The organism is Microbacterium sp. H83, assembly GCF_001650405.1.
Classification (GTDB): domain Bacteria; phylum Actinomycetota; class Actinomycetes; order Actinomycetales; family Microbacteriaceae; genus Microbacterium.
Genome location: NZ_LWCU01000005.1, coordinates 1 through 55,571, shown reverse-complemented (window position 1 = coordinate 55,571; position 55,571 = coordinate 1). Strand labels below are relative to the sequence as shown.

The window sequence follows — 55,571 nt, the reverse complement described above, 5'->3', positions numbered from 1 at the left end:
CTCCTCCCCGAACAGGAGTCGGCCGAGCATCATGCGGCGGTCCGCGACGAGCAGCGGCGCCTGTGGTCGGCCGTGACGCTTCTTCCCGAACGCTGCCAGCGACTGCTGCGCGTGATCGCGTTCGAGGAGCGACCGGACTACGCCCGTCTCGCCGCGGATCTCGCCATGCCCGTGGGGAGCATCGGACCCACCAGACAGCGCTGCCTCGCGAAGCTCCGTGCGCTCCTCGACGCGCCGACATCCCGGACGGAGGGAACATCATGAGCGCGCACGACCGCGAGGATGCCGCCCTGTTCGCACAGCTTCGATCGCTGTGGCGCGACGTCGACCCGGTGCCGGCCACGCTGATCGACCGCATGATCGCGGCCGTCGCGACCGAAGGGCTCTCCCAGGAATACGCCCTGCTGACGCTCGTCGAGCAGCCGCTCGGCCTGGTGCGCGGCGAAGCGGACGCGTTGACCCTCCAGTTCAGCGACGGCACGACCAGCATCCTGCTGCACGTCACGCAGACGGCCGGAGGTCGCCATCGCGTCGACGGCTGGGTCGACACGAGCGCCGCCGTGATCGACCTCGTGCAGGGGGAGCGCACGCGATCGACGACGTCGAGCGAGACGGGTCGGTTCGTGTTCGACGACGTTCCTCACGGGCTCACGCTCGTGCGCCTCGCCACCACCGTGGGCGATGAGGACCGCATCCTGACGACGCCGCAGTTCGAGTTGTGATCCACCGCGGGTCCGCCCGCACACACCGCGGGACGCCCCGCACAGGACGCGGGTCCGCCCGCACAGGACGCGGGTCCGCCCGCGAGGAGAGGACCGACGATGGAGCAGCCCAGGGGATGGAGCTGGCAGGATCGCGCAGAGGGGTCGATCCGGCGAGGAACCGCACTCGATCCGACGGTCGAGCCGGTCGACGGCATCCGTGCGTTCCCGACCGCGTATCTGCCGCAGCGACTCCTGATCACCGACGACCGCGACAGCGACGACGAGGGCTATGACCGGGAGATCCTCGCGCTCCGCGAGGCCGCCGCGTCCTTCGGCTGGAGCCTCGACATCGAGTCGCCGGAATCCCGCCTCGCGGCCGGCCCGCTGCTTCCGGGCGTCCCCGGGTTCCTGCGCGCGCACCTCACCACCCCCGACGCCCCTGAACGCGGCGAATCTCCGGTGCCGCCCGACGCCTGGCGCGTGCTGCAGCGCGCGCGTCGCAGCACCCGCAGCACGATGCCGCGGACGAGCCTCGAGCACGTGCTGTCGATCGACCCGGTGGGTCTCAATCCGTTCAGCCGTACGAACCCCTTCAGCCGCACCAACCCGTTCAGCCGCACCAACCCGGTGCGCGGCGCCGGGGCCGGAGGCAGCGACGACTACCTCGAGCCGGGACGCGGAGCCCGGCAGCCCGTGACCTGGGTGGGACCCGCTCCGCTGCGGGGTGCGGCTCCGAAGCGCGGCCGGCGGCCGGTCGTGGCGGTGCTCGACACCGGATGCGGGGTGCACGAGTGGCTCCCCGACGACGTCGTCACGCGCCACGCCGAGATCGACGGCATGCCGATCGGGCTCACCGACGATGCCGACCCCGAGAAGTACCCCGATCTGTACGGGCAGCTCGACGGGGAGATCGACGCGGTCGCCGGGCACGGGACGTTCATCGCGGGCATCATCCGACAGACGGCCCCGGATGCCGACATCCTGTCGATCCGGATGGCGGGGGCGCTGGGCGTGATCGACGAGAGCACGTTCCTGCTCACGGTCGCGCAGGTGGTCGAGCTCCTGCGTCGCCATCGGGAGGACCCGAAGACCGGCCACCCGATCGACGTGCTCAACCTCTCGCTCGGGTACTACCACGAGACCCCCGAGGACGGATTCTTCAGTCGCACGCTCGAGGCGATCCTCACGAAGGCGCGGGAGCTGGGCTGCGTCGTGGTCTGCTCGGCGGGCAACGACGCGATCGACCGGCCCTCGTTCCCCGCCTCGCTCTGGCCCTGGCCCGGGGCGGACAACGGCATCCCCGCCGACCGCCACGCCCCGCTCGTCTCGGTCGGCGCCCTGAACCCCTCGGGGCACTCCGTCGCCCTGTTCTCGAACGTCGGTCCCTGGGTGCGGGTCTTCGCGCCGGGCGCCGCCGTGCTCAGCACCTCGCCGGCATTCGTCGGCGGCGAACAGGCCGCGACGCGGGCCGACGTCGACGGGCTGCATCGGGAGACGATCGACCCCGACGACTACCGGGGCGGATTCGCGACGTGGAGCGGCACCTCGTTCTCGGCGCCCTTCGTCGCCGGGCGCATCGCCGCTCAGCTGGGCGCGGTTCCGACGAGCGGCCTGGCACCGGGGGGCGTCGCCAAGGCGGTCGCCGCCGTGCTGGCGACGCTGCCCACCCCGCGGGTCGGCTAGCGGCGGGAGACGGCCGATCGGATGCCGGGCTTCCCTCCCGCGCCGCATCCCGGCATTCTGGGTGGATGCCCCTGTCTGCGCGCGAGCTGCATCGGCGCGGTGTCGAAGCGGCCAACTCGCGGCGGTTCGCGCAGGCGCGGCGCGCCCTCGCGTCGGCGGCCGCCCGCACGGACGACGACGACCTCCGCGCACGCATCGACGGCACCCTCTCGTACGTGCTGGCCCAGACGGGTGAGCCCGCCGAGGCCGAACGACTGTCCCGCAGCGCCCTCGCGCGCCCCGGCCTGAGCGGCGAGACCCTCGCGATCCTCCACGGACAGCTGGGAACGCTGCTCATGCACGGCGGCCGTCTCCACGAGGCCGACGAGCACCTCTCGTCGGCCATCGACGCCCTCGAGGAGGGCTCGGTCGAACAGGCCAACCTCCTGATGAGCCGGTCGATCGTGAGCATGCAGCGGCACCTCCTCGACGACTGCCGCACCGACCTCGAGCGTGCCATCGCCGCGTTCGAGGCGCACGGCCAGCAGGAGCCCCTCGCCGAGGCGCGCCACAACCTCGGGTACGCCGCGCTGCTCGCCGGCGACCTCGTCACGGCCCTGGCCCTCATGACCGGGTCCCGACCGATCCTCGCGGCCTCGAGCGACCTCGCCGCCGCGATCAGCGACCTCGATCGGGCCGAGGTGCTGCGCGACGCCGGGCTCTCGACCGAGGCGGAGGAGCTCCTCGGCGCCGTCGCCGTGCAGTTCGGCGCACAGCGCATGCGCCAGGCGCGCGGCGAGGCCGAGTTCCACCTCGCCCGCTCTCTGCTGCGCCATGATCCTCGGGCGGCCGAACGGGCGGCGGCGACCGCGTCCCGCCGGTTCGCGGACCTCGGCAGCGACGGCTGGGCCGCACGCTCCGAGGCCGTCCGCCTCGAGGCCAGGGCGCTCGCCCGACCGCAGGCGCCGCAGGACGCCGAGGCGCTCCGCCGCACCGCGCGTGCGCTCACCGCCGGCGGCTTCCGCACCGAGGCCGCGGCGCTCACGCTGACCGCCCGGCTCGCCGACGGCGGACGGATGCCGCGGCTCACCGCCGACGCCCCGACGCCGCTGCGCCTGCGCGCCCACGAGGTGCGCGCGCTCCGGGCGGCCGCGGCCGGCAGGGATGGCGAGGCCCGCCGCGCCGCCGCCGAGGGGCTGGACCTGCTCACCTCCTGGCAGCAGTCGTTCGGCGCGCTCGACCTGCAGGCGTCCGTCGCGATGCACGGCACGGAGCTGATGTTCGCCGGTCTGCGCGCGGCGGCACGGTCGCGCGACCCCGAGGTGATGTTCGAGTGGTCGGAACGCGCCCGCCACCTGAGTCAGCAGGTCGCGCCGGTGCGCCCTCCGCCCGACGACGACCTCGCCGCCGACCTCGCCGAGCTGCGGATGCTGCGCGCCGACCTCGCGGGCTCGGACTGGACGACCGATCCACGGGTGCGCGAGCTGCGCGACCGGGTGCGCGAGCGGCAGTGGTCGTCGACCGGTGCCGGCGGCAATCGCGGACGCGTGGATCTGCGGGACGCCGCCTCGCGCCTCGATGCGGACACCGCGGTGCTCGCCTACGTCTACACGCGCGCCGAGCTGCTGTGCGTCGTCGTCACGGCATCCGGCTCGTCGATCGTGACGCTGTCGTGGCCGCGGGTCGAGGCCGCCCTCGACGGCCTCCGCGCCGACCTCGACGTCGCCGCGCTCACACACGGCGGTCCCATGGCCCGGGTCGTCGCCCGCTCGCTCGACGACCGGCTGACCTCGATCGACGACGCCCTGCTCGCCCCCGTCCGCGCCGCGGCAGGCGACGCGAGCCGCCTCGTGCTCACCATCCCCGGCATCCTCGCCGGGATCCCGTGGGCCATGCTCCCCGGCATGGCCCGCACGCCGTTCACACTCGCGACCTCCGTCTCCCGGTGGCTCGCCGATCGCGATGCGCGTGCGGGCCGGTCGCCGCGCACCGCCGGGTTCGCCGCGGGGCCACGCGTGGCCAGGGCCGAGGAGGAGGTGCGCACCGCGGCCGCCGCGTGGAGCGACGCCGAGGTCCTCGTCGGCGGATCCGCCCGTGTGTCCGCCGTCACGGAGCTCGCCGAACGGGTCGACGTGCTGCACATCGCCGCCCACGGACGGCACGCCGTCGACAACCCGCTGTTCTCCGGATTCGAGCTCGTCGACGGAACGCTCTTCGGCTACGACGTCGACCTGATCCCGCACGCCCCCGAGACCGTCGTGCTCTCGGCCTGCGAGCTCGGCCGGTCGTCGGTGCGCTGGGGCGAGGAGGCTCTCGGCATGACCAGGGTCTGGCTGCACGCCGGCACGCGGTGCGTCATCGCCGCTCCCGTCGTGGTGCCCGACGACGTCGCGTGCGAGCTGCTCGGCGCGGTGCACGACGAGCTCGCGAAGGGGGCCGCTCCCGCGCTCGCCCTCGCCGCGGCATCCGACTCGACCGGTCTTCGCGCGCCGTTCCACTGCCACGGCAGCGGATTCTGACACTTTTCTCCAGTCGGTGTATCAGACCATCGGCACCGTGCTCCTTATCTGCAGAAGGTGCCATGCGGAGGGCTTCGGTGACGAAGCGCGAGGGAGGCGCAGTCGGATTCTGGGGAAAGCCTCGTGCACTGGGGAGTGTGAGGCACGACGGACACCATCTGCTCCGGGGATGTCGCGAGAGGGGTCGCGGCATCCCCATAAGGAGTTCGCCCGGCGCGTTTCGAAGCGCTCAGTCCTCAGGCGACGACGACCTCGAAGCCGGCCGCGCGCAGGTCGGCGAGGGCCGCGGCATCCGCCCCGTCGTCGGTGAGGAGCACGGGGAACAGCTCCGCGCCGCCGACGGCCGCGAAGGCGACGACCCCGATCTTGCTGCTGTCGGTGACGACGATCGCGCGGCGTGCGCGCTCGGCCATCATCCGGTTCACCGCGGCCTCCCGCTCGTCCTGCGTGCTCGCGCCGGCGGCGGCATCGATGCCGTTGACGCCGATGAACGCCACGTCGAGGCGCACGCCTCTCAGCAGCTGCTCGACGAAGGGGCCGACCAGCTCGTAGCTGCGCGAGTGGATCACGCCGCCCGTCACGACCACCTTGATGTCGGGGCGGGTCGCGAGCTGCGCGGCGATGTTGACCGCGTTCGTCACGACCGTGATGCCCGGTCCCGCCGCGAGATCGTCACGGGCGGCGAGCGCGGCCGCGATGGCCGTCGTCGTCGTGCCGCCCGACAGCCCCACCACCATGCCGGGAGTGACCAGCGCGGCGGCGGCCTGGGCGATGCTCTCCTTCTGCTGCGAGCGGAGATGGCTCTTGTACCGGATCGGCAGCTCGTACGCGACCGAGTGCGCCACGGCGCCGCCGTGCGTGCGGGTGAGCAGCCGCTGCTCGGCGAGGGAGTCGAGGTCGCGCCTCGTCGTCGCCGCCGACGCCCCGAACCGCTCGACCAGGTCGTCGACGGTCACCTCGCCGTCCGCGGCCAGCAGGTCGAGGATCGCGTGGAGTCGGGCGGCGCGCTTCATGTGCTCATCCTGCCAGCGCGAACAGGCGCAGCATCCGCGCGGCCTCGTCGGCGAGCGCCTCGCGTGCAGGGGCCAGGTACTTCCGCGAGTCGACCAGCCGATGGTCGGCGTCGAGGGCCGACCGGATCGCGCGCGTGAAGAAGCCGTTGAGGTGCGTCGAGACGTTGATCTTCGTCATCCCGGCGCGCACGGCGTCGGCGAGCACGTCGTCGGCGACGCCGGACGACCCGTGGAGGACGAGGGGCACCGCCAGCGCGTCGCGCAGCCGAGCGATCAGGGACAGGTCGAGGGAGGCGGTGCGGTCGGTCATCGCGTGCGACGATCCCACCGCGACGGCGAGGGCGTCGACGCCGGTCGCCTCGACGAAGGCGCGCGCCTCGGCGGGGTCGGTGCGGACGCCGGGAGCGTGCGCCCCGTCCTTGCCGCCGACCTCGCCGAGCTCACCCTCGACGTACACGCCCGCGGCATGTGCGCGCTCGGTCACGGCGGCGGTGAGAGCGACGTTCTCGTCGTACGGCAGCGCTCCGCCATCGAACATCACCGAGCCGAACCCGAGCCCGATCGCCTCGTCGACGAGGTCGGGACGCTCGGCATGGTCGAGGTGCACGGCGACGGGGGTCTCCGCCCGACGGGCCACCGCCAGAGTCGCGAGCGCGATCGGCTCGAGGCCCCCGTGGTAGTCGGCGCAGTTCTGCGAGATCTGCAGGATCACCGGCAGCTGCGCCTGCGCGGAGGCGCGGACGAGCGCCTCCGCGGTCTCGAGGTGGATCACGTTGAAGGCGCCGATGCCGGTGCCGCGGCGCGCGGCGTCGGTCACCAGCTCACGAGCGGGGACGAGTGTCACGGGTGTCCTCTCAGACGTCGGTGGTGCGGGGGCCGACGACGAGACGCCGCTCGAGCGTCGTCCACTCGTCGGAGATCTCGCCGGCGAGCGGCATCAGCACGGCGGCCGCCGACCATGCGGTGGCGCGGCGCAGGAGCGCCTCGGGAGACCGGATGCCGTCGGCGAGCAGGGCGGCACATGCGGCCACCGCGGCGTCTCCGGCGCCGGTCGGATTGCCCGAGAGCGCGGAGTCGAGTCGCGCGTGGACGACCTCGGACGCGGTGACGGCGAGCATCCCGTCAGCGCCGAGCGACACCAGCACGAGCTCCGCGCCGCGGTCGATCAGCGAGCGGGCGCCGTCGACGGGATCGGGTATCCCGGTGGCGTCGAGGAGTTCGGCCGCATTGGGCTTGAGGACGGATGCTCCGGCGTCCGCCGCGCGCAGAAGCGCGTCACCCGAGGTGTCGACGATCGCCGGCACACCGGCATCCCGCGCGGTGCCGATCAGCAGCGGCACGAGAGTGTCGGGGGCGCCCGGCGGCAGACTGCCCGACACCACGAGCACGCGGGCGCCGGGCAGCGCGTCGACGACCTCGCCGAACAGCGCCGCCCACTCGGCATCCGTCGGATTGATCCCGCGCTCGTTGACGACGGTCGTGTCGCCGAGGTGCTCGTCCACGATGGCGACGCTCCGGCGCGTGGCGCCCCCGACCTGGACGAGACGATGCGGAACGCCGCTCGCGGCGAGCTCGGCCGCGAGTTCGATCCCGGTGCGCCCTCCCGCGGTGGAGATCGCGAGCACCGAGGCGCCCTCGGCATGCAGGACCCTGGCGACGTTGAGGCCCTTCCCGCCGGCCCGCACCGCGCCGGCATCCGCTCGGTGCGTCTCGCCGACGGTCAGCCGGTCGACGCGCCAGGTCAGGTCGAGCGCGGGATTCGGGGTGACGGTGACGATCATGCGACCTCCCTCGCGCGGAGCGCGGCGCCGAGGATGCCGGCGTTGCCGGACAGCTCGGCCGGCACGAGGTCGGGGATGCGGTGGAAGCTCAGCCGTGCCGCCAGACGGGTCCGCAGCTCGTCGAACAGCGCTCCCCCGGCGCGGGAGAGACCGCCGCCGATGACCACGGCCTCGGGGGCGACCACCGCGGTGAGCTGTGCCAGCGACAGGGTGAGCGCGTCGAGGGCCGAGTCCCAGATGTCGGCGGCGATCGGATCGCCGGCGGCCGCGCGGGCGATCACGTCCTTCGCGCCGTCGGGCGTCACGCCGGTCGCATCGCGGTAGCGGCGGGCGATGGCTCCTGCGGAGGCTACGGCCTCGAGGCATCCGCGGGCTCCGCACGCGCAGACGGGCCCGTCGGCGATGGGCGAGTGGCCGATCTCGCCCGCGTAGCCGCCCGCCGTGTACGGCCGGCCGCCGACCAGCAGCGCCCCCGCGATGCCGGTGCCGATCACCAGCACGACCGAATTCTCATACGCGCGCGCTCCGCCGAGCACGTGTTCGGCCCAGCTCGCGGCCCGCACGTCGTGGTCGAAGGCGACGGGGAGTCCGAGCTCCGCAGCGGCCAGCTCGCGCAGCGGGGCGTTCGTCCACCCGAGGTTGCTCGCGAAGACGCCGAGTCCCGCCTCCGCGTCGACGATGCCCGGCACGACGAGGCCCGCCGCTCGCGGGGTCACGTCGGGATGAGCCGCGCGCAGCTCGCCGGCGAGCACGCCGAGACGCGCGATCAGCGCCTCGGTGCGGTCGCCGTCGGCGGTCGGCGTCGGCGTACGGCGCAGGCCGAGCGCCCTGCCGTCGGCGTCGAAGAGCGCGGACTTGATGTCGGTGCCGCCCACGTCGAAGGCCAGGACGGGCGCCCCCGGGCCGATCGCGCGCGCGGCGGCCAGCCGCTCTCCCGAGGCGTCGCGGACGACGTCGGGGATGCGCGTCGTCTCGTCGGGACTCGTCATCGGGTGCTCCGTGCGGGTCGTGTCATGCGTCCAGGATGACGGACCGGGTGAGGTTGCGGGGCTGGTCGGGGTCGAGACCGCGAGCGACGGCTCGATCGAGGGCGACGCGATGCAGCCGCACGAGGTCGGCCATCGGGTCGACCGGATGCTGCACGAAACGGGCCCCGGTCGCCTCGACCTGCTCCCTCAGCCCCTCCGGCGCCTCGCCGAACTGCCAGGTCACGCGCCCGGGCGCGGCGATCGCGATCGGACCGTGGCGGTAATCCATCGACGGATACGACTCCGTCCACGACTGCGAGGACTCGCGCAGCTTCAGAGCCGCCTCGTGCGCGAGCCCGATGGTCCAGCCGCGTCCGAGGAACGAGTACTGCTCGGCGTCGCGGAGCCCGGCGTCGTCGTCCTCCTCGCGGAGCACGGCGGCCGCATCGTCGATCGCGGTCGTGAGGTCTTCGCCCAGAGAGGCACGGAAGAGCGCGAGAGCGGTGGTGGCGAACCGCGTCTGCACGACGGACTGCTCGTCGGCGAACGGCAGCAGCGCGGCGTCATCGACGAGCGACACGAGCGGAGAGCTCGGGTCGCCGATCACGCCGACGGTGGGGATGCGCCCCTTGACGCGGTCGACGAGCTCGAGCACCTCCGTCGTGGTGCCCGACCGCGTCAGCGCGACGACGGCGTCGTAGCCGCGGTCGACGAACGCCTCCGACGCCGCGAAGGCGTCGGTCTCGCCGTGGCCGGAGGACTCGCGCAGCGCGGCATACGACTGGGCGATGAACCAGGAGGTGCCGCAGCCCACGACCGCGATGCGAGCGCCGGATGCCGGCAGAAGGGCCTGCGCGTCACGGAGGTCCGCCGCCCTCGCCCAGGTCTCGGGCTGCGAGTGCAGTTCTTCGCGCATGTGCGCGCCGGGCAGAAGTTCAGTCATGACGAGGGCCCTCCGGACCAGAAGTTGCAAGTTTGTGATTGTTTAGACACTGATTCGATCATAGTATTTCGGCATCGAGAATCTCCGCAAGGTTCTCCTTGATTTGTTTATTCTCCTGACAAATAATCGAACAAGTTTCACCCCGATCCGCCGCCCTCGGGCGCGGACTGCACCTCCGGGCCCGAACAGGCTCACCCGGTCACCGCCCGCGGAAGGCGAGGACCGCACGCACCGTCGCGTGAAGTGTTCGCGACTGTGCACGACCGCCGATCCGCTGGACGGCACCCCCGCTGCTCTGCGGAGCAGCTCCCGACACAGTGAGGAATGCACCACCTATGAAGAAGTCACTGCGATTCGGCGCGGTCGCTCTCGCGGCCACCGCCACGCTCACGCTCGCTTCGTGCGGGTTCGGAGGCTCGACCGGCGGCGACAGCGGCGACGCTGACGGCGGCACGACGCTCGACCTCCTCGTCCCGAGCTACTCCGACGCGACCAAGGGTCTGTGGGAGGACGTGATCGAGGGATTCGAGAAGGAGAACCCGGACATCACCGTCGAGCTCGAGGTGCAGTCGTGGGACAACCTCGAGAAGGTCGTCTCCACCAAGATCCAGGCGGGCGAGGCTCCCGACATCTACAACGGAGGTCCGTTCGCGGGCTTCGTCGGCGATGAGCTGCTCTACCCGGTCGAGGACGTCGTCTCGGAGGAGACGTACTCCGACTTCCAGGACGCCTTCCTCGCGAACGCCGAGGTCGACGGCACCGCCTACGCGCTGCCCCTGATCGCGTCGGCTCGCGCGCTGTTCGTCAACAACGCGCTGCTGCAGCAGGCGGGCGTCGAGGCCCCGAAGACCTGGGACGAGCTTCTGGATGCCGCGACCAAGGTGTCCGCCCTCGGCGGCGGCGTCTCCGGATACGGGATGCCGCTCGGCTCCGAGGAGGCTCAGGCCGAGGCGGCCGTGTGGCTCTGGGGCGGCGGCGGATCGTTCGGCGATGCGTCGGAGATCACGATCGACACCCCGGAGAACCTCGCCGGCGCCGAGCAGATCAAGAAGATGATCGACGCGGGCGCCACCCAGGCCGACCCGGGCTCGACGCAGCGCTCGCCCCTGATGGACATCTTCATCCAGGGCAAGATCGGCATGCAGGTGGGCCTCCCGCCGACGGTGGGCCAGATCGCCGACGGCAACCCGGAGCTCGACTACTCCATCGTCCCGATCCCCACGAAGGACGGCTCGCCCTTCACCCTGGGCGTCATGGACCAGCTGATGGCGTTCCAGAACGACGGGGACAAGCAGGAGGCGATCACGGCCTTCTTCGACTACTACTACTCCGCCGACGTGTACGTGCCGTGGGTGCAGGCCGAGGGCTTCCTGCCCGTCACCAAGTCCGGTGCCGAGCAGCTCTCGGGCGAGGAGGCGCTCGCGCCGTTCCTCGAGGTCCTGCCCGACGCGCAGTTCTACCCGTCGACGAACCCGAAGTGGTCGGCCACCGACGGCGCGTTCAAGTCGCTCTTCGGCCAGCTGCAGACGAAGCCGGCCCAGGACGTGCTCACCGAGATCCAGGCGCAGGTCGACGCGGGCTGACCCGTCGACCCTGCTGACACCACGCGACGGAAAGGTTCGGGAGTTCCCATGAGCCAGACCAGAGAATCCTCGAACCTCGCGGGGGCGGCCACCGGCCGCCCCCGCACCCCGGGCACCGCGCGCAGCGCACGGGCCTCGAGGGGTCGGCCCGGCGGGAAGGACCTGCTCCAGGCCCTCCCCTGGATCGCCCCCGCACTCCTCCTCATCATCGGCGTCGTGCTGTTCCCCGCCGGAGTCATGTTCTTCAACTCCACGCGCGACATCTCGCTGTCCGGGCTCGACAAGGGGTCGGTCGGCTTCGACAACTTCGTGACGGTCTTCACGTTCGCGGAGTTCTGGCCGATCCTGTTCCGCACGATCGTCTGGGTCGTCGTGGTCGTCGGGTTCACCGTGATCATCTCGCTGGGACTCGCTCAGATCCTCAACAAGGCGTTCCCCGGGCGTCAGATCGTGCGCATGGCGGTGATCGTGCCCTGGGCGGCATCCGTCGTGATGACGACGATGGTCTTCTACTACAGCCTCGAGCCGTACTTCGGGGTGTTCAACAAGTTCCTCTACGACATCGGACTCTCCGACGACGCCGTGGGGTACGGCTGGACGAAGAATCCGGCCACCGCGTTCGCCTGGTCGATCGTGATCGCGATCTTCGTCTCACTCCCCTTCACGACCTACACGATCCTCGCCGGACTCCAGACGGTGCCCTCCGACACCCTCGAGGCCGCGAAGATGGACGGCGCCGGCGCGATGCGCACGTACTGGACGATCATCCTGCCCCAGCTGCGCAGCGCCCTCGCGGTCGCCGTGCTCATCAACATCATCAACGTCTTCAACTCGCTGCCGATCCTCAAGGTCATGACCGGCTCGATCCCCGGCTACGGGGCCGACACGATCATGACGATGATCTTCAAGTACATCGAGCTGCAGAAGAAGGTCGACGTCGCGAGCGCGCTGTCCGTCGTCGCCTTCCTCATCGTGATCGTGATCGTCGCGATCTACGTCAAGGCCGTCAAGCCCATGAAGGAGGTCTGATCGTGACCATGACCGAGACCGCCCTCGTCACCACCGCGGGGGACGACGCCGCCCCCCGCATCCCGGGACGCACGCGCCGCTACACGGAGGACCAGGTCACGCTGCCGCGGGTGATCCTGCGCACCGCCGCCGGCATCCTGGTGCTCGCGATCTTCGTGCTGCCGTACGTGATCATGTTCTTCGGCTCCGTGAAGACGAAGCCGCAGATCCGATCCGTCGACCCGACCTACCTGCCGATCGAATGGCACTGGGAGAACTACATCTCGATGTGGTCGACCCCCGAGACGCCTCTGCCCTACAACCTCGTCTCGACCATCGTCATCGCGGTCTTCGCGACGCTCCTCGTGCTGCTGGTCTCCCTGCCCGCGGCGTACTACACGGCGCGGTTCAAGTTCCCCGGGCGCATGGTGTTCCTGTTCCTCGTGATCGTCACGCAGATGCTGCAGCCCGCCGTACTGACGTCGGGCCTTTTCCGCCAGTTCACGGTGCTGGGACTCGGCGACACCTGGGCGGCGATGATTTTCATCAACGCGGCGTTCAACCTGTCGTTCGCGGTGTGGATCATGCACTCCTTCTTCGCCGGCATCCCGAAGGAGGTCGACGAGGCCGCCCAGATCGACGGCGCCGGGCGCTTCACCGTGCTCTTCAAGATCAACCTGCCGCTCGTGTGGCCCGGCATCGTGACCGCGATCGTCTTCACGTTCGTCGCGTGCTGGAACGAGTTCGCGGCCTCGCTCGTGATCCTGTCGACCGACAAGAACCAGCCCCTCTCCGTCGCCCTGACGAAGTTCGTCGGGCAGTACGAGACCAGCTGGCAGTATGTGTTCGGCGTCTCGATCGTCGCGATCCTGCCCGTCGTCATCCTGTTCATGCTCATCGAGAAGCGTCTCGTCGGAGGTCTCACGGCCGGCAGCGTGAAGTAGGTCGTCGGCTCGGCGCCGGAGACGTCCGCACGAGTGGTAGACAGGTCGCAGACGACCGAGGGGGATCGATGCGTGCTGGACGCGGAATCATGCTGGCCGGGGGGATCGCGGCGCTCGCGATCGCACTGAGCGGATGCGGGGCTGCGAGCGACGGGCCGACGGCCGACGCCACTCCCACGCCGACCGTGACGGCCGAGGCGGTCGCCGTGGATCTCTCTGCGGAGCCGATCTCGGGCGTGGGACCCACGTGGCCGCATCCGGGAGTCCCCTTCCCCGTCCCCGAGGGCGCGCGCTCCGTGACCCTCGACGTCGAGTGCACCGGCGGCGAGCGTTTCGAGATCGGTGTGTTGACCGCGATGTCGCTCGACAACGTGCAGCTCGCGCGCACCTGCACCGGCCTCCAGTCCCTGGACTGGCCGGTGGCGAAGAGCGCGTCGCCCACTCTGTACATCTGGGTGCCCGATGGCGTCGCCTGGACCGTGACCCCGCACTTCTCCGCCGACGAGTTCGAGACCGACGAGACGATCGCCGCCGAATGCGCGGCCTTCGGCGAGATCTACAGCGCCCTGATGAACGCCGATCAGGGCTATGGGACCTATCAGGCGTTCGGCCTCGACGAATGGACCGCGCGCGTCGATGCCGCGGCCGCCGACCTCGACGAGCTCGCCGCGTCGTCCGAGACGAGCATGGCGCCGGGGTTCACCCAGCTGCTGGAGATGATGCGCAGCCCGGAGCGGATCCCCGGTGAGATCTCGACCGGCGTGATCCTGAACGACCTCATCGGCGACGCCTGCGGCGTCAATCACACCCCGATGGTGGTCAACGCCGAGTTCGGCGGCTGACCCGGGATGCAACGCGTGATCAGGCGCGGGGAACGGATGCGGCGCGCAGCTGCGCCGGACTCCACCTGACCCCGAGCGCACTGGACAGCGCCACCTGGGCGACACCCGTCGCGATCGAGGCATCGGCGTCCGCGAAGCGGACCGGCACGTTCGCCGTGCCCGTGGCGGTGTAGTCCATCTCGTCCTGCACGAGGCGGAGGAAGCGGTCCCCGAGAACGCGCGCAGGGCCGCCGATCACGACCTCGGCCGCATCGAGCACCGCCGCGATGAGCTTGATCGTGCGCGCCAGGGCTCGCGCTCCCTCGGCCAGCCGGTCTACGTCGGCCGCAGCGGCGAGCGCCGCGATCGCCTCGTCGTCGAGGGAGTCGTCGAACCCGTCCCCGAGCATGGCGGTCATGGACGACGCCGACTCGAGGCATCCCCGTCGACCGCAGCGGCACACCCGCGCATGCTCCCCGAACTGCACCTGCACATGCCCGATCTCCCCCGCCCGGTCGCGAGGCCCCGGTGCGAGCTCGCCGTCGAGCGTGACGGCGGCGCCGATCCCGGTCCCGATGTGGATGAACAGCCGGTAGCCCGACGGCTCGTCCTCGGTCGCGGACTCGGCGATCGCCTCGGCATCCACGTCGTTGACGAGCAGCACCGGCGCCTTCACCAGCGCCTCGAGTCGATCGGCGAGGGCGACGTCCGTCCACCCCAGCTGCACGCTCTCGAACACACGGCGCCCGTCGGTGGTACCGGGGATCTGGATGCCGGCGATCAGCAGGCGGTCGACGTATGCCGCGGCGATGTCGGCGACGGCCTCCTCGAGCGTCCGATCCCTGGTGCCCTCGCTGTAGGCGATACGGCGCGAGGCGACCTCCGTGCCGTCGAGCGCGACCAGGGCGATCCGCGCATCCGTGGGTCGGAGGACCATCACGAGGATGAGGTGGTGCTCGGCGTCGATGGTCAGCGTCGTCGCCCTCTTGCCTCCGGTGCTCCGAGCCTGGGCTCCGTCGACGATGAGCCGGCTGTCGATCAGCTCTGCGACCAGCGACGATGCCGTGGCGGCGGTGAGTCCCGTCGCGCGGGAGATGCCCGCGCGCGTCTCGACTCCCGGGCTGCGGAACACCAGCTGCAGCGCTCGACGGAGGTTGGCCCGCCGGACGGAGGACTGGGTGTCATGGGCGTCGTCGCCGTTCAGCATGCGGTTCCCGAGGTCGGATTCCATTGACAGACCGGTACGTCGTGCGTACTCTCGGTCATAGTTTATTCAATAAACTTAGTTCGGCCCCCGGGCGAGCGAGTGCTGCACACACCGTCGCTCGCCCGGAAGGCCGGCTCATCGGCCCTCTGCGGCTTCCGTGTGGTGACGGATCACCTCGGCGACCACGAAGTTGAACCACTTCTCCGCGAACTCGGGGTCGAGATGCGCGACCTCCGCGAGGGCGCGCAGCCGCGCGACCTGCTGCTCCTCGCGGCCCGGGTCGGACGCCGGCATCTCGTGCGCGGCCTTGAGGTGACCCACCTGCTGCGTGGCGCGGAATCGCTCGGCGAGCATGAAGATGAGGGCGGCGTCGATGTTGTCGATGCTGGCGCGCAGTCGGAGGAGTTCAGCCCGGGGATCTTCGGCGGCGGTCATGCCCCCTACTCTACGGAAACGCGGGTCGCCGTCGTCCGATGCGTCGACGATCGCCCCGGTGCCGCAGACGGCGCGGACGCTATCGTGAGCACATGAGCGAAGAAGAGCAGTCCGAGGACTCCTCACTGCCGGATGCCGCTGCCACGCCGCCGTTCGCGGGGCAGACGGCTGCGGTCGAGACCGAGCATGCGGCCGCGCCGCGCCCGGTGATCATCGAGCCGATGACGCCCAGCCGCTCGTTCTGGACGCGGATCGATCGTCCCTTCGTGTTCGGCTTCCTGCTCACGCTCGGCGGGCTGGCGGCCGTGGTGCTGGGCCTGGCCTTCACGAGCCTGTCGACCGTGCTGATCTACATCGCGCTCGCCCTGTTCGCCGCACTGGGCCTCGACCCGTCCGTGCGCTTCCTGGAGCGCCGCGGCCTCTCCCGGGCCCTGTCGGTCGTCGTCGTCATCCTCGGACTCATCGTCGTCGTCGGTCTGATCCTCTGGATGGTGCTGCCGATCGTCATCGACCAGATCGCGAGCTTCGTCCGATCCGTGCCCGGCATGATCCAGGAGTTCACGCGCTCCGACATCTACGCGACCCTCGACGACCAGTTCGGCGACCAGTTCCAGGACCTCGTCGCCGACGTCCAGAAGTTCCTCGTCGACCCGGGCAACATCGCGGCGATCGGGGGCGGTGCCCTGCAGATCGGCGCCTCGATCGCAAACGCCATCTCCGGCGTGATCGTCGTGCTCGTGCTCACGCTGTACTTCCTCGCGACGCTGCCGGCGATGAAGACGGGCCTGCTGCGTCTCGCCCCGGCTCGCGATCGAGCCCGCGCCGCCGACATCACCGACCAGATCACGGACTCGGTCGGCGGCTACGTGATGGGCATGGTTGTGCTCGCCTTCTGCAACGCCGTGCTCGCGTTCCTCCTCTACCTGTTCCTCGATCTGCCGTTCCCGCCGCTGATGGCCACGGTGGCGTTCTGCATCACGCTCATCCCGCTGGTCGGATCCGTGATCTTCTGGATCATCGGCACGAGCCTCGCGCTGTTCACGAACCCGATCGCCGCGCTGATCTTCGCGATCGTGTACCTCGTGTACATGCAGATCGAGGCCTACGTCATCACTCCGCGCGTGATGAACAAGGCGGTGGCGGTGCCGGGATCGCTCGTCGTGATCGGCGCCCTCGCCGGCGGCACGCTGCTCGGCCTCCTCGGCGCGCTCGTCGCGGTGCCGGTCGCGGCCTCCATCCTGATCATCGTCAAGCAGGTCTGGATCCCCAGGCAGGACGCGCGGGTCTAGCGCGCGCGGCCTCGCCGACGACCGGAACGCACGCCCGCGGGGCGGCCGGAACGCACGGCCTGAGGCGGCCGAAACGCAGAGATGCCCGGGTCCGCAGACCCGGGCATCTCCCTGTTCTCGCGACTCAGACGAGGTCGTTGTCCTCGAGCCACTTCTTCGCGATGTCCTCCGACGACTGCTGGTCGACGGTGCTCAGCACGTTGAGCGAGACGAGCTCCTCCGCCGTGAGCTTGGCGCTGATCGCGTTGAGCACGTCGGCGACGTCGTCGGCGATCTCGCTCGAGACGATCGGCACCACGTTCGACGAGATGATCAGGTTCTCCGGGTCCTCGAGAGCGACGATGTCCTCGGTCTCGAAGGCCGGGTCGGCGGTGTAGATGTCCGCGACCTGGATCTCGCCGGCGAGCAGCGACTCGAGCGTCGTCGGGCCGGTGGCAGAGAACGCGAGGTCGACGCCGTAGACCTCCTTGGCGGCGGCCGGGCTGTACGGACGCTGCTCGAACTCGGGGGCCGCGCCGATCGTGACCGGCGACGTGACCTTCGAGAGGTCGCCGATGGTGGTCAGGTCGTTCTCCTCGGCGAAGCTCTTCAGTACCGTGTAGGAGTCCTGGTCGGACGCCTCGGCGAAGTCGAGCGCCGTGAGGCTCTCGGGCAGTGCCTCCTGCAGGGCCGCGAAGACGTCCTCCGGGCTCGTGACGTCGACCTCGTCCTCCGAGATGTACTCGAGCAGGCTGCCCGTGTACTCGGGGAAGACGTCGATGTCGCCGGACTCGACGTCCGGCATGTACGCGTCGCGCTGGCCGATGCTGAACTGACGGTCGACCGTGTGCCCGTCGGCCTCGAGCGCCTGGGCGTAGATCTCGGCAATGATCTCGTTGGAGTAGTACGCCTGCGAGCCGACGACGATCGTGTCGCCGCCGCCCGAGCTCTCACCCGAGTCGGCCGGCTCGCCGAGCGACTCGCTCGATCCGCAGGCCGTCAGGGCGAGTGCCGCCGCGGCGACGAGACCGACGGCGAAGACGGAGCGCTTGCCTCGTGCTGTGAACATGGGACTTCCTCTTCTCTGGGGGGACTTCTGGGACTGCGTGTGCTGTGGACTCAGGCTGTGGCGGGCTCGGGCGTCGAGCCGTGCTCCGAGGCGTGCTCGGACGTGGAGGGTTCGGCCGCGGGTGCGAGGGCGCGTGCGCGACGGCCGGAGGAACGGCCGCCCGTGCGCAGGCCTCTCGGCACGGCCAGGTGCTGGGCGACGCCGAGCAGCAGGTCGACCAGCAGCGCGAGCACGGCGACGAGGATCGCGCCCGCGACCACCTGGTCGAAGCGCTGGAGCGGGATGCCCTGGATGATCGGGTAGCCGAGTCCGCCGAGTCCGACGTAGGCGGCGATCGTGACGGTCGCGATGACCTGCAGCAGAGCCGCACGGAGGCCGCCGACGAGCAGCGGGAGGCCGAGCGGCACCTCGACCTTCCAGAAGACCTGCCAGCCCGTCATCCCCATGGCCTTCGCGGCATCGATCACCCGACGGTCGATCGCCTCGAGGCCCGTGTACGCCCCGGCGAGGAGCGACGGGATCGCCAGCAGCACGAACGTCGTGATGGCGGCCTCGGGGATGCGCAGCACGCCGAGCAGCAGCACGAGCAGGATCATCAGGCCGAAGGCCGGGACCGCGCGCGCCGCACCCGACACCGCCACCGCGATCTCGCGTCCCTTGCCGGTGTGGCCGATGAGCCAGCCGAGCGGGACCGCGATGACCGCCGCGATCACGACCGAGATCGCCGTGAGGGTCAGGTGCTCGCCCAGCAGCTTCGGCAGCGCGTAGTTGCCGGTCCACTGGGCCGGGGCGATCATCCAGGCGAAGGCCTCGAGGAAGAGGTTCATGCGGGAGCCCCCACGGCGACCGGCTGGGCTGCGGTCGTCTTCGTCGCGGCACGGGTCCAGGGCATGAGCGCCCGGCCGGCGAGCAGGAGCAGCAGGTCGATCACGAGCGCGATCACGACGACGGCGATGATGCCGGCGAACACCTCGGCGATGATCCGGCGGTCGAGGCCGTTCGTGAAGAGGTATCCCAGGTTCCTGATGCCGATGAGGATGCCGACGGTCGCCAGCGAGATGGTGCTCACCGCGGTGACCCGGAGACTGGCCAGGATCACGGGACCGGCGAGCGGGAACTCGACCGCCCAGAAGCGTCGGAAGGACCCGAAGCCGGTGGCCGTCGCCGCCTGGCGGATGTCGTCGTCGACGGAGTCGAGACCGTCGGACACCCCGCGCACGAGGATCGCGATCGCGTAGATCGTCAGCGCGACGATGAGGTTGGCCTCGCTGCGCGGGGAGTACCCGACGACCGACGGCAGCAGGATCAGGAGCGCCAGCGAGGGGATCGTGTAGAGGAGGCCGGTGAGCACGATGATCGGCCCGCGCACGAGGCGGAATCGCCACGCCACCCACCCGAGCGGCAGCGACAGCACGAAGCCGAGCACGATCGGGATGATGCTCTGGCGCAGGTGCACGGGCGTCAGCTCGAGGATGAGGTCGAGGTTGTCCGTGACCCAGTTCACGTGAGTCCGCCCTGGACGGCGCCCAGCGCCGCCGCATCCGGACCCGCCAGCGGCCCGTCGGACCTCTCCGCGCCCGCCACGATCGCGCCCTGCGTGCGCCCCTCGGAATCGACGACGACGGTGCCGTTCGGCGTCTCCTTCAGGTGCAGCGCGCGACGACCGCGGTCGGCGCCGATGAACGACGCCACGAAGTCGTCCGCCGGGTTCTCGATGATCTCGCTCGGGCTGCCGACCTGCACGACCCGGGCGCCCTTGTCGAGGATCACGACCTGGTCGCCGAGCAGGAACGCCTCGTCGATGTCGTGCGTGACGAAGACGACGGTCTTGTCGAGCTCGCGCTGCAGGCGCAGGGTCTCCTGCTGCAGGTCGGCGCGGACGATCGGGTCCACCGCGCCGAACGGCTCGTCCATCAGGAGGATGTTGGGGTCGGCGGCGAGTCCGCGCGCCACGCCCACGCGCTGCTGCTGACCACCGGACAGCTGGCTGGGATACCGCTCGGCGAGCGACTGGTCGAGGCCGACCGTGCCGAGCAGCTCACGCGCGCGCTCGTGCGCCGCGGCCTTCTTGACCCCGGTCAGACGCAGCACCGTGGCGACGTTGTCGATGACGGTGAAGTGCGGCATCAGCCCGGAGTTCTGCATCACGTACCCGATGCGGCGGCGCAGCTGCACCGGGTCGCCGCCGAGCACGTCCTCGCCGTCGATCTCGACCTCGCCGGAGGTCGGCTCGACCATGCGGTTGATCATGCGCAGCAGCGTGGTCTTGCCGCAGCCGGACGACCCGACGAACACGGTGGTCTTGCGCGACGGCAGCACGAGGCTGAAGTCGTTCACGGCGAGGGTGCCGTCGGGGAACCGCTTCGTGACGTTGCGGAACTCGATCATGGGCGCGTCTCCAGACGGTGGGGCGGCTCGAAGCGGGGCTGAGGCGGCCGACGGCTACGGTGTGACGTCGACGCCGGGCGCGAAGGCCACGTAGCCGGAGAAGTCCTTGCCGACGCGGTCGAAGGCGCTCGGGTAGGGGTTCGGGTAGGACCAGGCGAGATCCTTGTGCACGCCCTGGCCGTCGTCGATGGAGTAGTACTGGCACACGCCCTTCCAGGGACACGTGTACGGGGTGGGGCTCTCGACGAGCGCACCGGGCGCGACGGATGCCGGAGGGAAGTACCAGTTCCCCTCGATCTCGATGAGATCCTTCTCATCGGCCTCGGCGATGACGGTTCCTGCGAGTACAGCCTTCATGGTCCTGCCTCCTCGGTGGGTTCGAGCGTATAAGAGGTGTCCGACATCGGCCGAACACTTGCGCTCGAGGGTGTCAATGTGGGAAACAATCCGTCCCCGAGCGCGCCGGACGCGTCCGAGTCGGTGATGGGTGTTCGGAGCGGATGCGGGATCGGATGGCGCCGCGCGCCCTCCCTCCCGGCATCCCGCCCCGAATGGTCATGCGGACTGCCGCCCGTAGCCCTCGAGCAGTCGCAGCCAGACCTCGCTGACGGTCGGGTAGGCCGGGACCGCGTGCCACAGCCGCGACAGGGGGACCTCGCCGACGATCGCGACGGTGGCGGTCTGCACGAGCTCGGCGACCTCGGGTCCGACGAACGTCGCTCCCAGGATCACGTCCCGATCCGCGTCGATCACGAGTCGCGCCTGACCGTCGAAGCCGTCCTCGTACAGACTCGCCCCCGCGACCCCGCCGAGGTCGTAGTCCACGACCGCGACCTCGTGACCGGCCTCGCGCGCGGCGGCCTCGGTCAGGCCGACGGAGGCGACCTCGGGAATCGAGAACGTCACCTGCGGCGCGCCGGCGTGGTCGGCGGTCGCGACATGGCGACCCCACGGAGCATCGTCGACGTCGTCGCCCTTCGCGCGGGCGGCGATCACGTCGCCGGCGGCGCGCCCCTGGTACTTGCCCTGGTGCGTCAGCAGCACCCGGCCGTTGACGTCGCCGACCGCGTACAGCCAGTCCGACCCCGGGACGCGCATCGTGTCGTCGACCTCGATCCACCGTCCGGGCTCGAGCCCGACCGCGTCGAGACCGATGTCGCCGCTGCGGGGCGACCGGCCGGTCGCGGCGAGCACCTCGGCGGCCGTGATCGTCGAGCCGTCGTCGAGGACGATCTCGACCCCGCCGTCCGTGCGCGTCACGCTCGTCGTGCCGGTGTCGGTGCGCACGTCGACGCCGAGCTCCTTCAGCCCGGCGGCCACCCGCTCTCCGGCGAACGGCTCCATCGACCCGAGCAGGCCGCTGCGGGCGATCAGCGTCACCGTCGAGCCGAGCGCCGCGTAGGCGGTGGCCATCTCGACCGCGACGACGCCGCCGCCGATCACGGCGAGCGACTCGGGCAGCTCCTCGGCGCTCGTGGCCTCGCGACTGGTCCAGGGCGACGCCTCGCGCAGACCGTCGATCGGCGGGATGACGGCATCCGATCCCGTGCTCACGGCGACGGCGTGCCGGGCGCGGAGCACACGCGTGCCGCCGTCGGCATCCGTCACCGTCACCTCGCGCTCGCCGGAGAGCCGCCCGTGGCCGCGAGCCAGGTCGATGCCCGCCGAGTCGAGCCACTTCACCTGGCCGTCGTCCGACCAGTTGCTCGTGAAGCCGTCGCGGCGATCGAAGACGGCGCGCACGTCGAGCGTCCCGGTCACCGCCTCCTTGGCGCCGGCCACGTGCTGCGCGGCACGCAGCGCCTGGGCCGAGCGGAGCAGCGCCTTCGACGGCATGCAGGCCCAGTACGAGCACTCGCCGCCGACGAGCTCGCTCTCCACGATGATCGCGGTCAGCCCGCCCTGCACGGCGCGGTCCGCGACGTTCTCGCCGACCGGACCTCCGCCCAGCACGATCAGGTCGTATTCGTCGGTCTTCTCAGCAGTCATCGCGTCGCACCTCTCCGTCGTCCAGTCTTGCCTATCAGCAACGTCGAGTCACGGGTGTGTTGTTCCGCGGGGATGCGGCCGGGCGGGTCGGCTCTCCGGCGGTGCCGGTTCATGACTCCGGAGATCCTGCGGCGAAACGGTGCCGACGAGGGGCGGGCGGCCGTTTCGGGGCCGGATCTCCGGAGTTGTGAACGCAGCGCGGTTCACAACTCAGCACGGAGGGCGTTGGACGAGCCCGGAAAGCGGTTGTCCGCGCCGCGGCCGGGCATCCATGCTGAATCGTGAACCGCGGGCATCCGATCCCGGTCGCGCCGACGCGTCAGCGGACGAGCAGGAAGTGCGTCGGCGTCGGCGCGGGAGCCTGATGGCGGATGCCGAGCGGCGCGCCCGTCCGCTCGTCGAGGTCGAGCAGCGCGATCGTCTCGGACCGCTGCCCGGCGACCAGCAGCTTGCCCTCGTGCACCAGATGGTGCCGGGGCCAGTCGACTCCCGAGTCGGCGAGCGCGAACGGCTCGAGGCCCTCGCCCGCACCCCGCACCCGCAGCGCGGCGATCGTGTTGCTCCCGCGCAGCGCGGTGTACAGGAACTGCCCGTCACGGCTCCGCGCGAGCTCGGCGGGGGAGTCGGTCCCGATCTCGGCGATCGGGCTCGACAGCACCGAGGAGACGACGGCCCAGGTCCCGTCGCGGCCCGCGGCGAGCGTGAACACCTCGCACGAGTACTCCGTCACGACGTGGAGGTGGCCGCTCGGGTGCACCACCATGTGGCGCGGTCCGGTGCCCTGCGGCAGGACGACCTCGTGGTCGAGCGCGAGGCCTGCGGGGCCGGGCCGCCAGATCCGCACGAGGTCGAACCCCAGGTCGGTGGTCGCGATGCGTCCGTCGCGGAGGAATGCGGCGGCATGGGCGTGCGAGGTCCGCTCGTCGCCGGATGCGGTCCGCGATCCGGTGTACGGGTCGGATGCCGCGGCGGCGACACCCGCGGGCGCCGACGTCTCGAGGGGTTCGCCGAGGAGCGCCGCACGAAGCTCGGCGGCCTTGTTGGCGGCATCCGGGATCAGTCGCCCGTCGGCGTCGACGCCGATGCGCACGACGCGCCCGTCGCCGTAGCAGCTCGCGACGACGAAGTCGCCGCGCGGCGAGACCGCCACGTGGCAGACGGAGTCCCCCGCCTCGACCGGCTCGCCCAGAGGACGCAGCGTCGATTCGCCGGTGCGCACGAAGGCCTGCACTACGGCATCCCCCTCGAGCGCCGCGTAGACGACGTCGAGAGCGGGGTGCTGCGCGAGCCACGACGGGGACGGCGTCCGGGTGACGGCGCCGCGGTACGAGAGCGCCGTCGGCGCGCCCTCGTCGCCGGCGAGCAGGCCGATGCCCTCAGCGGTCCCGTCCATCGGGGCGCCGTAGCCGCCGAGCCAGAATCGGGTCACGGCTCAGTCGAGGAGGTCGTGGCGCACGACGACCTGGTCGCGCTCCGGTCCGACGCCGATCACCGAGATGCGCGTGTTGCTCATCGACTCGAGCGCGAGCACGTAGTGCTGCGCGTTCTTCGGCAGATCGTCGAACGTCCGCGCCGTCGAGATGTCCTCCGACCAGCCGGGGAAGTACTCGAGGACGGGCGTCGCGTGATGGAAGTCGGTCTGGTTGACGGGCACCTCGTCGAAGCGCTCGCCGTCGACGTCGTAGGCGACGCACACCGGGATCTGCTCGAGCCCGGTGAGGATGTCGAGCTTCGTCAGCACGAGATCGGTGATGCCGTTGACCCTGGTGGCGTAGCGCGTGATGGGGGCGTCGTACCAGCCGACCCGGCGAGGGCGTCCGGTGGTGGTGCCGAACTCGAAGCCGCGGGAGCGCAGCCATTCGCCGCTCTCGTCGAACAGCTCCGTGGGGAACGGACCGGATCCGACGCGGGTCGTGTAGGCCTTGACGATGCCGACGATGCGGTCGAGAGCGCCGGGACCGACGCCGGAGCCGGATGCCGCCCCCGCCGCCGTCGCGGTCGACGACGTGACGAAGGGGTAGGTGCCGTGGTCGATGTCGAGCATGGTCGCCTGACCGCCCTCGAACACGACGACCTCGCCGCGGTCGAGCGCCTCGGCGATGAGGTAGCCGGTGTCGGCGACCATCGGCCGCAGGCGCTCGGCGTAGGAGAGGAGCTCCTCGACGATCTCGTCGACGGTGACCGCACGACGGTTGAAGACCTTCACCAGCAGGTGGTTCTTCTGGTCGAGGGCGCCCTCGACCTTCTGACGCAGGATGTTCTCGTCGAAGAGGTCCTGCACGCGGATGCCGACGCGGTTGATCTTGTCGGCGTACGCCGGCCCGATGCCGCGACCGGTGGTGCCGATGTTGCGCTTGCCCAGGAAGCGCTCGGTGACCTTGTCGAGCGTGCGGTGGTATTGGGTGATGATGTGCGCGTTGGCGCTCACCTTGAGGCGGGAGACGTCGATGCCGCGGGCGCCGAGCGCCTCGAGCTCGTGGAACAGCACCTCGAGGTCGATCACGACGCCGTTGCCGATGACCGGCGTCACGCCGGGCGAGAGGATGCCGGAGGGGAGCAGGTGCAGCGCGTACTTCTCGTTGCCGACCACGACCGTGTGCCCGGCGTTGTTGCCGCCGTTGAACTTCACGACCCAGTCGGTGCGCTCGCCGAGCAGGTCGGTGGCCTTGCCCTTGCCCTCATCGCCCCACTGGACGCCGACGATAACGATTCCTGGCATGGGTGTCCCCCTTGCTGTCGCCGGGTTTGCACCGGCTGATGAGCTGGCCCTCTGCGGGCAGGTCCATCCTATCGAAGGGCGGTTTCGGGGCCGTTTCCGCCGCTCGCGACGCTCGCACACCGGGTGCGCCGGATGCTGACCGGAATACAACGGATGCTGACGCTTCTGCGCATCGCGCGATGTCGGTGGCAGGTGCCACCATCGGAGGATGCCGAAGACCGATCGCACCATGAGCGCCGCCACCGCGGACGCGCCGCGCCGCCAGGGGCCGCTCGTCCTCGTCGCCGCCCTCGTCACGGTCGTCCTCTGGGCCTCGGCGTTCATCGGCATCCGTGGGGCGGGCCCGCACTTCGACCCCGGCGCACTCGCGCTGCTGCGCATGGCCGTGGGCAGTGCGGTGCTCGCGATCATCGCGATGCGACACGGCATCCGTCTTCCCGAGCGCCGGCACTGGCGGCTCGTCGCCGTGTGGGGCGTCGGCTGGTTCTGCGTGTACAACCTCGCGCTCAACGCGGCCGAGCGCACGCTCGACGCCGGCACCGCGGCGATGGTCGTGAACCTCGCACCGCTCATGGTCGTGGTCTTCAGCGGCCTCTTCCTGCGCGAGGGCTTCCCCCAGCCGCTGCTCGTCGGGGCGCCGATCGCGTTCCTCGGCGTCGTGCTGATCGGCATGAACTCCTCGACCACTGCCGGCCCCGACATCACCGGCCTGCTGCTCGCGCTGCTCGCCGCCGTCATGTACGCCGGATGCACGCTGCTGCAGAAGCACCTGCTGAGCGCCGGTTCCGACGCGACGACGCTCACCTTCCTCGGCGCCGTGACCGGGACGGTCGCGCTGCTGCCGTGGTCGGGCAGCCTCGTCGGCGCGCTGCAGACGGCGCCCCTCGATGCGACGCTGTGGGTGGTCTACCTCGGGATCTTCCCCACGGCGATCGCCTTCACGACCTGGGCGTACGTGCTGCAGCGCAGCACCGCAGGCCAGACCTCGGCGACCACCTACGTGGTGCCGGCCATCGCGATCCTGATGTCGTGGGCGATCCTGGGGGAGGTGCCGACGCTGCTCATGTTCGTCGGGGGCGCACTGTGCCTGCTCGGCGTGCTCGTCACCCGCATGCGCTGGGGCCGTCGCGCCTGACGACCCGTGTCGCGAGTCGTGCGGGGTCAGGAAAGCAGCGCGCACGGCACTCTCCGATGCGTTCCTGACCCCGCACCACGCCGAAGGTGCGTTCCTGACCCCGCACCGTGCGGCCGATGCCATTCGGCCCCGCACCGGTTCAGCGCGATGCATCGGCTCACCGCCTCGCACCGCGTCAGCGCGGAGACACGGCCCCTCGCCGCAGGTCCGATCCCCGCTGCGTCTCGAGGCTGGCGAGCATCTCTCCGGCGAGCTTGCGCTTGAGTTCCAGGGACTCGCCGATCTCCGCCGCGAGTCGAGGACGGGTGCGGATGAGCTCGTCCACCGTCGCGAGCGGCAGCACGACGACGGTCAGGATCTCACCCGCCACCGTCACGGCCTGCGTGCGCTCACGGGTCAGGGCGGTCTGCCCGATGAGATCACCACGCTCCGCGCTGGCGAACTCGATCCGTCCGCCGTCGACCTCCACCGTCAGCACCGCGCGTCCCGACACGACCACCCGCACCTCATCGGGCACGACCCCGCTCGGCAGCACGACCTCTCCGACGCCGTAACGCTCCAGGTGCGATGACTGCAGGAGGGCCTCACGGTCGTCGTCGTGCAGGTGCAGTGTCCCGGCGATCTCGGCGAGCGCCTCGGCAAGACGGCCCGGCTCGGCGATCGGATCCGACGAGTCGCCGTCGAGCGCGAAGCCTCGGCGACGGGCGGCGTACCAGAGCCACGAGAGGTACGTCGACAGCGCCCGACCGGCATCCGACGGTCCGGCCACCGGGATCGACACGTTGAACGCGCCCGCCCCCGTGTAGCTCACCGAGGCCCGCTCGCCGGCGACCCGCATGGGCAGCGCGTCGGCGACCTCGATCAGCAGAGCCATGACCTCGTGCGGCGGGTCGTCGGTCGCGAACTTCACCGAGGCGTCGGCAGAGAACGGCCCTTCCGGCTCAGACAGGTTCGTGAACGACGCCCCGGACAGGCTCGAGTTCGGCACGATCTGGATGCCCGAGCCGGTGTCGATGTGCACGGCACGCCAGTTGACCTCGACGACGCGACCTCTGACGCCGGCGGCGTCGAGGAAGTCGCCGATCTTGAACGGCTGCTCGAACAGCAGGAGCAGGCCCGAGATCACACCGCCGACGGCGTTCTGCAGTGCGAGGCCGATGACGATCGACCCGACGCTGAGCGCCGTGAAGAGGCCGCCGACGTCGGCATCCCACACCCAGGAGAAGAGGAGCGCGAGACCGAGCGCGACAAGCACGAGCCGTGCGATCTCGATGAAGATCGTGGGGATGCGCTTGCGCCACGAGTCGTCCGCGGCGTTCGCGAAGAGAGCCACGTTGAACGACGACAGCAGCAGCAGGATGACGAGGAACCCGAACACCGTCGCGACGACTCGCGTCCACACCTGATCGGCGGGCGACTGGATCGCGAAGGCCAGCAGAGCGAACAGCGCCCCGACGGGGATGACAGCGTTCCGCAGCAGCCTCAGGGGGCCTGCGGCGGGGTTGTTGCGTCGGCGCAGGCCGTTGATCAGCTCGGTGAGGACGACGAGCAGCACCGGAACCCCGACGGCGAGCGCGATGACCCACCATCCCCAGCCGTCGCGGAACGCGTCCTCGACCATCTCAGGCCACCTTCCAGACGGTCTCGGTCGTGCCGTGCGCCTCGACGGTCCCCGCTTCGTGGAAGGTGAAGATCTCCCGCGTGCGGTCGTAGACCGTCTGGCTGACGTACACACCCGGCTCGCCGGTCACCGACCGCACGCGGTACGCGAGATTCACGGCGTCGCCCCACAGGTCGTAGGCGAGGCTCGTCCTGGCGACGAGACCGCTCGTGACCGTGCCGGTGTCGACGCCCGCGCGGATGCCGATGGACGCCCCGTTCTGCGCATTGAAGCGCTCGACCACGCCGAGCAGGTTCTTCGCGAAGTCGACGCTGCGGCGCACGTTGTCGACCCGGGGGACGATGAGCCCGGAGGAGGCGAGGTAGCCGCCGCGCAGCGTGCGCACCTTCTCGACGCCGGCCTTCTCAGCGGCCTCGTCGAAGCCCCGCATGAGCGTGTTGAGGTGCTGGATCTCCTGTTCGGGAGAGAGCCCGCGAGCGTAGTCGTCGAAGCCGATGAGCTCGGCGAACACCACCGACACGTTCTCGTGCGCCTCGGAGATCGCCTCGTCGCCCTTCTTGTACCGCTCGGCGACACGCTCGGGCATGAGCGTGAGCAGCAGCTTCTCGTTCTCGACCTGCTGCTCGTCGATGAGCTCCTGCTTGATGCGCAGACTCGACGCCATGTCGTTGAAGGCGCTGCCGAGGTCGCCGAACTCGTCGCGCGAACCCTGGGGCACCTGCACGTCGAGGTCGCCCTCGGCGACGCGGTGCACGGCCCCGACGAGTCGGTGCACGGGTCGCGTGAACACCTGTGCGAGCAGCAGAGACAGCAGCGAGACGCCGAGCAGGATGCCGAGCAGCGACAGCAGCAGCGTGCGGGTGAAATCACTGACCGGGGCGAAGGCTTCGTCCTGGTCCATGTGCGCCACGATGACCCAGTTGAGTCCGTCGATCTCGAGGGGTGCATACGCGACGAGGCTCTGCGCGTTCGTGTACTCGGCGGCGATCGCCGTGCCGGTGCGGCCCTTGAGCGCCTCGGTGACCGCCTCGCCGTCCACCGGCTGCAGCTGCACGGTGCCGTCGACCTGCAGGATCCGGGCCGCGACCCCCGGTGCGGTGCCGTTCTCGACGACGACTTCCTCGTACCGCTCGGGGTCCTCAGCGAGAAGCCGTGAGGTCGAGCGCATGAGCTGGTCGGCGGCGGCGAGATATACCTCACCGGTATCTCCGAGACCCTGCTCCTCCCACTGCTCGCCGCCGGTCATGACCCTGTTGATCTGGTCAACCGGCACCTGCACGGCGATGACGCCGATGATGTTCGTCGCCGTGCCGATCGGAGACAGCACCCACGCCGTCGGCACGTTGAGCGACGGAAGGTACCTTTCGAAGTCGGTCGTCGCGACCTCGTCGAGCGACCCGTTGCGCATGACCTGCTCGTACGCCGCGGTCAGCGTGGAGTTCGCGTAGGGCTCGGCCTGCACGTTCACACCCAGGTCGACGCTCTTGTATGCACTGAAGACGACGTTCGCATCGGTGTCGAGGATCAGCACGTCCTCATAGTCGAGCGTGTCGACGAGTCCGGTGAAGTACGGACCGTACTCCACGTTCGCTCTCGTCCAGGCGCTGTCGTCACCGGCATCCGCCAGTGCGAGCCCGGCGTCGTAATCGTCGTAGTCGCGACCGGCGGTGTACAGGGACTGGATGTACCTGCCGGCCGGCGATGCGGGGATGAACGCCGATGGCTCGTACTCGAGACCGCTGCGCTCTTCGAGCGCGGGAACGAAGGAGTCGGCGTAGTAGCTCTCGAGGGTCGCCGTCGCCTCCGGCGCAAGTTCGGCCGACTGCAGTTCGGCGAATGCGTCCACGAAGGCGGTGGCGCCCTCGACCGCGCTGGCATTGCGGGAGTCCAGCATCACTCCGCGCTGGATGGCGGCGAACTCGTTCTCGATGGCGGTCGCCCGCAGCTCGCGGATCGTGGTGAGCTGATCGATCGCCGAGTCTCGCAGGGAATCCCGACCGTTCACGAAGCCGATGATGCCGACGATCGCCGACGACGTCAGGCTGACGGCCAGCAGCATGATGAGCAGTTTCGACTGGATGCTGAGGCCGCCGCGCCACTTCCAGGTCCGTCGTCGCTTCTCCGTGCCGATCGATCCTGCCGTGCCGTCGCTCATGAGCCATCCCCCGGGGTGCACCGTCGTCTCTCGGGGAGACAGTATCGACATATTGATATGTCGGTCTATGCCTGAGATGCATCGTGACCGATAAAGTGTGCGCGAACGTCACTATGCTCCCGGAGGCGAACATGACGACCTGGTGGCCCTACGCCCGACTGGCCGCGGCAGCGCTGAGCCTCGCAGCCGTGATCGCCCAGCTCTCGCTCACGCTCCAGATCGCCGCCGCCGATACGACCCCGTGGGGCAGCCATCTGCCGACGGTGTGGTGGAATTTCTTCAGCTTCTTCACCATCGACTCGAACATCCTGGCCGCGGTCGTGCTGATCACCGGCGCGATCTGGGCGATCCGCCACCGCCGCGACAGCGAGCCCGAGCCGCACTGGTTCGCCGTGCTTCTGGTGTGCGCGAGCACGTACATGATCGTCACCGGCATCGTCTACAACACGCTGCTGCGCGGCTACGCCCTCCCGCAGGGATCGACCGTCCCGTGGTCGAACGAGGTGCTGCACGTCGTCTTCCCGATCGTGCTGCTGCTCGACGTGCTGCTCGCTCCGCGTCGCCGAGCGCTGCCCTGGAGCACGATCTTCATCGCGGCGATCTTCCCGATCGTGTGGGCGGTGTACACGATGATCCGCGCCAACCTCGTGATCGCGCCGGCCACCGGCGACGCCTGGTGGTACCCGTACCCGTTCCTCAACCCGAACATCGTGCCCGGCGGATACCTCGGCGTCTCGGGCTACATCATCGGCATCGCCGTGGCGATCATCGGCGTCGCGGCGCTGGTGGTCTGGGTGGGGCGCCGCCGCGCGGCATCCGCCTCCTCCCGCAGCCCCTTCGAATCGCGCACTGTGCAGAAATAGGGCCCCACTAGCCACCAGGTGCGCGATTCGAACGCACGGCGGCCGCCTACCGACGCGCGCCCTCAGGGCTGAACACCGAGAGCACGGGCGCGCTCACATGCTGAGGCGTCGATGCGAGCGCCTCACTCGCATCGAGAAGCCGACCCGGCACACCGTCACCACGGAGCTCCTCTCTCGTCGAGGGCTCGAGCCGGTAGAGACGGAGCGCGAGCCAGAGCAGCGTGCCGTCCACGCCCAGCGCTGACGGGTCGACGTCGATCACACCGCGCCTGCGCGAGAACGGATGGCGCCATCTCTCCCGATAGCTGGGCGCCCCAGGACGCACGGCGACCTTGAGCACCATCGAGTTGTTCATGCCGACGCCGATGTCAATGCTCTGGATGTCGTCCCAGTGCACCTCGGCGTCGAGGTGAAAGGTCGCGGAGCCGAGGCCGCGCGGATGCAAGAACAGTCGGCGCGGCTGTCTCAGCGAGATCAGATGGCTGATGACCGGACCGAGCAGGAGAACGGCGAGCAGTGCCCAGAGGATCCGCCACCCACCGCCGACGGTCACGGCAACGACAGCGAGGGTCGCCGCCGCGGCGAGCGCCGAGATCATCGTCATCGTCGGCACCAGCTTTGATCCGGCCAGGAGGACGCCGCCCGAGACGGTCGCGCTCGAACGGCGGATATCGTCGGCGCTGACGCGGCGGCGAGAGAGTGTGGTGAGCCAGAGGGTCACCGCGAAGACCGACCACAGCACGGGGACGGCGACCAGTACGCCGACGATCGACCGCATGGATGTGGTGTCCTGCAGATACGCCGCTGCGCACACCGCCGCGGCAGCCGCCGCGAGGATGACGTTCAGCACGACGACCCCCACCCACAGTGGGCGTCCGATGGCGTACTCGAGCGCGGTTCGCGGCATCGTTCGGAGTGTCTTCATCGTCGCCGTGTCACCCGAAGATCGAATTCCAGGCGCCGCCCACCGCATCGCCGACGGCGCCGGTCGCATCGCCCATCGCCTCGCCGGTGTCGACGAGCTCGTTCCATCCGGACTCGAGAACGTTCCCCGCCCCCTCGAACATGCCGTCGATCATCCCTGACGTGAAGACGCCGACGACACCGCCGACCACGGCCCCTGCGGCGGCACCGACGGTCGTGCCGGCGGGCGGCACGATGAACGAGCCGATGATCGCGCCCGTTCCCGCCCCGGCTCCGATGCCCGCGGCCATGCCCCCGATGTTCGACGCGGCGGCCTGCTGCCAGGACTCGCCGCCGTTGGCGATGTCGTCGTAGATCGCATAGCCCGTTCCTGCGACTCCGAGCACGAGGAGCCCCTTGCTGATCGCCGCTCCGGCCCGCAGGGTGCCCATGAGCCCCTTCTCGCCTCCGGCGAGCAGATCTTCGGTCTTCGACAGGAGCCTGGTCACGTCGTCGGCCTCGTCGAGGAGGCTATAGAAGTTCGACTTCGGCCCGTTGATCGCGCCCGAAGGAGTTCCGACGCTGTCCAGCGACTTGGTCAGCGACGCCAGGCGTTCGGCGTTCGTCACCTTCGTGCTCGTCAGTCGGAACGCCGCGTTCGCGAGAGCTCCGCCCGTGATCGCCCCGGTGAGCAGCCCCGTCAGGACGGTGAGCATGTTCGCCCCGGACGCCGCCCACGCGGTCGCGAAGGTGTCAAGGGCGTCCTGCCACTGAGTGTTCGCCGCCTCGGCCTCCGACACGACCGTGTTCCAGGTCTGCACCTGGGCCGCGTGGGACGCGGTCGCCGCAACGCTCGACGCCGTCTCGGTGCCCGGCGCGTCGGCCTCGTATTCGCGCACCGGAGCGCTGCCTGGTCGATGTACCTGTGTTCCCGACACGGTGAGGCCGGCATCGGTCGCGATGGCCCGCGCGCCGGCCATCCGGCTCTGAGCATCCCGCAGCGCGTCGGCAAGCACGAGGACCGACCTTCCCACACCCGCCGCCTCGGTGCCGTACGTCGTGACGGAAGTGGTTGCGGTCGTCGCGGTGTCCGCAAAGGCCTCCGCTCCCGACCCCGTCCATCCGTCCACTGTCGCCGTCCGCGCGGAGGAGAGGTCGCTCGAGAGGTTCTCAGCCGCCCCGGCAACCTTGTTCTTCAGGAAGATCGCGATCGTCTCGATGTCGTCGGGCAATCCGTCGATCCTCGTCTCCTGGACCATGCTCATTCGAGACCCGCCTGCAGCTCCGAAACCCGCTCCCTTGCGAAATCTTCCATCGCGCCAAGGTCGCCCACGGCGGCCTCGGCCGCTCCCGCGATGGTGTCGACCTCGACGACCAGTCTCAGCGCGATGTCCGTTGTCAGCGCGAGCACGTCTGCGAGGACGCCGACGGCCGCACCCAGGTCGCCCTTGCCGGGATTCGCTGCGGCGATCGTCGCGTCGAAGTCCTCGATCCCGACGCGAACCGCGGCGATCCCGCTGGCGGTCGCCTCGCCGTCGACCCGGATCATGCCTGCCCGCGCGCTTCGGCGTCTCGCGCGGCGTCGCCATCGGCTCCCCGCCGCAGGCGCGTCGGCATGACGATGTCGATGACGACTGTGTCGAACCGATCGATCTCACGGAAGCGCTCGAGCTGGACGGTCGGGACGGCAGCCCACGGCTGCTCCGCACCCATACCGCGATGCAGCCTGTCGAGGGCGGAATACGCCAGGAGGGCCTTGCGACCGTCCTTCGTCAATCGGTACTCCAGCTGAGCCTCGGCCGCATTCGACGTCTCCTCGGCCAGTGGCACATAGAGCACCGGGGGCAGCTCGCTCGCTTGCACCATGATCGTTCCTCGTCTCGTTACACGAGATTCCAGCTAACCACGGGCTCCCCCCGCCTCGGGCGCGCACGTTTCCCCAACACCTGAAAGCGAGGGGCACGCGCGGCGATCTTCCCGCTCGTCTGGGCGGTGTACACGATGATCCGCGCCAACCTCGTGATCGCGCCGGCCACCGGCGACGCCTGGTGGTACCCGTACCCGTTCCTCAACCCGAACATCGTGCCCGGCGGATACCTCGGCGTCTCGGGCTACATCATCGGCATCGCCGTGGCGATCATCGGCGTCGCGGCGCTGGTGGTCTGGGTGGGGCGCCGCCGCGCGGCATCCGCCTCCTCCCGCAGCCCCTTCGAATCGCGCACTGTGCAGAAATAGGGCCCCACTAGCCACCAGGTGCGCGATTCGAACGCACGGTGGACGCCTACCGACCACGCCGGGAGCGCTGTCGGCGGATGCGGTTACGCTGTCTCCGGGGGATCAGCGTCACGCGCCTCCCACGCGCAAGCGAGGAGACATCCATGAGTCAGCCATACCCTGCGTCGACCGGCGGGCAGTCGGTGCCGCCGCCCCCGCCCGCGACCCGCGCCGAGGCTGCCGCGAGCGCCCCTGCCGCCACCGCCCCGCCGACGGCGTCCACGACCTCCGAGGCGCCGTCCGAGGCCGAGCTGCGCCGTGCGAGCGCCGTGCTGAAGACGGTCTCCGACGCGTACTCGGCGAAGATGGTCGGCCAGGAGCGGTTGCGCACCAGCCTGCTGATCTCGCTGATCGCCGGCGGCCACATCCTGCTCGAGAGCGTGCCCGGTCTCGCCAAGACGACGGCGGCGAGCACCCTCGCCGACACCGTGAAGGCCCAGTTCAAGCGCATCCAGTGCACGCCCGACCTGCTGCCCAGCGACATCACCGGCAACCAGATCTACGACACCGCCACCGGGTCGTTCCGCACCGTGCTCGGCCCGGTTCACGCGAACTTCGTGCTGCTCGACGAGATCAACCGCTCGAGCGCGAAGACGCAGAGCGCGATGCTCGAGGCGATGCAGGAGCATCAGACCACGATCGGCGGCGAGATCCACCACCTGCCGAAGCCGTTCCTCGTGATCGCGACGCAGAACCCCATCGAGCAGGAGGGCACGTACGAGCTGCCGGAGGCGCAGATGGACAGGTTCCTGCTCAAGGAGATCGTCGAGTACCCGAGCCCCGCCGAGGAGTTCGAGATCCTCGGGCGCATCGACTCGGGCGTGCTCGATCCCGACCGCCATGTCGAGAGCGCCATCACCCTCGACGACGTGCACATGCTGCAGGACGTCGCGAGCCGCATCTACGTCGACCGGGCGATCCGCAACTACATCGTCTCGATCGCGTACGTCACGCGGAACCCCGCGCCCTACATCGGCGAGGAGCGAGCCCGCTACATCAAGTACGGCGCGAGCCCCCGTGCGAGCATCGCCTTCCTGCAGGCGTCCCGCGCTCTGGCACTGCTCCAGGGCCGCAGCCATGTCCTCCCCGAGGACATCCGCGCCCTCCGCCACCTCGTGCTCCGGCACCGCGTGCTGCTCACGTTCGAGGCCGACGCCGAGGGCATCCGCAGCGAGGAGATCATCGACCAGATCTTCGCCGCCGTGCCCACTCCCTGACCCCATGCCGAGCCTGATCACCCAGGTGAAGAGCAAGCTCTTCATCCACTCGTCGCGCAAGTCGCTGCACGCGCTCGACGGCGCCTACGCGTCGCTGCTGCACGGCCGCAGCCTCGACTTCGAGGACTTGCGCAAGTACGAGTACGGGGATCAGGTGCGCGACATCGACTGGCGGGCGACGGCACGCCTGGGCACGCCGCTGGTCAAGCGGCACCGGGCTCTGCGCATGCACACCATCCTGTTCGTCGTGGACACCGGGCGATCGATGGGCGCCCTCGCGCACGACGAGAGGTCGAAGAAGGACCTCGCGATCCTCGCGACGGGGGTCCTGGGCGTCCTCGCCCTGCGCCACGGCGACGACTTCACGCTCGTCTACGGAGACGCGGATCGCGTGCGTCGTCGAGCTCCGGGGCGCAGCGAGGGAGCGCTCGAACACGCGCTGCGCACGATCGAGCACGCGATCGACACGAGCACGGCCCCGAGCGACCGCGACGCCCTTCTCTCGTATGTGACCCGCACGATCTCGCGCCGGATGATCGTCGTCGTCATCAGCGACGAGGCTCCCGTCACGACGGAGACCGAGCGGATGCTGCGCCGACTGCGCGTGCAGCACGACGTGCTGTGGCTCACCGTGCGCGACGCCGACCCCGTGCTCGACCACAGCACCGCGACGATCCGCGCCGACGTCGACAGCATGTGGGAGGTGCCGGACTTCGTGCAGGGCGACCTCGACATCGTCCGCGAGCTCACCGCGCAGGCGGCCGCCGATGCGGCGCGCCTCGCCGACCTGCTCCGGCGTCTGGAGATCAGCCACAGCGTGCTCGCCGATCAGGACGACGCCGTCGCGCAGCTGCTGCAGCTGCTCGCCACGCGTCGATACGGATCGGCCGCCACCGCCGGCGGAGCCTCGAGCCGATCGCAGGGTGGGAGGTCGGATGCCCGCCCCCGATGAGCTCTACCCGCCGGCGCAGTACGGGTGGGGGTGGATCCTCCTCGCCTTCGGCATCCTGATGCTGCTGATCGTCGCCGCGTGGGTCGTGGTGCTCCTCACCAGGCCCCGCCGAGACCTGAACCTCGCCGGAGAGGCGCAGGGCGCGGTGCTGCAGACGGTGGACGTGCTGTCGCAGCTGCGCGTGGAGTACATGGAGCGCATCCAGCGCATCGAGGACGACTATCGCGCGCGCACCCTCTCGGCACGGCACGCGAATCTCGAGCTGAGCCGCGTCGTGCGCACCTTCGTGAACGAGTACAGCGGACTCGAGGCGCCCGTGCTGGCGCTCGACGACCTCGTCGCCCGCGGCGTGCATCCGGCGCTCATCGATGCGATGCACCGCCACTACTACCCGAGCATCTTCCGCCAGGGCCCGTCGATCGATCCCCTCGCCGGGGCCGAGGCGGCGAGGACGGTGGTGCGCACATGGCACTAGCGAACGGCTGGCTGATCCTGGTCGCCGCGGGCGTGGCGCTCGTCGCGATCGCGCTCGGCGTCGTGCTCGGCATCCGTCGGACCGCTCGCACGGAGGCGCATGAACGAGCTCGGATCGCTCGCGCGGAGCGCCTTCGCACCCTGCCGACCTTCCGCCAGGCGCTCACCCGTCGCATCCTGGCCCTGTCGGCGATCCTGCTGATCGGCGTCGTCGCGACGCTGTCGGCCGGCGTCGTCGCCGCTCGGCCCATGTCGTCGCAGACGATCCAGCCGGTGAACACGAGTCGCGACATCATGCTGTGCCTCGACGTCTCCGGCTCCATGAGCGAGGTCGACGTCGAGGTGCTCACGGTGTTCGAGGAGCTGCTCGAGGACTTCGAGGGCGAGCGGATCGGACTGACCATCTTCAACAGCTCGCCCGTGCAGATCTTCCCGCTCACCGACGACTACGACTTCATCCGCGGTCATCTGCAGAGCATTCGCGAGAGCTTCCTGTTCGAGGAGCCGGTGCCGGAGCACTGGGTCGGGACGCTGAACGGCAACGGCGCCTCACTGATCGGCGACGGCCTCGCCGCGTGCGCCATGGCCTTCGACCACCCCGACGACGAGCGTTCGCGGTCGATCATCTTCGCCACGGACAACGAGATCAACGGAGCCTCGATCGTCGCTCTCCCCGAGGCCGCAGCGTACGCGAAGTCGATCGGGGTGCGGGTGTTCGCGCTGAACCCCGTGCAGGGCAAGGACGCCGACGTGAGCGCCGAGCTGTCCGACGCCGCCGAGACGACCGGCGGCGCGGCATACGGGCTGCGCGACACCACGACCGTCGCCGACATCGTCGCTCAGGTGCAGGAGCAGGAGGCCACGGAGCTGAAGGGACAGGCGCAGGTCGTCTGGACCGACGACCCGAACCTGTGGATCGTCGTGCTCCTGGTGTCGATGCTGTCCTTCATCGTGGTGCTGTGGAGGGTGAGACTGTGATCTTCCAGCCCGTCCTCAACGTGCTCCTCCTGGTGCTGCTCTGCGCGCCCGTCGCGGCGCTCGCGGTCATCGCGCTGACGAAGGCCACCGGTCGCGGCAGGGCGCTCTGGGCTCTGCGGCTCGTGATGCTCGTCGCCTGCTTCACCATGTTCCTGCGACCCGGAATCCCGGGAGGGGCGACCGAGACGCTCGCGACCGACACGGACATCGTGCTCGTCGTCGACACGACCGCGAGCATCGTCGCGGAGGACTGGAACGGGGCGGAGCCGCGCCTCGACGGAGTGCGCGCCGACGTGCAGCGGATCGTCGAGGAGTACCCCGGCGCCCGGTTCGCCCTGATCACGTTCGACGCCACCGCCGATCTGCGGATGCCGTTGACCACCGACACCACGTCGCTCATCTCGTCGCTCGACGTGCTGCGCCCCGAGGTGACGAGCCAGTCGCGGGGAAGCTCGATCGGCATCGCCGCTCCGCTGCTGCAGGAGACGCTGTCGAACGCCGCGCAGAACGCGGACGACCGCTCGCGCATGGTGTTCTACTTCGGAGACGGCGAGCAGACGGTGACCTCGCCGCCCGAGCCCTTCGACGGCGGTGCGAGCCTGACCGACGCCGGCGCCGTGTTCGGATACGGCACCGCGGAGGGCGGTCCGATGAAGCTGACGACCGGCTCCGTCGACCCGTCGGACCAGGGCGGATACATCGAGTACCAGGGCGCGAACGCGCTGTCGACGATCGACGAGCAGAATCTCGAGGCGATCGCCGCAGACCTCGGCGTGGAGTACCAGCATCGGTCCGCGGATGCCGAGCCGGCGCTGCCCGAGGCTCCGTCGACGACCGTCGGCTACGCCGAGTCGGGCTCGGTCGGCACCGTCACCGAGCTGTACTGGATCGCCGCCCTCATCGTGGTGGCCCTGCTCGGCGTCGAACTCGTGCGGGCGAGCATGCTCATCGCCCGGCTGCGTCATCTTCGCGTCCGGCCCGCTTCCCGGGCGACGCCGACCGACGGAGGCGCCCGGTGACCGACCTCCGCACGACCGACGACCTCAGGGCCGCCGCCGCGGCCGCGCTGCTCGCGTCGAACCGCCGTCGACGCCGCATCCGCCGCTGGATCGCGATCGCGACCCTCCCCCTGACGCTCGCTGCGCTGCTGTTCGTCGGCAAGCTGCTGAGCATGTACGCCTTCGCGCACCAGTCGATCACCGCGTATGTGGTCGACGACTTCGCGGGAGCCGAGGCGTCGGCACGGGGCCAGGGCTTCCTGAACTGGTTCGAGCCGTACAAGGCGCCCTTCAACGTGGGCACCGCGCTGGCCGGGGCTGAGCGGCTTCCCGAGGCCCGCACCGAACTCGAGGAGGCGCTGAGCCTCGCGACGGGACTCGAGGTCTGCGGCGTGCGGATCAACCTGGCCCTCGTGATCGAGCGGATGGGGGATGCCGCGCGCAGCGACGGCGACGGCGCCGCGGCGGCGGAGCTGTACGGGGAGGCGCTCACGATCACGACGGAGATGCCCGCGGAGTGCGACAGCGAGGAGGCGCAGGAGCAGTCCTCCGACCCCGACCGCGACATGCAGCAGAGCCGGGAGGACCTCGAGGACCGTCTCAAGCAGAAGCAGCAGCAGGAGCAGACGCCTTCCGAGGAGCCGGAGCAGCCCCAGGAGGACGAGCCCCAGCCGTCGGAGCAGCAGCTCGACGACCTCAAGGAGCAGCTGGAACAGGGCACCCAGGAGCGCGATCAGCAGCAGGGCGACGACGGCGGCGGGTCGGGAACGGACAAGCCATGGTGATGGACCACGAGAAGCAGCGCGCCCGTTATGTCGCGGGGACCGAGGGCGCACCGCCCGTGCCGCCTCCCGGGGGTTATCGGAACGCGCGTCGGCAGGCGGGCCCGATCGTCGTGCAGCCGGCGACACCCGGCGCGGTAGCGACGGCGACGGCGACGGCGACGGCGACGGCGGACGAGCCGAGCAGACCCGCGAACGCGCTCGGCTGGATCGCGCTCGTCACCGGCATCCTCTTCGCCGTGATCCTGCTCGTGACCCTCGCCGCCGGAGGCACGGACGTGCTCTACGGCATCACCATGCTGGCGCTCCAGCTGGTCGTGGTGGCCCTCATCGTCGGGTCGCTCTTCTCCCCTCGCGCCCGGACGCTGGGCGCGATCGCCCTCGCGATCACGCTCGTCTTCAACGTCGCGACCGTCGGGGGGATCGGCGCGCTGCGCACCTCCGCATCCGGCGAGTACGACGGCATGAAGACCGAGGAGCAGAAGCACGAGGAGGCCTACCCTGGCATCAAGGACACCGACCCGCAGGATGCTCTCACGCAGCAGTCTCTCGAAGAGGTGCGCGCGGCGTCCGAGGCGCTGTTCGCCGACGTCAGGGCGCGCGTCACGGCGGAGTTCGGCTACGAGTGGGTGCAGGTCGGCGGCGAGGACCTCCGGCCCGAGCGCAACGGCTACGGGGGCGAGTCGATGCTCATCGAGTACACATCGTCGGGCTGGGCGACGAGCGAGCCGATCCAGGACTACTCCGTCAAGCTCGAGGTGATGGACGTGATCGACTCGGTCATCGCCGAGCACGGGATGTCGTACCTGTACTCGTTCAACGACCAGTACTCCGGCATGGATCCGTCGATGATCGAGAAGCTGTACGGCAGCGCCGATCCTCGCGAGCAGCACACCTGGGAGTACTACGCCGAGAACTTCCCCGAGCCGATGCGGTTCTACGTCAACGTGTTCGATCTCTCGAACGACCCGACCGGCGACTTCCTCGCGGCTCGACAGGCGCAGAACGCACGGACGGGCGAGCCGCTCGAGGGTCTGCAGATGGTCGTGATCGCCAGCGCCCTGCTCAGCGACGCGGACCGCGCCGAGTACGAGGAGCGACTGCAGGAGTACCCCGGCTTCTTCTGATGGCCACTCCCTCGGGCGGATCCACTTCGCTCGGACGGATTCCGGCCGCCGTCAGCATCCGTCATTCATCGCCGTGTGCATGCTCAGAAAGCTGGTGCATGCTCGAAATGCAGAATCCGGCATGCGCGAGCGATCTCGACCTGCAGACGCACAGCGGCAGACCGGTGCGGTCAGGAGGCGAGGGCGAGTCCCGCGGCGAGCGCGAAGCCGAGCACCGTCGCCAGCCCGGTCGACTCCTTGGCCTTGGACTGCGCCTCGGGCACCATCGAGTCGACGAGCATGACGAGCAGAGCTCCGGCGGCGAATCCGCTGGCTGCCGAGCGGAATCCGTCGCCGGTGACGCTCGCGAGCGCGAAGCCGGCGACGGTCGCGAGCGCGCACACGACCGCGACACCCGCCCACAGCAGGAGGACGCGCGACTTCGCCATGCCGCCCTGCAGGAGGTCGGCGGCCGAGCCGATCGACTCGGGAAGGTTGGAGACCAGGATCGCCACCACGAGGGCGACGCTGACGGGCTCGCCGGATGCCAGCCCGATGCCCAGCACGAGCTGCTCCGGGATGCCGTCGAGCAGCGCCCCGACCGCCAACTGACCGCCGCCGGCCGCACTCTTCGCCTTCCTGGCGCGCGCGTCGAGGATCCGGTCGGCGATGTAGTAGCTCAGCGCCCCGAGGGCGACGCCCACCACGAGCGGGATCGGGCCCGCGAGATCGAGCCCCTCCTCCCAGAGCTCGAAGGCGATCGACGCCATGAGCGCTCCGGCGCCGAAGCCGAGGACGATCCCCAGCCATCGCGGCGGCCACGTGCGGAGCAGCGCGAGCACGGCGCCCACGAACAGCGGGGTCGCCGCCACCACACCCCACAGCACCGCATCGCCCATGTCGCACCTCCGTCGTGGCCACTCTGCCACTCTCGGCGCGGGACAGCCCAGAGCCATGCGGATGCTGTCGGAGCGCCGCCGTGGGACACGCCGTGGCGACGGCATCCGCTCTCCGTCGTCCGCCGCCGGCGGGATGGGGTCGAACCGGCGGGCCTCAGCTCACGCGGTGGATGTCGAGGTCGGTGCGGCCGGGGAGGAGGTCCGTGCGCAGCGCGCGGGTGCCCCGGTAGTCCCCGTCGCGGAGGCGGCGGAACGGACGACTCGGGGACTCGCTCCCGATCGCCGCGAGGCGCTGCACCAGGCGATCGCTCTCGCGGTCGATGTCCGCCGCGGCGAGGCCGTCGGCATCGTGCACGACGTGCAGGTCGAGCGGCTCGATGCCCGTGTACCAGAGCGTTCCGTGCGTCACCGGGAACAGCAGCGAGTCGAGGTCGCCGCTCACCCCGCGGCTGCCGACCGACCGGTCGTCCTCCCCTGCGGTGACGATCACGAGTGCGCGGCGACCTGCCAGCGGACCGTCGCCGTAGCGGAGCGGGATGCCGGTGTCGGGGTCGACGGTGCCGTACGCGAAGCCGTTGGTGAGCACCCGGTCGAACCACCCCTTGAGGATCGCCGGCGGACCGTACCACCAGAGCGGGAACTGCAGCACGACGAGATCGGCGCTCGCGAGCTTGCGCTGCTCCTCGAGCACGTCGTCCGGGACCTGCTGCTCCGCACGGGTCTCGGCCATGAGGTCGACCACGTTCCCCGCGCGGCCGAGCGGGAGCCCGAGATCCCGAGCCGCCAGCACCGGGTCGAAGCCCTGGGCGTGCAGATCGGTGATCTCGACGTCGTGCGTGCGGCTCAGCGCCTCGACGCCGTCATGGAACAGACGAGTGTTGAACGACGACGGCTGCGGGTGCGCGACGATCCAGTGCGCGGTCGGGCGGGGGTCTGACACGGATGTGCTCTCTCTCATCGGACGACGGGGGTCTGGATCGCGGAGCGCCCGGCGGATCGGCTCCACAGCGGCACGAGCGCGGCGGCGACCACGGCCACTGCCGCGACGACCATCGCCGCGACGAAGCCTCCGGCGCCGACGATCGACGAGACGGTTCCCAGCACGGCGATGCCGAGACCGCCGCCGAGCGCGAAGCCGACCTCCTGCACGGCTCCGACCTGGCCGGCGTCGTCTTCGGTCGTGACGTCGAAGAGGGTCGTCGCGGCGAGAGTGGCGGCGACGCCGAATCCTGCTCCGACGAGCACGAGGGGGATCGCGACGAGGTCCGTCCCCACGGCCAGCCAGGCGAGCCCGACGCCCTGCACGACGAGCGCGACCGCGGTCAGGGCCGGCGAGCTCATCCAGCGCAGGAGGACCGGTGCCAGCACCCCGCCGAGAGCGATCGCGACCGCCTGCGGCAGGATCGCGATCCCGGCCTCGGCCGCGCTGTGCCCCCGCACATCCTGCAGCTGCAGGCTCACGAGCAGGACGGATGCCGATGAGACGCCGCTGCTCGCCAGGATGCGGACGATCGCGGGGCTGAAGCCGGGTACGCGGAACAGCGCCATGTCGATGAGCGGATCGCGCAGCCGGCGCTGGCGGCGCACGAAGAAGACGAGGGTGGCGACGGCCGCCACCCCGGCGATCGCGGCCGGGATCGGCGCGGCGAGCACCTCGTGCAGGGCGAACACCAGCGCACCGAGGGCGACGATCGACGACACGATGCTGAGCACGTCCCACGAGGAGGGGCGGGAGCTGCGGGAATCGGGCACGAGCCAGATCGCGAGCGCTCCGGCGAGCATCGCGAGAGGGACACTGCCGAGCAGCAGCCAGCGCCACCCCGGCCCCTCGGTCACGAGACCGCCCAGCACCGGACCGAGCGCGCTCCCGGTGCCGAACGTCGCCGTCCACAGGCCGTAGGCGAGCACTCGCTGGCGCGCCTGGTAGTGCGCGCCGATCGTCGCGACGACCCCGGCGACCACGAACGCCTCCGCGACGCCCAGCAGGGCACGGACGACGATGAGCAGCAGACCGTCGTCTGCGAGTCCGCCGACCAGGTTGAGGCCCGCGAAGCCGGCCAGACCGATCAGCACGATCCGCTTGCGGCCGAACACGTCGCCGATTCGCGCCGCGAGGATGAGGGTCGCCGCGAGCGACAGCGCGTAGACATCGACGAGCCACAGCGCACCGCTGTCGGACAGCGTGAGATCGCCGCGTATCGCCGGCAGCGCGGTGGAGACGCTGCTGATGGCGAGCGCTCCGATCAGGATGCCGAGGAGCAGCGGCACCATGGCGAGCCAGGGATGCAGTGGGCGGCGCGTGCGCGGAGTCGAGAGTGCGGGGACGGTCACCACGCCAGTCTTCCCGGGAGGTACGCTCCCGACAAGTACGGTCATTCCTGGTACATACTGACGGATCAGATACCATGGGGGCGACGGAAGGCGGATCCCATGAGGGAGAAGACGGCCCGCATCATCGCCGAGTGGGGCGACACGTGCAACGCGGAGATCTCGATCGCGGTGATCGGCGGCGCGTGGAAGCCCAGCATCCTGAGTCTTCTCGCCGAGCACGAGGTCCTGAGATTCGGTGAGCTCGGTCGACTCCTCGACGAGCCGACCGCGCGCGTGCTCACCCGGCAGCTCCGCGAGCTCGAGGACGACGGGCTCGTCCTCCGCACCGTCTATCGACAGGTGCCGCCGAAGGTGGAGTACCGCCTGAGCGACCTCGGGCGCGGAGCGCTGCCGATCATCGACGCGCTCACGGTCTGGGGCAGCGGCTACGCGGCGCATCAGCGCGGCGCGACGGCTGCCGTCGCCGCGGTCGCCTCCGTCTGAAATGCGACACGCCGCCCGCCGATAGACTGGAGGGCATGTCCAAGGTCCTCCAGTCCCTGCCCGTCGGCGAGCGCGTCGGCATCGCCTTCTCCGGAGGACTCGACACCTCCGTCGCCGTCGCGTGGATGCGCGACAAGGGCGCCGTGCCCTTCACGTACACCGGCGACCTGGGGCAGTACGACGAGGACGACATCGAGTCGATCCCCGGCCGCGCGCTGAAGTACGGCGCCGAGGCCTCGCGCCTCGTCGACTGCAAGACGGCCCTGGTCGAAGAGGGCTTCGTCGCCCTCGCGTGCGGCGCGTTCCACATCCGCTCCGGCGGCAAGACGTACTTCAACACGACGCCCCTCGGTCGCGCGGTCACGGGCACGCTGCTCGTGCGCGCCATGAAGGAGGACGGCGTCGACATCTGGGGCGACGGCTCGACCTACAAGGGCAACGACATCGAGCGGTTCTACCGCTACGGTCTGCTCGCGAACCCGCGCCTGCGCGTGTACAAGCCGTGGCTCGACGCCGACTTCGTCACCGAGCTCGGCGGTCGCAAGGAGATGAGCGAGTGGCTCGTCGCCCACGACTTCCCGTACCGCGACTCCGTCGAGAAGGCCTACTCGACCGACGCCAACATCTGGGGCGCGACGCACGAGGCCAAGACGCTCGAGCACCTGGACGTCTCGCTCGAGACCGTCGACCCCATCATGGGCGTGAGGTTCTGGGACCCGTCGGTCGCGATCGAGACCGAGGACGTCTCGGTGACGTTCGAGGGCGGACGGCCCGTCGCCATCAACGGCATCGAGTTCAGCGACCCGGTCGCCCTGGTGCAGGAGGCGAACACGATCGGCGGACGCCACGGCCTCGGCATGAGCGACCAGATCGAGAACCGCATCATCGAGGCGAAGTCGCGCGGCATCTACGAGGCCCCGGCCATGGCGCTGCTGTTCATCGCGTACGAGCGGCTCGTGAACGGCATCCTCAACGAGGACACCCTCGCGACCTACCACGAGCAGGGGCGTCGCCTCGGCCGCCTCATGTACGAGGGCCGCTGGCTCGAGCCGCAGTCGCTCATGCTGCGCGAGTCCATCCAGCGCTGGGTCGGCTCGACGATCTCGGGCACGGTCACGATCCGCCTGCGCCGCGGCGACGACTGGACGATCCTCGACACCGTGTCGCCGAACCTGTCGTACGGCCCCGAGAAGCTCTCGATGGAGCGCGTCGGCGACGCCGCCTTCGGCCCGGTCGACCGCATCGGCCAGCTGACGATGCGCAACCTCGACATCGCGGACTCCCGCGCACGCCTCGAGCAGTACGCCGGCCTGGGCCTCGTGGGCGGTGCGACCGGCGAGCTCGTCGGACGCGTCACCGCGGGCGAGTCCGCCGAGATCACGGGCGCCGTCGAAGGGTCGGTCTCCGAGTCCGACGAGACGTTCACGCACGCCGTCGACACCGCGTCCGAGGGCGCCGCCTTCGATTCCGGCACCGACTGACCTCGTCGCACGACAGAGGGGGCGGATGCTGCGGCCTCCGCCCCCTCTGTCGTGCGAGCTCGGTCGCAGCGCGTCCGGAGACATGAACGCGAGAGCCCGTGCACAACTCAGCACGAACGCCCGGCACGACGCCAGATCGGGCGACAGCGCACCGCTCCGCCGCCATCCGTGCTGAGTTGCGACCGCCGCCGACCGGGCACCGCCCCATCTCTGTGAGTTCGCCGAGTTATCTTGCACACAGATGTGCATGATAAGTACGATGGAGGCATGACCTCCCGTGCACCCCGCCGCGATTCCGTCGAGAACCGTGCCGGCATCCTCGATGCGGCGCGCTCGACCCTCGCGCACGACCCTCGCGCGTCGATCGACGTCATCGCCCGCAGCGCCGGCCTCTCGCGCCGGACGCTCTACGGGCACTTCGACGACCGGGAAGCGCTGATCCGCGAGCTCATCTCGTCGGGCGCTCAGCGCTTCAACGCGATCGCGGAATCGGTGACCGACGACGACGCACGCCTCGCGCTCGCCCGCCTCGCCGCGCGCCTGTGGCAGGAGGCGGCGCACGTGCAGGTCGCCGCCGCGCTCGCGCTCGACGAGGCGCACGTCGAGCACACCGCAGACGCGCTCGCGCCGCTGCGCCGATCGGTCGCCGCCCTCGTCCGCCGCGGACAGGACGACGGCAGCTTCCGCACCGACCTCGCCGCCCCCACGCTCGCACGCCTCATCGAGGAGATCGCCCGCACGGTCGTGGCACGCACGGACGCAGGCAGTGCCGGCGCCGCGAGCCTCGCCGTCCGCACGCTCCTCAGCATCGCCGGGCTCTCCTGGCGCGAGGCCGACCAGCTCCTGGCCGCGCACCCCGACATCGTCGACATCGCGGAGGACCGCGGATGAGGGTGACGCTGCACGACGTCAGCAAGGGACGCGGCGGCCAGGCGCTCCCGTCGACGAGCCTCGAGTTCCACTCCGGCGCGGTGCGCTTCGCCATCGCCGAGACCGAGCAGCGTCCCACGGTGCTCGGACTCATCGCGAGCGGCCGGATGAAGCCCGAGACCGGACGCGTGACGATCGACGGCTCGACTGACAACCGCCGGCTGCGCCGCACCGTCGCACTCGTCGACGCCCCTGACGTCAGCGACCCGCACTCGGACATCGCGCTCGCCGGCGTCGTCGGCGAGGAGCTCATGTTCGCCGGGATGGGGGCCACCCCCCTGCACGCGCGCCGGTGGCTGAACCAGCTGGGGTTCGGCGAGCTCGCCGGCGCGCCGATCGGCACTGTCGACCCCGCCGCGCGCGTGCGGATCCTGTGCGAGCTGGCCATCCTCCGCGAGGGGACCGAGGGCATCGTCCTGGTGTCGCCCGACAGGCACGGCGGCAGCCCCGACGGATGGTGGCGCATCGCAGCCGAATTCGCCGACCGGGGGTACGCGATGCTCGTCATCGTCGGCGGGTCCGCCGCGGTCGCTCTCGAGCGGATGCACGAGTTCGACGCGGTCAACGCCTCCGGCCCTATCGAGCCGCTGGTCCTCGAGCCGGAGCCCGAGCCGGAACCGGACCGTGAGCCGGAACTCGAGCCGGACCTCGAGCCGGAGCCCGAGCTCGAGCCGGAACTCGAGTCGGAGCCCGAGCCGGAGCCGGACCATGAGCCCGAGCCCGCCCACGACACCCCGCAGGACATCCCCGACCGCACGCAGAACGGAGCCGATCGATGAAGGTCCCCGCGATGATCGCCGCCGAGCTGCGACGCCTCACCGCGAGCCGGATGGGCGTCATCGCCCTGATCGCGCTCGTCTGCGTGCCCATCCTCTACGGGGGGCTGTACCTGTGGGCGAATCAGGACCCGTACGCCAAGTTCCCCGACGTGCCGGTGGCACTCGTGGTCGACGACGAGGGAGCCCCCGAACCCACGACCGGCACCGAGGCCGCGACCGGCGAGACCGTCAACTACGGCGAGGACGTCGCCGACAACCTGATCGACGGCAACGCCTTCGACTGGCAGCGGATGACGGCCGACGAGGCGGCGGACGCGCTGCGCGACGGATCGGTCGACTTCACCGTGACGATCCCCGCCGATTTCTCCGCCGCACTCACCTCGGCCGCGGGCGACGACCCCCGGCAGGCGCGCATCGAGCTCGAGACCAACGACGCGAACAACTACCTCGCGTCGTCGATGGGCACCCAGGCGGTGGAGAAGATCCGCAGCTCCGTCGCCGAGATGGTCGGGAGCGAGGCGGCCGAGCGGCTGCTGACCGGACTCAGCGATGTGCGCGACAGCCTGGTGTCGGCGGTCGACGGCGCCACCAGGCTCTCGGACGGCGCGAACACGGCGGCATCCGGCAGCGCGTCCCTCGCCGACGGCACCGCGCAGCTGGCGACCGGAACGGCTCAGCTCGCCGACGGCGCGAGCACCCTGGCCGCCGGAGCGCAGCAGGTGAGCGACGGCAACCGGCAGCTCGCCGACGTGGCCGACCGCGCGGGCTCCGTCGTCCAGCAGGCCACGAACGCCCTCCCCCAGGTGCGCGCCGACATCACCGCCCTCCTCACCGATCAGGGCCTCGCGCAGGACGAGATCGATCAGGTGCTGGCGCGCCTCGATCCGCTCGCGACCCGCCTGCAAGAGGGCAACGCGACGGTGCAGGATGCCGTCGGCAAGGTCGACAGGCTCGCGGACGGCGCCGCCTCGCTCGCATCCGGGGCGTCGCAGCTCGCGTCGGGCGCTGAGTCCGCCGCGACAGGCGCTGCGGCGGCGAACGACGGCGCCGCGCAGCTGCGCGACGGCCTCGGCACCCTCGCGAGCGGGACCGCGGAGCTCCGCGACGGCCTGTCGAGCGGGGTCGACGCGATCCCGGCATCCACCCCCGATCTCCGCTCGCTGCAGGCCGACACCATCGCGGATCCCGTGCAGGTGTCGAGCGACAAGGTGGCATCGGCCGAGGATTACGGTGCCGGGCTCGCGCCCTTCTTCGCCGCGCTCTCGGCGTGGATCGGCATCTACGCGCTGTTCCTCATCGTCAAGCCGATATCGCGCCGCGCCATCACCGCCCTGCACTCCCCGATCCGGGTGACGCTCGCGGGCTGGCTGACGCCCGCGATGCTGGGCGCGGTGCAGATGCTCGGCCTCATGGGCATCCTCGCGATCACCCTCGGCTTCACCTTCGACAACCCGATCGGGACTCTCGGAGTGATGATCGTGGCGTCCGCCACGTTCGCGGCGATCATCCTCGCCCTGAACGTGTGGCTGGGCTCGGTGGGACAGTTCATCGGACTCGTGCTCATGGTGCTCCAGCTCGTCACGGCGGGCGGCACGTTCCCCTGGCAGACGCTGCCGGCTCCGCTCGCGGCGCTGCACCATGTGCTGCCGCTCGGATACGTCGTCGACGCGATGAGGCAGCTGATGTACGGCGGCGACCTGGCCCGCGCCGGCTGGGATCTCGCGGTGCTCGGGATCTGGCTCGCCGGGGCGCTGACCCTCGCGGCGATCGGCGTCACGCGCATGACGCATCGGCGCACGCTCCGCGATCTGCAGCCGAGCCTCATCGGGTGAGGCGTGCGGGGGGCACATCGCTCCCCGCACGCACGCCGCTGTGGGTAGGATGCCGGAAGTGCGTCTCTGAGACGCGCTCTGGGGCTCGCTGGGACTGAGTCCCACCGTGTCCGCCGAAAGTGTTCTCGATGATGACAACCGATTCGCCCGCGATCGTCGACCCCGCGCGCCCCTCGCTCGCCGCGCGCGTCGGACGCATCGCCTTCCTCGTCGTCGCCGCGGCGGTCGTCGTCGCGGTCGCCGCCGCGTTCGTCGTGACCTGGACGATCCAGCGCTCGTTCCCGCAGACCGACGGCACGCTCGCGCTCGACGGCCTGGAGTCGGAGGTCACCGTGCAGCGCGACGACCGCGGCATCCCGACCATCACCGCGGAGTCCACCGACGACCTGTTCTTCGCGGAGGGCTTCGTCCATGCGCAGGACCGCTTCTTCGAGATGGACTTCCGCCGTCATGTGACCGCGGGCCGCGTGGCCGAGATGTTCGGCGAATCGCAGGCGGGCACCGACGCGTTCCTGCGCACTCTCGGCTGGCGTGCGGTCGCCGAGGACGAGGTCGCCGCGATGGACGACACGACTCTGAGCTACTACGAGGCCTACGCCGACGGCGTCAACGCCTACCTGGCCTCGCGGTCGGGTGCGGAGCTCTCGCTGGAGTACGGGGTGCTCGGCATCCAGAACCCCGACTACGCTCCCGAGCCCTGGGAGCCGGCCGATTCCGTGGCCTGGCTGAAGGCGATGGCCTGGGACCTCCGCACGAACCTCGAGGACGAGACCGAGCGAGCGCTGCTCTCCGCGCAGTTCGCCGAGGCGGGCGACGCGGCCACGACGCCCGCCACTCTCGAGCAGCTGTATCCGGCCTATCCCTTCGACGAGAACCCGGTGATCGTCCCGAAGATCTCCACCCTGTCGGGTCTGGAGACGGATGCCGAGCCCGCGGCGTTCTCGGGCGGCGCGGGCGGCGAGCTGCAGCAGGCGGTGACGACGATCGACTGGCAGGAGGCCGACGGCGTCATCGAGGCCGCGAGCCTCCTGGTGGGCGACGTCGGCGAGGGTGTCGGGTCGAACTCGTGGGTGGTGTCGGGCGATCTCACCGCATCGGGGATGCCGCTGCTCGCCAACGACCCGCACCTCGGAGCATCGCTCCCCTCGGTCTGGTACCAGGTTCAGCTGAAGTGCGCCGAGGTGACGGACGCATGCCCGTTCGACATGGGCGGCTTCTCGTTCTCGGGCCTGCCGGGCATCGTCATCGGCCACAACCAGAGCATCGCCTGGGGCTTCACCAATCTCACGACCGACGTCACCGACCTCTACGTCGAGAGGATCGACGGCGACCAGTACTGGCGCGATGGTGCGCTCGTGCCGCTCGAGGAGAGGACGGAGACGATCGAAGTGGCCGGCGGCGACGACGTCGAGCTCACCATCCGCTCGACCGTACACGGGCCGATCATCTCGGGCCTGACCGACGACGTCACCACGATCGCCGAGGCCCCCGAGCCCGGGCTCGCGGCCGGCGGCGCGACGACGGCGCCGCCCGTCGGCGAGGACTCGGAGTACGCGGTGAGCCTGCGCTGGACGGCCCTGGACCCGGGCACAGCGGCATCCGCCGTGTTCGCGCTGTCGACGGCGCAGGACTTCGCGGAGTTCCGTCAGGCCTCCGCGCTGTTCGACGTCCCCGCGCAGAACCTGATCTATGCCGACGTCGAGGGCAACATCGGGTACCAGACGCCCGGACGGCTGCCGATCCGCGGCGCCGGCGACGGCTGGATGCCGCAGCCGGGGTGGGACAGCGCCTACGACTGGACCGGGTTCATCCCGTTCGACGAGCTGCCGGTCTCGTACAACCCGGGTTCGGGGTACATCGTCACCGCGAACAACGCCATCGTGACCGACGACTACGACTACTTCCTCTCGCGCGACTGGGACTACGGCTACCGCGCCGCACGCATCGTGGACCTGATCGAGCGCAAGGCGGCGGCCGGATCCCTGACGGCGCAGGACATGCGCGACATCCAGATGGACGGCGAGATGTGGATCGGCATGCGTCTCGCGACAGCGCTCGAGGACATCGACGTCGACGGGGCGGGCACGCAGGATGCCGTCGCCCTGCTGCGCGACTGGGACGCCCAGAACGACGCATCGTCCGCGAGCGCCGCCTACGCGAACGTCCTGTGGTCGAACCTCGTGCAGAACCTGTTCGCCGAACGGGAGGAGCCGCTGCCGATCGACGGTCAGGGCCGCCTGTTCACGGCCGTCGACGCCCTGCTCGACGACCCGTCCGATCCGCTGTGGTCGAACTCCGCGATCGACGTCTCGGGAATGGAGGAGATGCTCGCGCTCTCGGCCGAGGAGGCGTACGACGAGCTCTCCGCCCTGCAGGGCAGCGCCGTCACGGCCTGGAACTGGGGGGATCTGCACGCCATCACCCTCACCAGCGACACCCTGGGCACGTCGGGGATCGCTCCCATCGAGATGCTGTTCAACCGCGGACCGTTCCCGGTGAGCGGCGGCGCCTCGATCGTCAACGCCACCGGATGGGAGCTCGGCACGTCGTACGCGACGACCACGGTCCCGTCGATGCGCATGGTGGTCGACCTCGCCGACTTCGACGACTCCACGTGGATCCATCTCACCGGCGCCTCCGGCCACGCCTTCCACGAGCACTACATCGACCAGACCGAGGACTGGGCCGCGGGGGTGCAGAGACCATGGGCGTTCTCGGCGAAGGCGGTGGATGCCGCGGCGACGCAGACGCTCGTGCTGACGCCGGCGGAGTGAGTCCCGCCCCCGCCGGAAGGCGGCTCGCCGTCAGGCCGAGGCGGCGACGGATGCCGCGGCGCGACGCGCGATCAGCCAGATCCCGAGCGCGGCGGCGAAGAAGATGCCGGCGAGCATCGCCCACCCCGCGAGGCCGAAGGTGATCGCCGTCGCGTTCACCACGATCGGCGATGCCAGCGCGCCGAGCGAGAAGCCCATGCCGAACACGCCCTGATACGCGCCGGCGCGCACCGGGTCGGCGAGCTCGAAGCTCAGGCCCCAGGCACCCGCCTGAGACAGGATCTCGGCGAAGGTGTGGGCGATCATCCCGACGACCAGCACCGCGACCGCCGCCCAGACCGGCAGTCCCGCGGCGAGCGCGTAGACCATGCAGGCGGCGACCATGAGCCATCCCGCGGTGAGCGTCACCCTCCCGGCGACGCGGACGTCGTGGGTTCCGCGCGACGCTCTGACCTGGAGCAGCACGACCAGCGTCGTGTTGACGATCAGCAGCACCGCCACCACCACATCCGGCGCATCGGTGCGCTCGGTGATCCACAGGGGCACGCCGAACTCGGCCACGCCGAACTGCATGCCGAACACCGCCGACAGCCCGCTGAGCACCAGGTAACGCGGGTCTCGCCACGGGGAGCGGCGGTTCCAGTCCCTGCGCTCGGCGAGGGCGGCCGCCGCGGCATCCGTGTCGATCGATCCGGTCTCCGTGCGCACCGGTCGGATGCCCGTGCGCGCCGGGGCGTCGACCGACGCGGTGAGGCGCAGCAGCGGCAGCGAGCCGAGGGCGCAGATGAGTCCGGCGCAGGCGATGACGATGCGGTACGCCTCTGCCGTGCCGAGCGCGAGGGCGATGGCGCCGAGACCCGACCCGGCGGCGATCGAGACGTTCGTCACCGTGCGCAGCACCGCCCGCGCGTGGACGCGGCGGTCGGGGGCGAAGCCGCGGGCGATGATGGCCGACCGCGAGGCGTGGCCCATGCTGTCGAAGAACCCGGCGAGGCTCGCGAGCACCAGCGCCGACACGAAGTCGCCCACGAACGCATAGGCCGCGAGGAGGAGGCCGCCGGTCGCCTCGAACGCGAAGGACAGGCGGCGTGCGCTCCACCGATCGGCCAGCCATCCGCCCAGGAACGACGCCACGACCCCGCATCCGCTCGACACCGCGAGGACGACGGCCGCCTGCGCCGCCGAGAGCCCGATGATCTGCGTGAAGAACAGCACGGTGACCGCGAAGAAGACGCCGCGGCCGATGCGCGACACCGCCGTGGCGGTGAAGAGCGCACGCAGCACCGGGTCGCTCAGCGCGGAGGCGAGTCGTGCGCGGATCCGCCCCGGTCGCGTCGCCGTCTCGTTCGAGTCGGTGTCGGGGCGGGCGGAAGTCACCCTCCATCCTCACACGTCCGGCCCCTCCGCCCCGCGCACCCTCCACAGCCGTCCCGTATGTGGGTGCGCGACGCCGATTCGCCGCGCGGCCGCCGCTCGATTAGCGTTGGCGGGTGGTCTCCAGTTATCTCGCGCCGAAGGGCACCCCCGTCACCCTGCTGGAGTTCGAGCACGGCGGTGCGACCCTCATCGCCGAGACGTTCGGTGAGGGCGCGCACACCTTCCTGCTCCTGCACGGGATCGGCATGGGCCGCAGCGTCTACCTCGACGTCGTGCAGCGGCTGAAGGGACGGGTGATCGCGCTCGATCTGCCCGGCTTCGGCGAAGCCCCCGAGCCGACCCGCACGCTCACGATGGAGCGTCACGCCGATCTCGTCGCCGCCTATCTCCGTCACGTCGACTCGGGTCCCGTCGTCGTCATCGGGCACTCGATGGGAAGCCAGATCGGCGCGGAGCTCGCGGCACGGCATCCGTCGCTCGTCGAGGGGGTCGTGCTCGCCGGTCCGACCGTGAACAAGGCGGCCAGGAACATCGGCGCCCAGGCCCGCTACCTGCTCACCGACCTCGTCGGCGAACGGCCGCTCGTGATCTGGCGCGGGGCCAGGGAGTACCTGCGCGGCGGCCCGCACCTGCTCCGCAAGATGCGCGCCACCATCGCGCACCGACCCGAGCGGGCCTTCGCGCGGATCGAGGCGCCGGTGCTGGTGCTGCGCGGGGAGGACGACCCGCTGGCGCCCATGAGCTGGTGCCGCGAGATCATCGACGAGATCCCCGGGGCCGACCTGCAGGTCATCCCCGACCACGGCCACGGCACGCTCATCAGCGATTCCGAGCCCGCCGCACGGCTGATCCAGTCTTTCGCCGACCGACTCTGAGCCGGCCGTCCGCGGTGCGGGCGCCTCGGCCGCGCCGCGTGTGCAGGATTCAGCACGGCGCCGACGGATCAGTCGCATCCGCGCCAGATGGGCGGATCAACGGACTTTTCTGCTGAATCCTGCACGCGCGGACGACCCGAGCCGCGGCCCGAGCACCACGATGATCTGCTCCAGCGCCTGACGCACCGCCCGCTGATCGCCGAGGATGTCCTTCGCCAGAGGTCGTACGGTGACGTATCCGAGACCGGCGGCGGCGATGTCGCGAGCGCGGTCCGCCACCTGCTTGTCCCACCCCTGGTGGAATTCACGACTATCGCACTCGATGACCAACCAGCCGTCGACGACGAAGTCCACGTATCCGACGCCCTCGAGGTGCACCTGCGTCTCGAACTGCACGCCCATCGCGCGCAGGATCAGACGCATGTACGTCTCCGGGCCGGACGCCGCAGACGGATCGACGAGCGCCAGCAGCGGTCCGTATCGCGCGGGCAGGCGGGCGAAGACCGTGGCGAGCTGTTCGAGACTCATCAGGCCGTGATGAAGGACACTGTCGAGCGGCGCGAGGGCGGCGCGAGGAGGCTGGCACCGCACGGCATGAGCGACGGCATCGGTGAATCGGGCCACGTGCAGGCGCGGCTGACGACCCGGTCCGACCGTCCAATGGAGCCGGACCGCTCGCTCCGTCGGCATACGGAGCCGAGAGGTACCCGGAGTCACAAGTACGTGGATCTCCGCGCAGCGGTGGACGAACACGCCGAGCAGCGTGAGCAGCGACAGACACGACAGCCCTCCGCCGATGCGCACAGCCTCGACCACCTCGCGAGGGGTGGACGCGAGCGCGTAACGGTCGCGACGCACGTGTACCAGTGTCCCGTGACGGACCATCGCCGCCACCTGTCTCCGCGTGCTGCCTGACGAGATCAGCTCCGCCAGGGTGAAGACCGTCTGCGCGTAGATCTCCGTCGCGCGTTGAGCAGCACTCCTGTTGTCCGAATCCATCAGAGCAGTGTGCGGACCCTGAGCTGTACCCGGCGGCGGGAAGGCGGAGAACACGACAACTGTCCAGGCACCCGGCGCTGTGGACGAGAAGTGGCGCACGGCGGACCGGTGCACGATTCAGCATGAATCCGGCGAGCACGGGTAGCAACGGTGCCTGGCGCTCACTTCGAGCCGTCCGTGCTGAATCCTGCGCGCGCGTCCGTGCACCGACCCGGAGAGCCGGTGCACTATTCAGCAGAGAACGGCCGAGAACGGCCTGGGCGGCCGCGGGGCGGGGTCACACAGCCATGCATGCTGAATTGTGCACGGACAGCTCGGGGCGGGAGCACAGC

At 70.4% G+C, this 55,571-nt stretch carries 52 protein-coding genes (1 of these 52 running past the window's edge); 26 read left to right on the top strand and 26 right to left on the bottom strand.

The features are described 5' to 3' along the window. From A4X16_RS03335 to A4X16_RS03320, 4 genes are all read left to right on the top strand, one after another. A protein-coding gene (locus A4X16_RS03335) for an RNA polymerase sigma factor (protein ID WP_231880254.1) crosses the window boundary here: on the top strand, positions 1-264 show its final stretch. Its footprint begins 363 nt before the window's first position; 264 of the gene's 627 nt are visible here — the last part of the coding sequence; its start codon lies off the left edge, out of view; its stop codon occupies positions 262-264. Continuing rightward, positions 261-722: a hypothetical protein gene (locus A4X16_RS03330; RefSeq protein ID WP_067116302.1), complete on the top strand. Its 462-nt coding sequence runs from the start codon at positions 261-263 to the stop codon at positions 720-722. Before A4X16_RS03335 ends, A4X16_RS03330 begins: the two co-directional genes overlap by 4 nt. Positions 723-821: 99 nt before the next feature. After that, positions 822-2,387, top strand: coding sequence for a S8 family peptidase (locus tag A4X16_RS03325; protein ID WP_067116299.1), 1,566 nt, complete (start codon positions 822-824; stop codon positions 2,385-2,387). 65 nt (positions 2,388-2,452) lie between these two features. Continuing rightward, positions 2,453-4,885, top strand: a complete 2,433-nt coding sequence (locus A4X16_RS03320; protein ID WP_067116296.1) for a CHAT domain-containing protein — start codon at positions 2,453-2,455, stop codon at positions 4,883-4,885. Positions 4,886-5,121: 236 nt separating this feature from the next. Here the strand turns inward: A4X16_RS03320 and A4X16_RS03315 are convergent, their stop codons facing one another. The 5 genes from A4X16_RS03315 to A4X16_RS03295 are packed head-to-tail and all read right to left on the bottom strand — an operon-like array spanning position 5,122 to position 9,590. After that, positions 5,122-5,898: a DeoR/GlpR family DNA-binding transcription regulator gene (locus tag A4X16_RS03315; RefSeq protein WP_067116293.1), complete on the bottom strand. Its 777-nt coding sequence runs from the start codon at positions 5,896-5,898 to the stop codon at positions 5,122-5,124. 4 nt (positions 5,899-5,902) lie between these two features. Further along, positions 5,903-6,742, bottom strand: coding sequence for a class II fructose-bisphosphate aldolase (locus A4X16_RS03310; RefSeq protein WP_067116290.1), 840 nt, complete (start codon positions 6,740-6,742; stop codon positions 5,903-5,905). Between the two features lie 10 nt (positions 6,743-6,752). Next, on the bottom strand, positions 6,753-7,679 hold the full coding sequence (locus A4X16_RS03305) for a 1-phosphofructokinase family hexose kinase (protein WP_067116286.1): 927 nt from the start codon (positions 7,677-7,679) through the stop codon (positions 6,753-6,755). Next, positions 7,676-8,668, bottom strand: a complete 993-nt coding sequence (locus tag A4X16_RS03300; RefSeq protein ID WP_082914248.1) for an ROK family protein — start codon at positions 8,666-8,668, stop codon at positions 7,676-7,678. Before A4X16_RS03300 ends, A4X16_RS03305 begins: the two co-directional genes overlap by 4 nt. 22 nt (positions 8,669-8,690) lie before the next feature. Beyond that, positions 8,691-9,590 carry an SIS domain-containing protein gene (locus A4X16_RS03295; protein WP_067116284.1) on the bottom strand — a complete coding sequence of 300 codons (900 nt, stop codon included), beginning with the start codon at positions 9,588-9,590 and terminating at the stop codon, positions 8,691-8,693. A gap of 335 nt (positions 9,591-9,925) precedes the next feature. On the opposite strand from A4X16_RS03295, the gene A4X16_RS03290 reads away from it, so the two are divergent. From A4X16_RS03290 to A4X16_RS03275, 4 genes are all read left to right on the top strand, one after another. Further along, on the top strand, positions 9,926-11,173 hold the full coding sequence (locus A4X16_RS03290; RefSeq protein WP_067116281.1) for an extracellular solute-binding protein: 1,248 nt from the start codon (positions 9,926-9,928) through the stop codon (positions 11,171-11,173). A gap of 48 nt (positions 11,174-11,221) precedes the next feature. Further along, positions 11,222-12,202 carry a carbohydrate ABC transporter permease gene (locus tag A4X16_RS03285; RefSeq protein WP_067116278.1) on the top strand — a complete coding sequence of 327 codons (981 nt, stop codon included), beginning with the start codon at positions 11,222-11,224 and terminating at the stop codon, positions 12,200-12,202. Positions 12,203-12,210: 8 nt separating this feature from the next. Next, on the top strand, positions 12,211-13,125 hold the full coding sequence (locus A4X16_RS03280) for a carbohydrate ABC transporter permease (RefSeq protein ID WP_231880259.1): 915 nt from the start codon (positions 12,211-12,213) through the stop codon (positions 13,123-13,125). Between the two features lie 68 nt (positions 13,126-13,193). Next, complete coding sequence (locus A4X16_RS03275) at positions 13,194-13,967, top strand: hypothetical protein (RefSeq protein ID WP_157559934.1); 774 nt, start codon at positions 13,194-13,196, stop codon at positions 13,965-13,967. 19 nt (positions 13,968-13,986) lie between these two features. Here the strand turns inward: A4X16_RS03275 and A4X16_RS03270 are convergent, their stop codons facing one another. Then, complete coding sequence (locus A4X16_RS03270; protein WP_231880253.1) at positions 13,987-15,177, bottom strand: ROK family protein; 1,191 nt, start codon at positions 15,175-15,177, stop codon at positions 13,987-13,989. 111 nt (positions 15,178-15,288) lie between these two features. Further along, positions 15,289-15,588: a chorismate mutase gene (locus A4X16_RS03265; RefSeq protein WP_067116274.1), complete on the bottom strand. Its 300-nt coding sequence runs from the start codon at positions 15,586-15,588 to the stop codon at positions 15,289-15,291. A gap of 92 nt (positions 15,589-15,680) precedes the next feature. Here A4X16_RS03265 and A4X16_RS03260 point away from each other — a divergent pair, with 92 nt between their 5' ends. Then, complete coding sequence (locus A4X16_RS03260; protein ID WP_067116271.1) at positions 15,681-16,877, top strand: AI-2E family transporter; 1,197 nt, start codon at positions 15,681-15,683, stop codon at positions 16,875-16,877. 124 nt (positions 16,878-17,001) lie between these two features. On the opposite strand, the gene A4X16_RS03255 is transcribed toward A4X16_RS03260, so the two are convergent. From A4X16_RS03255 to A4X16_RS03220, 8 genes are all read right to left on the bottom strand, one after another. Further along, positions 17,002-17,925 carry an ABC transporter substrate-binding protein gene (locus tag A4X16_RS03255; RefSeq protein ID WP_067116268.1) on the bottom strand — a complete coding sequence of 308 codons (924 nt, stop codon included), beginning with the start codon at positions 17,923-17,925 and terminating at the stop codon, positions 17,002-17,004. Positions 17,926-17,975: 50 nt separating this feature from the next. Next, positions 17,976-18,752, bottom strand: coding sequence for an ABC transporter permease (locus A4X16_RS03250; RefSeq protein ID WP_067116265.1), 777 nt, complete (start codon positions 18,750-18,752; stop codon positions 17,976-17,978). After that, the gene (locus A4X16_RS03245) at positions 18,749-19,429 is read right to left on the bottom strand and encodes an ABC transporter permease (protein ID WP_067116262.1); all 681 of its coding nucleotides are present in this window, start codon (positions 19,427-19,429) and stop codon (positions 18,749-18,751) included. Before A4X16_RS03245 ends, A4X16_RS03250 begins: the two co-directional genes overlap by 4 nt. Continuing rightward, positions 19,426-20,313, bottom strand: a complete 888-nt coding sequence (locus A4X16_RS03240) for an ABC transporter ATP-binding protein (RefSeq protein WP_067116261.1) — start codon at positions 20,311-20,313, stop codon at positions 19,426-19,428. The genes A4X16_RS03245 and A4X16_RS03240 overlap by 4 nt, the downstream gene beginning before the upstream one ends. Positions 20,314-20,367: 54 nt before the next feature. Continuing rightward, positions 20,368-20,670: a DUF427 domain-containing protein gene (locus tag A4X16_RS03235; RefSeq protein WP_067116258.1), complete on the bottom strand. Its 303-nt coding sequence runs from the start codon at positions 20,668-20,670 to the stop codon at positions 20,368-20,370. Between the two features lie 198 nt (positions 20,671-20,868). Next, positions 20,869-22,302 (bottom strand): dihydrolipoyl dehydrogenase family protein, encoded by a 1,434-nt coding sequence (locus A4X16_RS03230; RefSeq protein WP_067116255.1) that lies wholly within the window; start codon positions 22,300-22,302, stop codon positions 20,869-20,871. 319 nt (positions 22,303-22,621) lie between these two features. Next, complete coding sequence (locus tag A4X16_RS03225; protein WP_082914246.1) at positions 22,622-23,731, bottom strand: lactonase family protein; 1,110 nt, start codon at positions 23,729-23,731, stop codon at positions 22,622-22,624. Positions 23,732-23,734: 3 nt separating this feature from the next. After that, a complete protein-coding gene (locus A4X16_RS03220) occupies positions 23,735-25,021 on the bottom strand; it encodes an adenylosuccinate synthase (protein WP_067116252.1) in 1,287 nt (428 codons plus the stop codon). Between the two features lie 208 nt (positions 25,022-25,229). Between A4X16_RS03220 and A4X16_RS03215 the strand changes: the two genes are divergently transcribed. Next, entirely contained in the window at positions 25,230-26,156 is a 927-nt protein-coding gene (locus tag A4X16_RS03215; protein WP_082914245.1) for a DMT family transporter, read from the top strand. Positions 26,157-26,331: 175 nt separating this feature from the next. Here A4X16_RS03215 and A4X16_RS03210 read toward each other — a convergent pair whose 3' ends face one another. Together A4X16_RS03210 and A4X16_RS03205 are read right to left on the bottom strand one after the other, a co-directional pair. Further along, on the bottom strand, positions 26,332-27,777 hold the full coding sequence (locus A4X16_RS03210) for a mechanosensitive ion channel domain-containing protein (RefSeq protein ID WP_067116249.1): 1,446 nt from the start codon (positions 27,775-27,777) through the stop codon (positions 26,332-26,334). 1 nt (position 27,778) lies between these two features. Continuing rightward, complete coding sequence (locus tag A4X16_RS03205) at positions 27,779-29,932, bottom strand: adenylate/guanylate cyclase domain-containing protein (RefSeq protein WP_197491759.1); 2,154 nt, start codon at positions 29,930-29,932, stop codon at positions 27,779-27,781. Positions 29,933-30,063: 131 nt separating this feature from the next. Here A4X16_RS03205 and A4X16_RS03200 point away from each other — a divergent pair, with 131 nt between their 5' ends. After that, positions 30,064-30,795, top strand: coding sequence for a Pr6Pr family membrane protein (locus A4X16_RS03200; protein WP_067116432.1), 732 nt, complete (start codon positions 30,064-30,066; stop codon positions 30,793-30,795). A 46-nt stretch (positions 30,796-30,841) separates the two neighbouring features. On the opposite strand, the gene A4X16_RS03195 is transcribed toward A4X16_RS03200, so the two are convergent. From A4X16_RS03195 to A4X16_RS03180, 4 genes are read right to left on the bottom strand one after another with little or no spacing between them, the layout of a single operon-like run. After that, positions 30,842-31,702: a hypothetical protein gene (locus tag A4X16_RS03195; protein WP_157559933.1), complete on the bottom strand. Its 861-nt coding sequence runs from the start codon at positions 31,700-31,702 to the stop codon at positions 30,842-30,844. Between the two features lie 28 nt (positions 31,703-31,730). Beyond that, positions 31,731-32,963: a hypothetical protein gene (locus A4X16_RS03190; RefSeq protein WP_157559932.1), complete on the bottom strand. Its 1,233-nt coding sequence runs from the start codon at positions 32,961-32,963 to the stop codon at positions 31,731-31,733. Further along, on the bottom strand, positions 32,960-33,247 hold the full coding sequence (locus A4X16_RS03185; RefSeq protein WP_067116240.1) for a hypothetical protein: 288 nt from the start codon (positions 33,245-33,247) through the stop codon (positions 32,960-32,962). Before A4X16_RS03185 ends, A4X16_RS03190 begins: the two co-directional genes overlap by 4 nt. Next, positions 33,244-33,564, bottom strand: coding sequence for an SAV_915 family protein (locus tag A4X16_RS03180; RefSeq protein ID WP_067116237.1), 321 nt, complete (start codon positions 33,562-33,564; stop codon positions 33,244-33,246). Before A4X16_RS03180 ends, A4X16_RS03185 begins: the two co-directional genes overlap by 4 nt. Positions 33,565-33,699: 135 nt before the next feature. Between A4X16_RS03180 and A4X16_RS03175 the strand changes: the two genes are divergently transcribed. From A4X16_RS03175 to A4X16_RS03140, 8 genes are all read left to right on the top strand, one after another. Beyond that, positions 33,700-33,933: a hypothetical protein gene (locus tag A4X16_RS03175; RefSeq protein ID WP_197491758.1), complete on the top strand. Its 234-nt coding sequence runs from the start codon at positions 33,700-33,702 to the stop codon at positions 33,931-33,933. 143 nt (positions 33,934-34,076) lie between these two features. Beyond that, complete coding sequence (locus A4X16_RS03170) at positions 34,077-35,189, top strand: AAA family ATPase (protein WP_231880252.1); 1,113 nt, start codon at positions 34,077-34,079, stop codon at positions 35,187-35,189. A gap of 4 nt (positions 35,190-35,193) precedes the next feature. After that, complete coding sequence (locus tag A4X16_RS03165; protein WP_082914243.1) at positions 35,194-36,141, top strand: DUF58 domain-containing protein; 948 nt, start codon at positions 35,194-35,196, stop codon at positions 36,139-36,141. Then, complete coding sequence (locus A4X16_RS03160) at positions 36,125-36,616, top strand: hypothetical protein (RefSeq protein WP_067116232.1); 492 nt, start codon at positions 36,125-36,127, stop codon at positions 36,614-36,616. The genes A4X16_RS03165 and A4X16_RS03160 overlap by 17 nt, the downstream gene beginning before the upstream one ends. Continuing rightward, on the top strand, positions 36,607-37,593 hold the full coding sequence (locus tag A4X16_RS03155; RefSeq protein WP_231880251.1) for a VWA domain-containing protein: 987 nt from the start codon (positions 36,607-36,609) through the stop codon (positions 37,591-37,593). Before A4X16_RS03160 ends, A4X16_RS03155 begins: the two co-directional genes overlap by 10 nt. Continuing rightward, the gene (locus A4X16_RS03150) at positions 37,575-38,612 is read left to right on the top strand and encodes a vWA domain-containing protein (RefSeq protein ID WP_231880250.1); all 1,038 of its coding nucleotides are present in this window, start codon (positions 37,575-37,577) and stop codon (positions 38,610-38,612) included. Before A4X16_RS03155 ends, A4X16_RS03150 begins: the two co-directional genes overlap by 19 nt. Next, positions 38,609-39,376 carry a hypothetical protein gene (locus A4X16_RS03145; protein ID WP_067116225.1) on the top strand — a complete coding sequence of 256 codons (768 nt, stop codon included), beginning with the start codon at positions 38,609-38,611 and terminating at the stop codon, positions 39,374-39,376. The genes A4X16_RS03150 and A4X16_RS03145 overlap by 4 nt, the downstream gene beginning before the upstream one ends. Further along, positions 39,370-40,500: a hypothetical protein gene (locus tag A4X16_RS03140; protein WP_067116222.1), complete on the top strand. Its 1,131-nt coding sequence runs from the start codon at positions 39,370-39,372 to the stop codon at positions 40,498-40,500. The genes A4X16_RS03145 and A4X16_RS03140 overlap by 7 nt, the downstream gene beginning before the upstream one ends. 170 nt (positions 40,501-40,670) lie before the next feature. Here A4X16_RS03140 and A4X16_RS03135 read toward each other — a convergent pair whose 3' ends face one another. The 3 genes from A4X16_RS03135 to A4X16_RS03125 all read right to left on the bottom strand — a co-directional run bounded on the left by A4X16_RS03135 (position 40,671) and on the right by A4X16_RS03125 (position 43,709). Continuing rightward, positions 40,671-41,378 carry a ZIP family metal transporter gene (locus A4X16_RS03135; RefSeq protein WP_067116219.1) on the bottom strand — a complete coding sequence of 236 codons (708 nt, stop codon included), beginning with the start codon at positions 41,376-41,378 and terminating at the stop codon, positions 40,671-40,673. Between the two features lie 154 nt (positions 41,379-41,532). Further along, complete coding sequence (locus A4X16_RS03130) at positions 41,533-42,318, bottom strand: NAD(P)H-dependent oxidoreductase (protein ID WP_231880249.1); 786 nt, start codon at positions 42,316-42,318, stop codon at positions 41,533-41,535. Positions 42,319-42,332: 14 nt separating this feature from the next. Then, positions 42,333-43,709, bottom strand: a complete 1,377-nt coding sequence (locus A4X16_RS03125) for an MFS transporter (RefSeq protein WP_197491757.1) — start codon at positions 43,707-43,709, stop codon at positions 42,333-42,335. Between the two features lie 99 nt (positions 43,710-43,808). Between A4X16_RS03125 and A4X16_RS03120 the strand changes: the two genes are divergently transcribed. From A4X16_RS03120 to A4X16_RS03095, 6 genes are all read left to right on the top strand, one after another. Next, positions 43,809-44,192 carry a winged helix-turn-helix transcriptional regulator gene (locus tag A4X16_RS03120; RefSeq protein ID WP_067116213.1) on the top strand — a complete coding sequence of 128 codons (384 nt, stop codon included), beginning with the start codon at positions 43,809-43,811 and terminating at the stop codon, positions 44,190-44,192. Between the two features lie 35 nt (positions 44,193-44,227). Further along, positions 44,228-45,673, top strand: coding sequence for an argininosuccinate synthase (gene argG / locus A4X16_RS03115; protein ID WP_067116210.1), 1,446 nt, complete (start codon positions 44,228-44,230; stop codon positions 45,671-45,673). 267 nt (positions 45,674-45,940) lie between these two features. Next, positions 45,941-46,564 (top strand): TetR/AcrR family transcriptional regulator, encoded by a 624-nt coding sequence (locus tag A4X16_RS03110; RefSeq protein ID WP_067116207.1) that lies wholly within the window; start codon positions 45,941-45,943, stop codon positions 46,562-46,564. Next, a complete protein-coding gene (locus tag A4X16_RS03105; RefSeq protein ID WP_197491756.1) occupies positions 46,561-47,382 on the top strand; it encodes a hypothetical protein in 822 nt (273 codons plus the stop codon). Before A4X16_RS03110 ends, A4X16_RS03105 begins: the two co-directional genes overlap by 4 nt. Continuing rightward, positions 47,379-49,214 (top strand): YhgE/Pip family protein, encoded by a 1,836-nt coding sequence (locus A4X16_RS03100; RefSeq protein WP_067116202.1) that lies wholly within the window; start codon positions 47,379-47,381, stop codon positions 49,212-49,214. Before A4X16_RS03105 ends, A4X16_RS03100 begins: the two co-directional genes overlap by 4 nt. A gap of 128 nt (positions 49,215-49,342) precedes the next feature. Next, the gene (locus A4X16_RS03095) at positions 49,343-51,988 is read left to right on the top strand and encodes a penicillin acylase family protein (protein WP_331709740.1); all 2,646 of its coding nucleotides are present in this window, start codon (positions 49,343-49,345) and stop codon (positions 51,986-51,988) included. A gap of 30 nt (positions 51,989-52,018) precedes the next feature. On the opposite strand, the gene A4X16_RS03090 is transcribed toward A4X16_RS03095, so the two are convergent. After that, positions 52,019-53,365: an MFS transporter gene (locus A4X16_RS03090; RefSeq protein ID WP_082914241.1), complete on the bottom strand. Its 1,347-nt coding sequence runs from the start codon at positions 53,363-53,365 to the stop codon at positions 52,019-52,021. 113 nt (positions 53,366-53,478) lie between these two features. On the opposite strand from A4X16_RS03090, the gene A4X16_RS03085 reads away from it, so the two are divergent. After that, positions 53,479-54,240, top strand: coding sequence for an alpha/beta fold hydrolase (locus A4X16_RS03085; protein ID WP_067116199.1), 762 nt, complete (start codon positions 53,479-53,481; stop codon positions 54,238-54,240). A 96-nt stretch (positions 54,241-54,336) separates the two neighbouring features. Here the strand turns inward: A4X16_RS03085 and A4X16_RS03080 are convergent, their stop codons facing one another. Continuing rightward, the gene (locus A4X16_RS03080; RefSeq protein WP_067116195.1) at positions 54,337-55,239 is read right to left on the bottom strand and encodes a type IV toxin-antitoxin system AbiEi family antitoxin domain-containing protein; all 903 of its coding nucleotides are present in this window, start codon (positions 55,237-55,239) and stop codon (positions 54,337-54,339) included. Between the last annotated feature and the right edge of the window lie 332 nt (positions 55,240-55,571).

What these genes read in the sequence shown, in the direction of transcription:
- A4X16_RS03330 (WP_067116302.1), top strand. Translation starts at nt 261, where the DNA reads ATGAGCGCGCACGACCGCGAGGATGCCGCCCTGTTCGCACAGCTTCGA.
- A4X16_RS03325 (WP_067116299.1), top strand. Translation starts at nt 822, where the DNA reads ATGGAGCAGCCCAGGGGATGGAGCTGGCAGGATCGCGCAGAGGGGTCG.
- A4X16_RS03320 (WP_067116296.1), top strand. Translation starts at nt 2,453, where the DNA reads ATGCCCCTGTCTGCGCGCGAGCTGCATCGGCGCGGTGTCGAAGCGGCC.
- A4X16_RS03315 (WP_067116293.1), bottom strand. Translation starts at nt 5,898, where the DNA reads ATGAAGCGCGCCGCCCGACTCCACGCGATCCTCGACCTGCTGGCCGCG.
- A4X16_RS03305 (WP_067116286.1), bottom strand. Translation starts at nt 7,679, where the DNA reads ATGATCGTCACCGTCACCCCGAATCCCGCGCTCGACCTGACCTGGCGC.
- A4X16_RS03300 (WP_082914248.1), bottom strand. Translation starts at nt 8,668, where the DNA reads ATGACGAGTCCCGACGAGACGACGCGCATCCCCGACGTCGTCCGCGAC.
- A4X16_RS03295 (WP_067116284.1), bottom strand. Translation starts at nt 9,590, where the DNA reads ATGACTGAACTTCTGCCCGGCGCGCACATGCGCGAAGAACTGCACTCG.
- A4X16_RS03290 (WP_067116281.1), top strand. Translation starts at nt 9,926, where the DNA reads ATGAAGAAGTCACTGCGATTCGGCGCGGTCGCTCTCGCGGCCACCGCC.
- A4X16_RS03285 (WP_067116278.1), top strand. Translation starts at nt 11,222, where the DNA reads ATGAGCCAGACCAGAGAATCCTCGAACCTCGCGGGGGCGGCCACCGGC.
- A4X16_RS03280 (WP_231880259.1), top strand. Translation starts at nt 12,211, where the DNA reads ATGACCGAGACCGCCCTCGTCACCACCGCGGGGGACGACGCCGCCCCC.
- A4X16_RS03275 (WP_157559934.1), top strand. Translation starts at nt 13,194, where the DNA reads ATGCGTGCTGGACGCGGAATCATGCTGGCCGGGGGGATCGCGGCGCTC.
- A4X16_RS03270 (WP_231880253.1), bottom strand. Translation starts at nt 15,177, where the DNA reads ATGGAATCCGACCTCGGGAACCGCATGCTGAACGGCGACGACGCCCAT.
- A4X16_RS03265 (WP_067116274.1), bottom strand. Translation starts at nt 15,588, where the DNA reads ATGACCGCCGCCGAAGATCCCCGGGCTGAACTCCTCCGACTGCGCGCC.
- A4X16_RS03260 (WP_067116271.1), top strand. Translation starts at nt 15,681, where the DNA reads ATGAGCGAAGAAGAGCAGTCCGAGGACTCCTCACTGCCGGATGCCGCT.
- A4X16_RS03255 (WP_067116268.1), bottom strand. Translation starts at nt 17,925, where the DNA reads ATGTTCACAGCACGAGGCAAGCGCTCCGTCTTCGCCGTCGGTCTCGTC.
- A4X16_RS03250 (WP_067116265.1), bottom strand. Translation starts at nt 18,752, where the DNA reads ATGAACCTCTTCCTCGAGGCCTTCGCCTGGATGATCGCCCCGGCCCAG.
- A4X16_RS03240 (WP_067116261.1), bottom strand. Translation starts at nt 20,313, where the DNA reads ATGATCGAGTTCCGCAACGTCACGAAGCGGTTCCCCGACGGCACCCTC.
- A4X16_RS03235 (WP_067116258.1), bottom strand. Translation starts at nt 20,670, where the DNA reads ATGAAGGCTGTACTCGCAGGAACCGTCATCGCCGAGGCCGATGAGAAG.
- A4X16_RS03230 (WP_067116255.1), bottom strand. Translation starts at nt 22,302, where the DNA reads ATGACTGCTGAGAAGACCGACGAATACGACCTGATCGTGCTGGGCGGA.
- A4X16_RS03220 (WP_067116252.1), bottom strand. Translation starts at nt 25,021, where the DNA reads ATGCCAGGAATCGTTATCGTCGGCGTCCAGTGGGGCGATGAGGGCAAG.
- A4X16_RS03215 (WP_082914245.1), top strand. Translation starts at nt 25,230, where the DNA reads ATGCCGAAGACCGATCGCACCATGAGCGCCGCCACCGCGGACGCGCCG.
- A4X16_RS03210 (WP_067116249.1), bottom strand. Translation starts at nt 27,777, where the DNA reads ATGGTCGAGGACGCGTTCCGCGACGGCTGGGGATGGTGGGTCATCGCG.
- A4X16_RS03205 (WP_197491759.1), bottom strand. Translation starts at nt 29,932, where the DNA reads ATGAGCGACGGCACGGCAGGATCGATCGGCACGGAGAAGCGACGACGG.
- A4X16_RS03200 (WP_067116432.1), top strand. Translation starts at nt 30,064, where the DNA reads ATGACGACCTGGTGGCCCTACGCCCGACTGGCCGCGGCAGCGCTGAGC.
- A4X16_RS03195 (WP_157559933.1), bottom strand. Translation starts at nt 31,702, where the DNA reads ATGCCGCGAACCGCGCTCGAGTACGCCATCGGACGCCCACTGTGGGTG.
- A4X16_RS03190 (WP_157559932.1), bottom strand. Translation starts at nt 32,963, where the DNA reads ATGAGCATGGTCCAGGAGACGAGGATCGACGGATTGCCCGACGACATC.
- A4X16_RS03185 (WP_067116240.1), bottom strand. Translation starts at nt 33,247, where the DNA reads ATGATCCGGGTCGACGGCGAGGCGACCGCCAGCGGGATCGCCGCGGTT.
- A4X16_RS03180 (WP_067116237.1), bottom strand. Translation starts at nt 33,564, where the DNA reads ATGGTGCAAGCGAGCGAGCTGCCCCCGGTGCTCTATGTGCCACTGGCC.
- A4X16_RS03175 (WP_197491758.1), top strand. Translation starts at nt 33,700, where the DNA reads ATGATCCGCGCCAACCTCGTGATCGCGCCGGCCACCGGCGACGCCTGG.
- A4X16_RS03170 (WP_231880252.1), top strand. Translation starts at nt 34,077, where the DNA reads ATGAGTCAGCCATACCCTGCGTCGACCGGCGGGCAGTCGGTGCCGCCG.
- A4X16_RS03165 (WP_082914243.1), top strand. Translation starts at nt 35,194, where the DNA reads ATGCCGAGCCTGATCACCCAGGTGAAGAGCAAGCTCTTCATCCACTCG.
- A4X16_RS03160 (WP_067116232.1), top strand. Translation starts at nt 36,125, where the DNA reads ATGCCCGCCCCCGATGAGCTCTACCCGCCGGCGCAGTACGGGTGGGGG.
- A4X16_RS03155 (WP_231880251.1), top strand. Translation starts at nt 36,607, where the DNA reads ATGGCACTAGCGAACGGCTGGCTGATCCTGGTCGCCGCGGGCGTGGCG.
- A4X16_RS03140 (WP_067116222.1), top strand. Translation starts at nt 39,370, where the DNA reads ATGGTGATGGACCACGAGAAGCAGCGCGCCCGTTATGTCGCGGGGACC.
- A4X16_RS03135 (WP_067116219.1), bottom strand. Translation starts at nt 41,378, where the DNA reads ATGGGCGATGCGGTGCTGTGGGGTGTGGTGGCGGCGACCCCGCTGTTC.
- A4X16_RS03120 (WP_067116213.1), top strand. Translation starts at nt 43,809, where the DNA reads ATGAGGGAGAAGACGGCCCGCATCATCGCCGAGTGGGGCGACACGTGC.
- argG (WP_067116210.1), top strand. Translation starts at nt 44,228, where the DNA reads ATGTCCAAGGTCCTCCAGTCCCTGCCCGTCGGCGAGCGCGTCGGCATC.
- A4X16_RS03110 (WP_067116207.1), top strand. Translation starts at nt 45,941, where the DNA reads ATGACCTCCCGTGCACCCCGCCGCGATTCCGTCGAGAACCGTGCCGGC.
- A4X16_RS03105 (WP_197491756.1), top strand. Translation starts at nt 46,561, where the DNA reads ATGAGGGTGACGCTGCACGACGTCAGCAAGGGACGCGGCGGCCAGGCG.
- A4X16_RS03100 (WP_067116202.1), top strand. Translation starts at nt 47,379, where the DNA reads ATGAAGGTCCCCGCGATGATCGCCGCCGAGCTGCGACGCCTCACCGCG.
- A4X16_RS03095 (WP_331709740.1), top strand. Translation starts at nt 49,343, where the DNA reads ATGATGACAACCGATTCGCCCGCGATCGTCGACCCCGCGCGCCCCTCG.
- A4X16_RS03080 (WP_067116195.1), bottom strand. Translation starts at nt 55,239, where the DNA reads ATGGATTCGGACAACAGGAGTGCTGCTCAACGCGCGACGGAGATCTAC.